The sequence below is a fragment of the Enterococcus sp. DIV0086 genome, assembly GCF_050498705.1.
GTDB lineage: Bacteria > Bacillota > Bacilli > Lactobacillales > Enterococcaceae > Enterococcus > Enterococcus faecalis.
Genome location: NZ_JBNIDN010000001.1, coordinates 1,730,144 through 1,787,814 on the forward strand (window position 1 = coordinate 1,730,144; position 57,671 = coordinate 1,787,814).

57 protein-coding genes (1 of these 57 cut by a window edge) are annotated in these 57,671 nt (G+C 39.9%); 6 read left to right on the forward strand and 51 right to left on the reverse strand.

Annotated elements, in window-relative coordinates; genetic code table 11:
* The 8 genes from recG to IGI63_RS08420 form a co-directional block, all read right to left on the reverse strand.
* On the reverse strand, positions 1–901 hold the beginning of the coding sequence (recG, locus tag IGI63_RS08385; RefSeq protein ID WP_002359051.1) for an ATP-dependent DNA helicase RecG. The gene continues 1,136 nt to the left of window position 1, outside the view; only the first 901 of its 2,037 coding nucleotides appear in the window; the start codon lies at positions 899–901; its stop codon lies off the left edge, out of view.
* Positions 902–1,152: 251 nt separating this feature from the next.
* Positions 1,153–2,829 carry a DAK2 domain-containing protein gene (locus IGI63_RS08390; protein WP_002354936.1) on the reverse strand — a complete coding sequence of 559 codons (1,677 nt, stop codon included), beginning with the start codon at positions 2,827–2,829 and terminating at the stop codon, positions 1,153–1,155.
* 82 nt (positions 2,830–2,911) lie between these two features.
* Complete coding sequence (locus tag IGI63_RS08395; RefSeq protein WP_002354933.1) at positions 2,912–3,274, reverse strand: Asp23/Gls24 family envelope stress response protein; 363 nt, start codon at positions 3,272–3,274, stop codon at positions 2,912–2,914.
* A gap of 211 nt (positions 3,275–3,485) precedes the next feature.
* Positions 3,486–3,692 (reverse strand): LytR/AlgR family response regulator transcription factor, encoded by a 207-nt coding sequence (locus tag IGI63_RS08400; RefSeq protein ID WP_309543735.1) that lies wholly within the window; start codon positions 3,690–3,692, stop codon positions 3,486–3,488.
* A 22-nt stretch (positions 3,693–3,714) separates the two neighbouring features.
* Positions 3,715–4,206: a response regulator gene (locus IGI63_RS08405; protein WP_010829476.1), complete on the reverse strand. Its 492-nt coding sequence runs from the start codon at positions 4,204–4,206 to the stop codon at positions 3,715–3,717.
* Between the two features lies 1 nt (position 4,207).
* Positions 4,208–5,536 (reverse strand): sensor histidine kinase, encoded by a 1,329-nt coding sequence (locus tag IGI63_RS08410; protein WP_429975649.1) that lies wholly within the window; start codon positions 5,534–5,536, stop codon positions 4,208–4,210.
* A 228-nt stretch (positions 5,537–5,764) separates the two neighbouring features.
* Positions 5,765–7,006: an ABC transporter permease gene (locus IGI63_RS08415; protein WP_429975650.1), complete on the reverse strand. Its 1,242-nt coding sequence runs from the start codon at positions 7,004–7,006 to the stop codon at positions 5,765–5,767.
* A complete protein-coding gene (locus tag IGI63_RS08420) occupies positions 6,999–7,889 on the reverse strand; it encodes an ABC transporter ATP-binding protein (RefSeq protein ID WP_429975651.1) in 891 nt (296 codons plus the stop codon). The genes IGI63_RS08415 and IGI63_RS08420 overlap by 8 nt, the downstream gene beginning before the upstream one ends.
* Positions 7,890–8,173: 284 nt before the next feature.
* On the opposite strand from IGI63_RS08420, the gene rpmB reads away from it, so the two are divergent.
* A complete protein-coding gene (gene rpmB, locus IGI63_RS08425; RefSeq protein WP_002354928.1) occupies positions 8,174–8,362 on the forward strand; it encodes a 50S ribosomal protein L28 in 189 nt (62 codons plus the stop codon).
* A gap of 101 nt (positions 8,363–8,463) precedes the next feature.
* Here rpmB and IGI63_RS08430 read toward each other — a convergent pair whose 3' ends face one another.
* From IGI63_RS08430 to gmk, 12 genes are all read right to left on the reverse strand, one after another.
* Positions 8,464–9,108, reverse strand: a complete 645-nt coding sequence (locus IGI63_RS08430; RefSeq protein ID WP_002415652.1) for a thiamine diphosphokinase — start codon at positions 9,106–9,108, stop codon at positions 8,464–8,466.
* Positions 9,105–9,758, reverse strand: coding sequence for a ribulose-phosphate 3-epimerase (gene rpe, locus IGI63_RS08435; protein WP_002354925.1), 654 nt, complete (start codon positions 9,756–9,758; stop codon positions 9,105–9,107). Before rpe ends, IGI63_RS08430 begins: the two co-directional genes overlap by 4 nt.
* A 23-nt stretch (positions 9,759–9,781) precedes the next feature.
* Positions 9,782–10,675, reverse strand: a complete 894-nt coding sequence (gene rsgA / locus IGI63_RS08440) for a ribosome small subunit-dependent GTPase A (protein ID WP_429975652.1) — start codon at positions 10,673–10,675, stop codon at positions 9,782–9,784.
* Positions 10,676–10,923: 248 nt separating this feature from the next.
* Positions 10,924–13,080 carry a serine/threonine protein kinase IreK gene (gene ireK / locus IGI63_RS08445; RefSeq protein WP_002365367.1) on the reverse strand — a complete coding sequence of 719 codons (2,157 nt, stop codon included), beginning with the start codon at positions 13,078–13,080 and terminating at the stop codon, positions 10,924–10,926.
* The gene (locus tag IGI63_RS08450) at positions 13,077–13,826 is read right to left on the reverse strand and encodes a Stp1/IreP family PP2C-type Ser/Thr phosphatase (protein WP_002354922.1); all 750 of its coding nucleotides are present in this window, start codon (positions 13,824–13,826) and stop codon (positions 13,077–13,079) included. Before IGI63_RS08450 ends, ireK begins: the two co-directional genes overlap by 4 nt.
* A 1-nt stretch (position 13,827) precedes the next feature.
* Complete coding sequence (gene rsmB / locus IGI63_RS08455) at positions 13,828–15,207, reverse strand: 16S rRNA (cytosine(967)-C(5))-methyltransferase RsmB (RefSeq protein ID WP_002354921.1); 1,380 nt, start codon at positions 15,205–15,207, stop codon at positions 13,828–13,830.
* A 5-nt stretch (positions 15,208–15,212) separates the two neighbouring features.
* Positions 15,213–16,154 (reverse strand): methionyl-tRNA formyltransferase, encoded by a 942-nt coding sequence (gene fmt / locus IGI63_RS08460; protein ID WP_002385205.1) that lies wholly within the window; start codon positions 16,152–16,154, stop codon positions 15,213–15,215.
* Complete coding sequence (def, locus tag IGI63_RS08465) at positions 16,147–16,641, reverse strand: peptide deformylase (RefSeq protein ID WP_002371656.1); 495 nt, start codon at positions 16,639–16,641, stop codon at positions 16,147–16,149. The genes fmt and def overlap by 8 nt, the downstream gene beginning before the upstream one ends.
* Positions 16,642–16,667: 26 nt before the next feature.
* Complete coding sequence (priA, locus tag IGI63_RS08470; RefSeq protein ID WP_429975653.1) at positions 16,668–19,100, reverse strand: primosomal protein N'; 2,433 nt, start codon at positions 19,098–19,100, stop codon at positions 16,668–16,670.
* A 345-nt stretch (positions 19,101–19,445) separates the two neighbouring features.
* A complete protein-coding gene (locus IGI63_RS08475; RefSeq protein WP_002383235.1) occupies positions 19,446–19,592 on the reverse strand; it encodes a putative holin-like toxin in 147 nt (48 codons plus the stop codon).
* 148 nt (positions 19,593–19,740) lie between these two features.
* Positions 19,741–20,043 carry a DNA-directed RNA polymerase subunit omega gene (rpoZ, locus tag IGI63_RS08480; protein ID WP_002354916.1) on the reverse strand — a complete coding sequence of 101 codons (303 nt, stop codon included), beginning with the start codon at positions 20,041–20,043 and terminating at the stop codon, positions 19,741–19,743.
* A gap of 4 nt (positions 20,044–20,047) precedes the next feature.
* Positions 20,048–20,662 (reverse strand): guanylate kinase, encoded by a 615-nt coding sequence (gene gmk, locus IGI63_RS08485; RefSeq protein ID WP_002354915.1) that lies wholly within the window; start codon positions 20,660–20,662, stop codon positions 20,048–20,050.
* Between the two features lie 223 nt (positions 20,663–20,885).
* Here gmk and IGI63_RS08490 point away from each other — a divergent pair, with 223 nt between their 5' ends.
* Positions 20,886–22,367, forward strand: coding sequence for a DUF1958 domain-containing protein (locus IGI63_RS08490; protein WP_429975654.1), 1,482 nt, complete (start codon positions 20,886–20,888; stop codon positions 22,365–22,367).
* 44 nt (positions 22,368–22,411) lie between these two features.
* Here the strand turns inward: IGI63_RS08490 and IGI63_RS08495 are convergent, their stop codons facing one another.
* From IGI63_RS08495 to gnd, 13 genes are all read right to left on the reverse strand, one after another.
* Positions 22,412–22,717, reverse strand: a complete 306-nt coding sequence (locus tag IGI63_RS08495; RefSeq protein ID WP_002383233.1) for a hypothetical protein — start codon at positions 22,715–22,717, stop codon at positions 22,412–22,414.
* Positions 22,718–22,772: 55 nt separating this feature from the next.
* Positions 22,773–23,657, reverse strand: a complete 885-nt coding sequence (locus IGI63_RS08500; RefSeq protein ID WP_002359037.1) for a YicC/YloC family endoribonuclease — start codon at positions 23,655–23,657, stop codon at positions 22,773–22,775.
* 16 nt (positions 23,658–23,673) lie between these two features.
* The gene (locus tag IGI63_RS08505; RefSeq protein WP_002381076.1) at positions 23,674–23,892 is read right to left on the reverse strand and encodes a YdbC family protein; all 219 of its coding nucleotides are present in this window, start codon (positions 23,890–23,892) and stop codon (positions 23,674–23,676) included.
* Positions 23,893–24,067: 175 nt separating this feature from the next.
* Positions 24,068–24,538, reverse strand: coding sequence for an ASCH domain-containing protein (locus IGI63_RS08510; RefSeq protein WP_002354908.1), 471 nt, complete (start codon positions 24,536–24,538; stop codon positions 24,068–24,070).
* A gap of 165 nt (positions 24,539–24,703) precedes the next feature.
* Positions 24,704–25,357 (reverse strand): bifunctional 4-hydroxy-2-oxoglutarate aldolase/2-dehydro-3-deoxy-phosphogluconate aldolase, encoded by a 654-nt coding sequence (locus tag IGI63_RS08515; RefSeq protein WP_002354907.1) that lies wholly within the window; start codon positions 25,355–25,357, stop codon positions 24,704–24,706.
* A gap of 4 nt (positions 25,358–25,361) precedes the next feature.
* On the reverse strand, positions 25,362–26,435 hold the full coding sequence (gene uxuA / locus IGI63_RS08520) for a mannonate dehydratase (protein ID WP_002388613.1): 1,074 nt from the start codon (positions 26,433–26,435) through the stop codon (positions 25,362–25,364).
* Between the two features lie 23 nt (positions 26,436–26,458).
* Positions 26,459–26,911 (reverse strand): PTS sugar transporter subunit IIA, encoded by a 453-nt coding sequence (locus tag IGI63_RS08525; RefSeq protein ID WP_002354905.1) that lies wholly within the window; start codon positions 26,909–26,911, stop codon positions 26,459–26,461.
* Positions 26,912–26,988: 77 nt separating this feature from the next.
* Complete coding sequence (locus tag IGI63_RS08530; RefSeq protein WP_002354904.1) at positions 26,989–27,495, reverse strand: PTS system mannose/fructose/N-acetylgalactosamine-transporter subunit IIB; 507 nt, start codon at positions 27,493–27,495, stop codon at positions 26,989–26,991.
* Positions 27,496–27,516: 21 nt separating this feature from the next.
* Positions 27,517–28,389: a PTS system mannose/fructose/sorbose family transporter subunit IID gene (locus IGI63_RS08535; protein ID WP_002354903.1), complete on the reverse strand. Its 873-nt coding sequence runs from the start codon at positions 28,387–28,389 to the stop codon at positions 27,517–27,519.
* Between the two features lie 20 nt (positions 28,390–28,409).
* The gene (locus tag IGI63_RS08540) at positions 28,410–29,246 is read right to left on the reverse strand and encodes a PTS mannose/fructose/sorbose/N-acetylgalactosamine transporter subunit IIC (RefSeq protein WP_429975655.1); all 837 of its coding nucleotides are present in this window, start codon (positions 29,244–29,246) and stop codon (positions 28,410–28,412) included.
* A gap of 12 nt (positions 29,247–29,258) precedes the next feature.
* Positions 29,259–30,365, reverse strand: coding sequence for an iron-containing alcohol dehydrogenase family protein (locus tag IGI63_RS08545; RefSeq protein WP_108120317.1), 1,107 nt, complete (start codon positions 30,363–30,365; stop codon positions 29,259–29,261).
* Positions 30,366–30,379: 14 nt separating this feature from the next.
* Complete coding sequence (locus tag IGI63_RS08550) at positions 30,380–31,381, reverse strand: D-isomer specific 2-hydroxyacid dehydrogenase family protein (RefSeq protein WP_429975656.1); 1,002 nt, start codon at positions 31,379–31,381, stop codon at positions 30,380–30,382.
* 12 nt (positions 31,382–31,393) lie between these two features.
* The gene (gnd, locus tag IGI63_RS08555) at positions 31,394–32,329 is read right to left on the reverse strand and encodes a phosphogluconate dehydrogenase (NAD(+)-dependent, decarboxylating) (protein ID WP_025192718.1); all 936 of its coding nucleotides are present in this window, start codon (positions 32,327–32,329) and stop codon (positions 31,394–31,396) included.
* Positions 32,330–32,704: 375 nt separating this feature from the next.
* Here gnd and IGI63_RS08560 point away from each other — a divergent pair, with 375 nt between their 5' ends.
* Positions 32,705–33,592 carry a MurR/RpiR family transcriptional regulator gene (locus tag IGI63_RS08560; protein WP_429975657.1) on the forward strand — a complete coding sequence of 296 codons (888 nt, stop codon included), beginning with the start codon at positions 32,705–32,707 and terminating at the stop codon, positions 33,590–33,592.
* Positions 33,593–33,849: 257 nt separating this feature from the next.
* Here IGI63_RS08560 and IGI63_RS08565 read toward each other — a convergent pair whose 3' ends face one another.
* From IGI63_RS08565 to yfmF, 6 genes are all read right to left on the reverse strand, one after another.
* On the reverse strand, positions 33,850–35,634 hold the full coding sequence (locus IGI63_RS08565) for an ABC transporter ATP-binding protein (RefSeq protein ID WP_429975658.1): 1,785 nt from the start codon (positions 35,632–35,634) through the stop codon (positions 33,850–33,852).
* Positions 35,634–36,233, reverse strand: coding sequence for a MarR family winged helix-turn-helix transcriptional regulator (locus IGI63_RS08570; protein WP_002359022.1), 600 nt, complete (start codon positions 36,231–36,233; stop codon positions 35,634–35,636). The genes IGI63_RS08565 and IGI63_RS08570 overlap by 1 nt, the downstream gene beginning before the upstream one ends.
* 248 nt (positions 36,234–36,481) lie before the next feature.
* Positions 36,482–37,060 (reverse strand): CDP-diacylglycerol--glycerol-3-phosphate 3-phosphatidyltransferase, encoded by a 579-nt coding sequence (gene pgsA, locus IGI63_RS08575; protein ID WP_002365382.1) that lies wholly within the window; start codon positions 37,058–37,060, stop codon positions 36,482–36,484.
* Between the two features lie 124 nt (positions 37,061–37,184).
* The gene (locus IGI63_RS08580; protein ID WP_289853121.1) at positions 37,185–38,051 is read right to left on the reverse strand and encodes a RodZ domain-containing protein; all 867 of its coding nucleotides are present in this window, start codon (positions 38,049–38,051) and stop codon (positions 37,185–37,187) included.
* 167 nt (positions 38,052–38,218) lie between these two features.
* Positions 38,219–39,523: an EF-P 5-aminopentanol modification-associated protein YfmH gene (yfmH, locus tag IGI63_RS08585; protein WP_429975659.1), complete on the reverse strand. Its 1,305-nt coding sequence runs from the start codon at positions 39,521–39,523 to the stop codon at positions 38,219–38,221.
* Positions 39,516–40,784, reverse strand: coding sequence for an EF-P 5-aminopentanol modification-associated protein YfmF (yfmF, locus tag IGI63_RS08590; protein WP_002354884.1), 1,269 nt, complete (start codon positions 40,782–40,784; stop codon positions 39,516–39,518). Before yfmF ends, yfmH begins: the two co-directional genes overlap by 8 nt.
* A 207-nt stretch (positions 40,785–40,991) precedes the next feature.
* Here yfmF and mscL point away from each other — a divergent pair, with 207 nt between their 5' ends.
* Positions 40,992–41,441 (forward strand): large conductance mechanosensitive channel protein MscL, encoded by a 450-nt coding sequence (gene mscL, locus IGI63_RS08595; RefSeq protein ID WP_002354883.1) that lies wholly within the window; start codon positions 40,992–40,994, stop codon positions 41,439–41,441.
* 40 nt (positions 41,442–41,481) lie between these two features.
* Here the strand turns inward: mscL and IGI63_RS08600 are convergent, their stop codons facing one another.
* The 4 genes from IGI63_RS08600 to treR all read right to left on the reverse strand — a co-directional run bounded on the left by IGI63_RS08600 (position 41,482) and on the right by treR (position 44,909).
* Entirely contained in the window at positions 41,482–42,198 is a 717-nt protein-coding gene (locus IGI63_RS08600; RefSeq protein ID WP_429975660.1) for a WxL domain-containing protein, read from the reverse strand.
* 94 nt (positions 42,199–42,292) lie between these two features.
* Complete coding sequence (locus tag IGI63_RS08605) at positions 42,293–43,006, reverse strand: WxL domain-containing protein (RefSeq protein WP_429975661.1); 714 nt, start codon at positions 43,004–43,006, stop codon at positions 42,293–42,295.
* A 95-nt stretch (positions 43,007–43,101) separates the two neighbouring features.
* Positions 43,102–43,800: a WxL domain-containing protein gene (locus IGI63_RS08610; protein WP_429975662.1), complete on the reverse strand. Its 699-nt coding sequence runs from the start codon at positions 43,798–43,800 to the stop codon at positions 43,102–43,104.
* Positions 43,801–44,195: 395 nt separating this feature from the next.
* Positions 44,196–44,909 carry a trehalose operon repressor gene (treR, locus tag IGI63_RS08615; protein WP_002354877.1) on the reverse strand — a complete coding sequence of 238 codons (714 nt, stop codon included), beginning with the start codon at positions 44,907–44,909 and terminating at the stop codon, positions 44,196–44,198.
* 261 nt (positions 44,910–45,170) lie between these two features.
* Between treR and IGI63_RS08620 the strand changes: the two genes are divergently transcribed.
* Together IGI63_RS08620 and pgmB are read left to right on the forward strand one after the other, a co-directional pair.
* Complete coding sequence (locus IGI63_RS08620) at positions 45,171–47,915, forward strand: glycoside hydrolase family 65 protein (RefSeq protein WP_429975663.1); 2,745 nt, start codon at positions 45,171–45,173, stop codon at positions 47,913–47,915.
* A 14-nt stretch (positions 47,916–47,929) separates the two neighbouring features.
* Entirely contained in the window at positions 47,930–48,580 is a 651-nt protein-coding gene (gene pgmB / locus IGI63_RS08625) for a beta-phosphoglucomutase (protein ID WP_156248735.1), read from the forward strand.
* A 368-nt stretch (positions 48,581–48,948) separates the two neighbouring features.
* On the opposite strand, the gene pepG1 is transcribed toward pgmB, so the two are convergent.
* The 8 genes from pepG1 to IGI63_RS08665 all read right to left on the reverse strand — a co-directional run bounded on the left by pepG1 (position 48,949) and on the right by IGI63_RS08665 (position 57,617).
* Entirely contained in the window at positions 48,949–49,092 is a 144-nt protein-coding gene (gene pepG1 / locus IGI63_RS08630; protein WP_429975664.1) for a type I toxin-antitoxin system toxin PepG1, read from the reverse strand.
* A 231-nt stretch (positions 49,093–49,323) separates the two neighbouring features.
* Positions 49,324–50,295, reverse strand: coding sequence for a ribose-phosphate diphosphokinase (locus tag IGI63_RS08635; RefSeq protein ID WP_429975665.1), 972 nt, complete (start codon positions 50,293–50,295; stop codon positions 49,324–49,326).
* Positions 50,296–50,469: 174 nt separating this feature from the next.
* The gene (msrB, locus tag IGI63_RS08640; RefSeq protein ID WP_002354871.1) at positions 50,470–50,907 is read right to left on the reverse strand and encodes a peptide-methionine (R)-S-oxide reductase MsrB; all 438 of its coding nucleotides are present in this window, start codon (positions 50,905–50,907) and stop codon (positions 50,470–50,472) included.
* 132 nt (positions 50,908–51,039) lie between these two features.
* Positions 51,040–51,594, reverse strand: coding sequence for a Maf family protein (locus IGI63_RS08645; RefSeq protein WP_141426245.1), 555 nt, complete (start codon positions 51,592–51,594; stop codon positions 51,040–51,042).
* Positions 51,595–51,618: 24 nt separating this feature from the next.
* Positions 51,619–53,751, reverse strand: a complete 2,133-nt coding sequence (gene mutL, locus IGI63_RS08650) for a DNA mismatch repair endonuclease MutL (protein WP_429975666.1) — start codon at positions 53,749–53,751, stop codon at positions 51,619–51,621.
* Positions 53,752–53,782: 31 nt separating this feature from the next.
* Entirely contained in the window at positions 53,783–56,359 is a 2,577-nt protein-coding gene (gene mutS, locus IGI63_RS08655; RefSeq protein ID WP_174097672.1) for a DNA mismatch repair protein MutS, read from the reverse strand.
* Positions 56,360–56,746, reverse strand: coding sequence for a RicAFT regulatory complex protein RicA family protein (locus tag IGI63_RS08660; protein WP_220421716.1), 387 nt, complete (start codon positions 56,744–56,746; stop codon positions 56,360–56,362).
* Positions 56,747–56,819: 73 nt separating this feature from the next.
* Positions 56,820–57,617, reverse strand: coding sequence for a TIGR00282 family metallophosphoesterase (locus IGI63_RS08665; RefSeq protein ID WP_002354864.1), 798 nt, complete (start codon positions 57,615–57,617; stop codon positions 56,820–56,822).
* Positions 57,618–57,671 lie beyond the last annotated feature (54 nt).

Below are 57,671 nucleotides of genomic sequence, written 5' to 3' on the forward strand. Positions count from 1 at the left end.
CGGTCATGGTGGCGTATAGCGCAATCGCAGCCACTACCGTTTTCCCACTCCCCACGTCACCTTGAAGCAATCGTTGCATATGCTTCGGACTTCGCAAGTCTCGACAAATTTCATTGGTCACTTTTTTTTGGGCGCCTGTCAATTCAAAAGGCAGTCCTTGGGTGAACGTTTTTAAGCGATCCACGTCATATTGAATAGCTAAACCATTTTTTTCCGCTTTTTCTTGTTTCTTCAGTCCTTGCATTTTAAGTTGGAAAAGGAAAAACTCTTCAAAGACTACTCGCCGTTTGGCTTGATGGCTTTCTTCTGGATTACTGGGAAAATGCATCGCCCACATTGCTTCTTTTCTAGGCATCAAGCGGTACTTTTCTAATAAATCATTCGGTAAAATCTCTTCAACCAGTGAACCATACTCTTCAAAAGCAGTGCGGATTAACTGAACCAACGTGCTTTGGCGGACTTTTTTATTCACATGATAAATGGGGGCGAAATCTTCATTGTCTCCTTTAGAAGCTAAGATTTTCATGCCATTTAATGATTTTCTCTTGGCGTCCCATTTGCCATAAACAGCAATTTCTTCGGAAAGAACTACTTTGTCTTTTAAAAAAGGTTGATTGAAGAAGGAAACATTAATGACCGCATGTTCTTGCATCATTCGAAACGTTAACCGGCTCTTCTTATAACCGTACCGACTAACGACTGCTTCCGAAACCACTAGCCCTTTTAGCGTAACTTTTTCCTGATCCTGAATCTCGCTTAAATCCTTTTCTTGGATATCATCGTAGCGGAAGGGATAATACGTCAATAAGTCTTCAATTGTAGCAATCCCCAGTTCTTGTAAATTTTCAGCACGTTTTGGGCCAACACCGGGCAATACGCTGACTAAATCTGTGATGTCCATAAAATCCCCTCCTCATTAATATACGCAAAAAAATGGATCATTCATTAAATCGAGGTCGGGACAGAAGTGTTTAACTCCGAGAAATAAGAAGGAATTTCCGAAAATTGTTTTATAATTTTTGGAGAATTTCGGCTTATTTCCGAAGGAGTTGCTTCTGTTCCCGCCGTTTATCAATTTTTAAGCCTGGAACAAAAATCCAAAGTGATTTTTGTTCCAGGCTTTATTCGTTTTTATTTTTTCATCACGAAAACCTATTCTGCTGAGAATAAGTATGGATACACAGGTTGTCCACCTTCATGAAGTTCTGTTTCTAGTTCATCGTTTTCAGAAACTAAAATAGCGATTAGCTTTTCAGCTTCTTCAACTGAACCATCTTCGCCGACAATAATTGTCACGATTTCAGTGTCTTCATCAATCATGCGGTTCAACGTGTCTAATGATGCATTAAAACGATCTGCTTCAGAAACGACGATTTTACCATCAATCATTCCTAAGAAGTCATCTTTTTTAATTTCAACGTCATCAATGGTTGTGTCACGAACAGCTGTGGTTACTTGACCACTCACAACGCTGTCTAACATTTCCGTCATACTTGCTTTGTTTTCTTCTAATGATTGTTGATCATTGAAAGCTAACATTGCTGTCATTCCTTGAGAAATGGTTTTAGATGGAACAACCGCTACTGGTACATCGGCAACTTCTGCTGCTTGATCAGCCGCCATAAAGATGTTTTTGTTGTTTGGTAAAATAATGACTTGCTCTGCATTCACTTCTTTGACTGCTTTTAAAATATCTTCCGTACTTGGGTTCATTGTTTGGCCACCACTAATAATGTAGCTTGCACCTAAACTTCGGAATAATTCTTGAACGCCTTCACCGGCTGCAATAGCAATCACAGCAAACGGTACGCGAACTTTTTCAGTCAACGCTTCTTGCTGAGCATCGCGTTCAACTAACGTTTCATGTTGTAAACGCATATTGTCTACTTTTATTTTTACTAACGAACCAAATTTTTGGCCGTAGTTCATTACTTCACCTGGATGCTCAGTGTGCACGTGAACTTTGATAATTTCGTCATCGTTAACGACTAATAGAGAATCGCCTAGTTCATTTAAGTAGTTTCTGAATGTTTCATAATCAAAAGCGCTGTCCACGGTTGGGCCTTCGCCGATACGAACCATAATTTCTGTACAATAGCCAAATTTAATGTCTTCTGTCGCAACGTGACCACTAACACCACGATGATGTTCAGCATTAACCATTTCGTCCATTTCGGCAGGACTTGGTTCATACGTTTCAGTTGGTAAAAATTCACCACTAAGCGCTTCTAAAAATCCTTCATAGATAAATAGTAGTCCTTGACCCCCACTATCTACAACGCCGACTTCTTTTAGGACAGGTAATAAATCAGGTGTTTTCGCTAAGGCACGTTTAGCGCCTGCTACAACAGCTGTCATAACTTCGATACAGTCATCTGTTTCTTTCGCTTTACGTTCACCAGAACGCGCCGCTTCACGAGAAACAGTTAAGATTGTTCCTTCAACGGGTTTCATCACTGCTTTATACGCTGTTTCTACACCATGTGTAAATGCAGCGGCCAAGTCTTTGGCATTTAATGTTGTAACCTCAGGAATTTGTTTTGAGAAGCCACGGAATAATTGAGATAAAATAACCCCAGAGTTTCCACGAGCACCCATTAATAACCCTTTGGATAACGCACCTGCTAATTCTCCTACTTTTTCAGAGCGAGAATCGGCCACAGCCTTTGCACCACTGGTCATTGATAAGTTCATATTTGTTCCTGTATCACCATCGGGTACAGGGAAAACGTTTAATGAGTTGACATATTCTGCATTTGTGTGCAGACGAGTCGCACCTGCCTGGACCATTTCCTGGAACTGACCTGCGCTGATTTCTGTTACATTCACCTAAAAAATCCTCCTTCAGATTTACCGCTAACGGCAACACACGACTTCCTTGTGCAATTGCATCGTTGACAGTACACTACCTCTAATCCGGTAATACACGAACTCCTTGAACAAAAACGTTAACTGAATTCGCAGTGACACCTAATAATGTTTCAAGATTATATTTTACTTTTTCTTGGACGTTACGAGAAACTTCAGAAATTTTTGTACCATAACTAACAATCGTGTAGACATCCACTGCGATTCCGTTGTCTTCTTGACGAACAACGACACCACGTGAGTAATTCTCACGACGTAAAATATCGTTTAAGTTATCTTTAATTTGATTTTTGCTTGCCATTCCGACAATTCCGTAAATATCTGTCGCAGCTCCGCCAACTACTGTAGCGATCACATCATTGGTAATCTCAATGGTACCTGCGGGTGTTTGAATTTTTACAGCCATTGATGAAAGCCTCCTTATAAGAGCACATTCGCCCTATTTTCTTCCATAACATTTTATCATATCCAGCCTTTAATTAAAAGGAAGTTCGTCAGATATTATAGACCCTTCCTCATAATTACCAACATTTGTACAATTTACAACGTTTGTCGTGCATTGTCAATGCAGAAAAAGACAAGATTCGACTTGGTTCATTGAATCTTGTCTGCTGATTTTAGAGGTTTTTCATGGCTCTCACTGAGACTAAACATCTTTCTCCATTACTCATTTCGACAATCCGTTCGCTTTTTATAACTTTACTTATATGCTTGCGGTTGATTAAATATGATTTGTGACAACGATAAAAGTCATTAGACTGTTCTTCAATCTCCTTTAAGGAACCATAAAATTCAATTTCTCCATTTTCAAGATGTAAAACAATTTTATGCGATACGGAAGAAGATTCAAAAAAAAATGATTGTTGTCATATCTACAGACCGAATGGTATCGCCGTCCTTAAATTTAAATAATTTTTTTGTATCTCCACGTTCACTAGTTATACGTTCATGAGCCAATTGAATATTTTCACAGATTTTCTGCTGTAGATGTTCTTTGTTGTCTTTAATGATATAGTCCAGCGCTTCCACTTTATACGTAAACGTCAGATAGGACAGTTCCCCATGTGTTGTGACAAAAACGATTTTACCTAAATTATCGTAGTCTCTGATTTTAGCTGCTAAGGTTAATCCTGACATTTCATGTTGTAAATCAACATCTAGAAAATATAACCCAATTATTCTAGACTGACTTTTGACAAATTCAAGTACTTCTAACGGATTTCCTGTTGAAAAAACCAGTTCCATATCAAGACTTTCCATCATTATGTAATTTTTAACATAGGTTTCCAACATTTGTCGTTGTCGCCAATCATCTTCGCAAATAATAATAGAAATCACCTTATTCGCACCTCCTATTGTTTTCAATCGTCAATTTTTGAGTAAACCATCCATCACTGATGGAGGTAGCTAGTTGAACATTATTTAGGGATTGAAGCAATTCTTGAACATTACTCAATCCCATTCCTCTATCAGTGCCTTTTAATGAAAAACCGCGTTGCTTAAGTAGATGGAATTTTGGTAAATTTTTCCTACATGAATTTTGGATAATAATATGTACAGCAGAGGCATCTTTATATACAGCGATTACAAGCTTACCCTCACCTAAAAATTCGATTTCTTCTATAGAGTTATCTAAAAAAATACCTAGTATTCTAACCAAAGAAATTGAATCAATGGCTAATTCTTCAATTGGTTCAGTCACTTCTAACTGTACATCCATTCCTTTTTCTTGCGTTGAAATCAACTTAGACACAAGGAGACTTTTAACTTCTCTTACTCGAATGTTTCCAATCGCTTCTAACTTGAACCCATTTTGGTCAATGCATTTTGATACTTTCTTTATTTTACTGAAATAATAGTCATTAAGACTCTCGTAATCTCCACTTACAATAAAATCTTCTAATGAATTTAGGATATTTTTATAATCATGCCGAAACTTCCGAATCTCCTTGAATTGTTTCTCCATTGCCTCCATATATCTCTGATTTTCTAAATATTCTGTTTCCTTCTGTTGAATATCATATTTATTTTTGAGCGAACTAAGATACACAATAAAAGAAATTAATGAAACGACTAAATAGAGCGTGAGAAAGATTGAATTTACTACAATTATTTCCTTGTTATTCCCCAAATATTTTCCTAAAACCAGGCTGGTATAGTAGATAATCATTGTGCCGATTCCTATCAAATTAAAAAGCAGAAGACATTCATTGATAATAGAAAACTTTTTTTCTAGTTTTTTTATCCCCTTTATCATTAATATCGTCAGAATTACTGATAGTGCTAGCCGAAATGTACTATGTAAAAACATGGTTAAATTACTTGAAAAAATTAGTTCTGTGCCAAATATTTTTTCCTTTATAAAGGATACAAACTGACCACTTATAGCTGAAATAATGACGATATAAGAATTTATACCTAAAACTTTAATAAGGCTTTTAGAGATAAAAAAATAACCTAAAATTATTATACTCAAATAAATCCAAGCAAATCCATACATTCCTATAGCAGAAATTATTTTGCCATTCAAAATTGCGATAACCATCAATCCGAAAATACTATGTAAAGTAATTTTTTTATTAAGCTTTACTACTTTTGACTTTAGATAATTAAAGAACACTTGAACCACTGCCGTGATATTACTTAGAATAAAAACAAACCTCACCAAATTAAAACCTCCTTATATTTCAGTTAATAAAAAAAGTATATACTCTAATAAAAGACAATTCAAGCTTTCTTTACAAGTGAAACTGAGAAAAAGTAGTTTTCAGTGCCCGACTATTACGCTATAAACAAAAATTGTACACTCGCTATACTGAGTGTACAATTTCAATTACTTTTTTATTTATCAAAATAAATGTTTTATACATGAGAGTTGCGACAAGATTTTTTATACTCATCTAACATAATATTTCCCAGATTTAAACGCTTTTTTGAAAACATTTATAAGTTTATCTCCACTATAAATAAATACGCCCCCTTGATAAACACTTTTGCCTAGAAACGCTAAAATCATAGTAAAGACCAGATTAATTCCCATCGCTACTGCAAAAGCATTTAACGATGCATCCCCCAGCATATAACGTGCGTACATGACTATCGGTGATAGATACGGTATATAAGATGAAATGATAGTCGCTTGGTTACTTCCTAATCCAGTTGCAAGAATCATTACCATAAACATCGCAATAAATAAAGGAATAATCAAAATATACATCAACTGTTGAACTTCCTGAACAGAGGAAACAACAGAACCTAAAACAGCAGCCGTAACAGAATATAGCAAATAACCTAAAACGAAACATATGACAGCTAAGATGATTGCTTGACTATTTTTGCCTTCACTCAAAAAGTCAAATACTCCTGTACTATCTCCAAAAATTCCATAAGATGCATACGCAGCCCCAAAAATTGCTGCTGCTTGCGTTACCCCAACTAGCCCAATGCCAACAATTTTACCAATTAAGTGCTGAACTGGTGTAATTGTTGTGAGTAAAATTTCCATAACTCTTGAACTCTTTTCCACTGCAATGTCTTGGGCAACCATTGTAGAATAGAGCATAACTGCAATGTAGAGAATAAAACCAACAATATAAACTAGTATTAATGTTTGAACCGAATTATCTTGATTTCCAGCTAAAGATTCTAAGGATAAACGTGTGCTTTCATTCAAAAACTGTTGTTGCGTCGCATCAATATTTAATTGATTTAATTTAATCGATTGATTTACAGTGGTTACAAGACTTTGTAATTGTTCAGACACATTATATTGGAGAGCTCCTTCGTAATAAATTTTTCCTTCGTATAGACCAGCGCTACTCTTTTCAATTTTCAAAATGGTTTTACTCGCTCTATCTTTCAGCTCTTTCTCAGCATCTGATAACTTTTGACCGCCGTCAACAAAGTTCAGATTGGTACCTTTACCAACTTCTTTCAGCATAGTAACAGTTTCTTGATTATTTGAAACAACAAGGATGGTTTCTTTACTTGGTTCCTCTTTTTTTAGAATCCCTTCATAATTCATTCCCAAAAATGTCCCTACCATCAAAACCAACAGTATAATAACAAACACTTTTGACACGACTTTTTGTTTGTATGTTTCTAAAGCAATCGTCACTATATTTTTCACTTTACTCACCCACTCTTTCTAGAAAAATATCATTTAACGAAATTGGCTCAATTCTGAATTGCTGAATATTTTCTGATTGAAAAATAAATTTTTGAATTTTCTTCGCAGTACATTCATCTTTTACATAAAAAGAAATAACATCATTTTCTTCTTTATACGATTCTATTTCAAAATCTTGCTTTAATATTTCTCTGTCAAAATCAGCCTGAACAATCACTTTTCTTTTATCCGTTTCATCTTTGATTTCTTTTAAATTTCCTTCTACAAGAACCTCACCCTTTTTCATCATACAAATGTTTTCACAGATTTCTTCTACGTTTGCCATTTGATGAGAGCTGAAAATTATCGTAGCACTATTTTCCTTCAAAAAAAGAATTGCTTCTTTTAGTTGATTCGCATTAATCGGGTCTAGCCCAGAGAATGGTTCATCCAAAATGACAAGCTTGGGTCCATGAATGATCGATGCAATAAATTGAATCTTTTGTTGATTCCCTTTTGACAATTCACTAATTTTTCGATCTACGTTCTTTTGTATCTTAAAAAAATCCATCCAAAAGAGGATACTTTTTTCAATTTCTTTCTTTTTCATTTTACGGAGCTTCCCAAAGAAAGTTAATTGTTGTCTCTCCGTTCTTTTCGGATATAGGCCACGCTCTTCTGGAAGATAACCGACCTCTTTAGCATCAAAGCGATCAACTTTACGTCCCTGCCATGTTATTTCCCCTTCATCAGGAGAGTAGATGCCTAAAATATGGCGGAAAATAGTAGTTTTACCTGCACCGTTTGCGCCTAAGAAGCCGTAAATTTCGCCTTCTGGAATAGTCAAATTGATTCCTTTAATAATTTCCTGCTCATTCATTTTCTTTTTCAACTTTTTAATTTCTAAGCTCATATTTTCCTCCTTTTTCATTTATCTAAGTACTTTAATTATATTAATCAAACACGGAACACTACATTTTTTTCTTGAACTCTTAAATTTTCATCTTTATCGTCTTACGTTTGTGCATGGATTTCTTAAGTATTTAAAATCAGACAATTAAAAACTATCACCTGACAAGCTACTTTTGTTGTTAGTCACTAAAAATCTTCTTGCAAATCAGTGCCTAATATGATAAATTAAGTTAGTATGAGCTGAATATTATCGCTCCAAGATCAAGGCAAAGGAGGAAACTTAAAATGGCAAAAGTATGTTACTTCACTGGTCGTAAGACTTCAAGTGGTAATAACCGTTCACATGCGATGAACTCAACAAAACGCACTGTGAAACCTAACTTACAAAAAGTTCGCGTATTAATCGATGGTAAACCTAAAAAAGTTTGGGTGTCAACTCGTGCTTTGAAATCTGGTAAAATCGAACGTGTTTAATAAACTTAAATAAGCAAAGCTGGACGTTCGTTGTTCGGCTTTTTTTATTGCAAAAAAAAGAAGTTGGACCTTCATCACTTTGATGAAGGTCCAACTTCTTTTTACTTGTCTTTACTTTGAATAACTGCAATCATCCCTGCATCGAAGGAAAAAGCAGCGGCTTCTTCGATAAATTCATTACTTGCATACGATGTTGGGTAAGGAACATCTTGATTGGTTAATAAATATTTACTACGTCGTAGCGTCAAGTTTTCTACAGGCGTCAAACAGCAGTAGGCCAGATATTCTTTATCTGGCTCTTTCGGTACGATATACGAACCAGGGGCGTAATACTGGATGCTATTTTGACGATCGCATAGACGGATTTGACGAAGTACGCCTTGAAATCGTGGTTCAAAGGGTAACCAAAGATTGGCTAACAGGTGGTCAATTCTGCCCCCTGTCGCACCGATAATCGTCATCTCTGCTTGTGGAAATCGTTGTAAAGCTTCTTGAAGCGCTAATTGTGTGTCTGTATCATCTTTTTCAGCAGGTGCTTGAATGAGTGTTTCGGCAGTTTCTTGGACAAAATGGTATTCTTCTCGTGATAATGAATCAAAATCGCCCACCGCTAATTGTAACGGTAAATCGGCCTCTAATAAATGGAGACAGCCGCGATCAATACCTACGAAATAATCATACGTAGCTGGTTCAATGGTTGGCCAATCACTTGGCTCGCCGCCAGCTACCAGTAAGACACGACTCATTTGTCTAGCACTGCTCTCAGTGCATCGATTCGTTCTTGAGGATTTTCAGCATTATAAATGTAGGAGCCTGCAACGAACACTTCCGCACCAGCTTCTTTGCAGCGTGCGGCAGTTTCAGGAACAATCCCGCCATCGACTTCAATTTCATAGGTGTATCCTTTTGTTTCTTTCCATTCTTTTAATTGAGCAATTTTTTCTAGTGAGTTTTCAATAAATGATTGTCCGCCAAAGCCTGGATTGACAGTCATTACCAAGACTTGATCTGCCAAATCTAATACATTTTCGATCATCGAAAGTGGTGTCCCGGGATTGATGGTTACGCCAGCTTTCACACCCGCATTTTTAATCATTTGTAAGGCACGATGAATATGGGGTGTTGCTTCTTGATGGACAGTAATAATATCCGCACCGGCTTCCGCAAAGGCATTGATATAGTTTTCAGGTTGTACAATCATCAAATGAACATCCAATGGTAGTTTTGTCACTGGACGAATCGCTGAAACGATATTCGGTCCTAAGGTAATGTTGGGCACAAATTGACCGTCCATAACATCAACATGAATATAATCTGCTCCTAATTCTTCTACTAAACGGATATCTCTTTCTAAATTGGCAAAATCGGCACTTAAAATGGATGGTGCTAGTTTCATTTGGCTCGCTCCCTTTATATTTGCTATGATTTTTTCTTATAAACAGGTCGTCGATTCTCGATTTCCATTAAAAACTGTAAATAATTTTCGTAACGACTCGTCGCAATGGTTCCCGCTTCCACTTGACGTTTCACTTCACAACCAGGTTCTTTGTGGTGCATACATTCACGAAACTTACAGTGAGAGGCCGCGGCAACAAATTCAGGAAATTGCTTTGGTAATTCCACTGCTTCCATCTCCAAGAAATCGATGGCACTAAATCCTGGTGTATCAGCAACCAAACCGTCGTATAACGGAATCAATTCCACGTGACGGGTCGTATGTTTGCCCCGTCCTAAAGATTGGGAAATTTCCGCAGTTGCTAGTTGTAATTCTGGTGAAATTTGATTCAACAATGTTGATTTTCCAGCGCCTGATTGTCCCATAAAAACAGTCAACCGTTCTGGGAAAAAGCGTTCTAATTCTTTGGTGGCTTCTATGTCTTCCGAAGCGATCACCGCATAACCTAACGCTTCATAAATCTGTTTAATTTCAGTGACTTCTTGACGTTGCGGCTCATCTAATAGATCAACTTTCGTTAAATAAATAACTGGTTCTATATCCTTATACTCTAAGCTGACTAAGAAACGATCCAACAAATTAAACGAAAAATTTGGCGAAACCATACTCATGACAACCACACCTAGATCCACATTTGCAACAGGCGGGCGCACTAATTCATTTCGTCTTGGTAAAATTTCCAACACATAACCATCTGTTAAATTATCGCTTTCAAAAAGCACTTCATCTCCCACGAGTGGCGTAATTTTTCGATTACGAAAATTCCCTCGCGCTCTTGTTTGATATGTTTCTCCATCTGCGTATACATAATAAAAACCGCTTAACGCTTTTCTGATTTGACCTTTCAGATAAACCACTCCTAACTACTTTCGAATATACAGGATAGTGGCAGAGAAATCAAGGGAGCCTCTCGATTCTATTAATTAAAAAGAGCCTAGGACATAAGTCGAAATGACTTACCTTCCTAGACTTAAACCTTAAGATAAACGGCGGGACAGGAGCAGCTTCTTCTTATTGCTGAGAAACACTATTTGAAAAGCAAATAGATGTTAAACAGTACCTACTTGGTTCTTGAAGCTAAATCCTCCTGTCCCAACCTCTTGTCTTAATTACTCGTACTACTTTCACTAGTGGTGCTTTTTGAATCATTTGCTTTTGAATAATAAACCGTAACAGAGTCGCCTTTTTTGACTTTGCTGCCAGCGGATGGGCTAGTTCGTTCAACGACTTGGCCATCGCCAGAGCCAGATAATCCTTGTTCATTGATTTTAAGGCCAGCGTTATTGATGCTGTCTTCTGCAGCTTTTGGCGAATAACCTGAAATATCAGGAACAGTTACTGAGTCACTGCCTTTGCTGACATGTAAAGTAATCGTGTCATTTTTAGGATCAACAGCGGTACCAGAAGCTGGTTCTTGACTAATCACGGTATCTTTTTCAACTTTGTCGCTTTCTTCGTCCACTCGTTTAATTTGAGATTCTGGGATACCTAAAGCAATTAAGCGACTTACCGCATTATCGTAAGAAATTCCGCTATAATCAGAAAGTGTCACTTTGTCGCTACCTTTACTTACATATAACGTCACTTGGCCATTTTTAGGTGTCACGGTGCCACCTGGTGCGGGGTCTTGCGTAATGACTAAACCTGGTTCTACCGTATCGCTTGCTTGGTCGACACGCGTAATTTGAGATTCAGAAATGCCTAATTGTGCCAATGCATTTACTGCATTTGTGTAAGAATAACCGGCGTAACTAGGCAAAGTAACCGCTTCTGGTCCTTCACTGACCGTTAAAGTGACTTTGTCTTTTTTCGGATCAACTTTTTTACCTGCAGCTGGTTTTTGTTTAATAATGTTATCTGTAGACACAGAATCACTGTATTCTTTTTTCGTTGTAATTTGGTCTTCTGAAAACCCTAGTTTTTTCAAGGCTTCGACAGCAGATTCATACGATTCGTTTGTATAATCGGCCATCTCAATTTTTTCTGTTCCAGAGCTGATATATAAAGTAACAGATCGGCCTTTTTTCACAGATGATTTTGCTTCGGGGTCTGTTTTGACCACCTTGCCTTCTTCAATCTTATCGTCGGGAATTTTTTTGGTTTCACTATCGACTTTCAGCCCGGCACTTTGTAGCGCTTGTGAAGCGTCCGCTTTCGTTTCATTTGTAACATCAGGAACTTCAACGTCTTTACCGCCCGACATTGCAAAGGCTAAGCCACCTATTGCTAAAGCAATTAATGCCGCAATTGCTAAGCCAATCCACAATTTTTTGCGGTTTTTCTTCGGTGGTTGTTCAGCTAAAATGTCATCTGCGATATCTTCTGGGACTTCGACAGGCGTTGTCTCTTCCGGTTCAGCGATGTCTTCGGGAATCGGAGTTAATACTTTCGTTTCTCCTAATAAAGCCGTTGGTTCCCACGCAGGTTCGTTTAAACGACTGGCTGACAAGGACGTGTATAAGTCTTCTGCCATCTCATTCGCTGTTTTGTAGCGATCGCTTGGGTCTTTTGCGGTTGCGTGACGAACCACATTTTCCAATGATTGAGGAATCCCTGGATCAAACATTTTGACAGAGGGAATTTCTTCTTGAAAATGTTTTAAGGCAATCGTTACGGCTGATTCACCATCAAAAGGTACATTCCCTGTTAGCATTTCATAGAGAATAATTCCCACAGCGTAAATATCTGATTGGTTGGTCGCCATGCTTCCGCGCGCTTGTTCTGGCGATAAGTAATGCACCGAACCTAACATTGTGTTCGTTTGCGTAATTGACGTTTCTGACAAGGCAATCGCAATCCCAAAGTCAGTAATTTTGACTGTGCCGTGTTCGTCAATCAGAATGTTTTGCGGTTTTAAATCCCGGTGAATAATTCTATGTTCATGTGCCATTGCGACAGCAGATAAAATTTGTTGCGTAATATCCACAACTGTGGAATAAGGAATTGGGAAATGCGTTTGGATGTAACGTTTCAAGTCCATTCCTTTCACATATTCCATGACTAAATACTGTAGTCCATCTTCTTCGCCTACATCGTACACACTGACGATATTCGGGTGAACCAGCTCAGTTGCGGCTAGTGCTTCACGCTGAAAACGTCGGATGGCGGCTTGATCGTTTTGGAAGTCAAAGCGCAAGACTTTTACTGCAACGTCTCGGTCTAAAATTAAATCGTGTGCTAAATAGACGTTGGCCATGCCGCCGCTTCCGATGCTGCCAATAATGTGATATCGACCATTCAGCTTCTTGCCGATTTCTATCATTGGTTTTCCTCCTTCTGTTCGTCAAAGTGTATCACTAACACGGTAATGTTATCTAAACCACCCGCTTCATTTGCTTGGGCAACGAGTTGGCTTAATTTGGATTCTAAGGGATCTGACGTCTCTAAAATTTCTAAAATTTTTGTCTCAGGAACCATATTGGTTAAACCGTCCGAACATAACAGTAAATAGTCATTAGGCAGCCATTCATGATTGGTTACATCGACTTCGACAGTGCCAGGCATTCCCAAAGAACGTGTTAGGACATTTTTTCGTGGATGATTTGCAGCCATCTCACGAGTAATCTCCCCTGATTTTACTAGTTCATTCACTAAAGAATGATCTTCTGTTAATTGTAACATGTGTTGGTCACGAACTAAATAAGCACGACTGTCCCCCACATTTGCTAAGACAAATGAATCCGGTAAAAGGATGGCACCAACCACGGTTGTCCCCATTCCTAAATACTCTGGTTTCGATTGTCCGCGTTCATAAATTTTTTCATTTTCCTTTTGAATTGCTTGAATTAACCACTGTGCAGATTTTTCAGCTGAGTCGACAGACGCATTGGACCAACTCTCACCTAAATTATTGACTGCCATTTGGCTAGCGACATCACCTGCTTGGTGACCACCCATGCCATCTGCTAAAACAGCAAAGGTTATGTGTTGTTGGTTCTCAAAAACGTTGGCATAATCTTGGTTCGTATTTCTTTTGCGACCGACATCTGATTGAACGTTGATTTCCAAATTATTTCACCTCATTTGAACTAACTTTCCGCATACAGCAAATAAAGAAGCCATCTGTCATGTATTGATGGGGATACAGAACCAGTTCTTGCTCTTTTACTACTGCTTGGACATTTTCATTTGCAACAATTTCAATTTTTTCAAATTCAGGGTGTTTGGCTAAAAAGGCTGCCACCACTTCCTGATTTTCTTCTGGCGTAATAGTACAAGTGCTATAGACCATTATACCCCATTGTTTTAGTGTTGGGGCAACACTTTCTAAGATTTCTAACTGAATTTTAGGTAAATTTTGAAAATCATTGGCCGTTTTATGGTATTTAATGTCTGGTTTACGGCGCATCAGCCCTAAGCCTGAACATGGCGCATCAACTAAAATCCGATCAAAGGTTTCTGCGGGAAATTCTTCGGCCACTTGTCGCGCATCAAGCTTTTCTGCTTGGACGACATCTGCCACATGGAGGCGTTGCGCATTTTCATTAATTAGCTTAATTTTGTGCGCATGAATATCTAAAGAAGTCACACGACCACCTGCTTCAGCCTCTAAAAAAGTTGCGATATGAGTCGTTTTGCCACCAGGAGCCGCACAAGCATCCAAGACACGATGATGCGGTTCAATTTGCATCGCTGGAGCCACGAGCATAGAGCTTTCATCTTGAATGGTTAAACAACCGTTAATAAACAGTTCACTACCAGCTAAGTAGCCTTTTTCAGCGACAACACCATAAGGGGAAAGTTGACTTTCCTTCGCGGCAATCCCTGTTTCTTGTAATTCTTCCAGCGCTTCTTCTCGTGAAATAAACCGTGTGTTTACTCGGCCACTCGCATGGCTTTTTTCAAATAATGACAAACCTAACTGCCGTGTTTCTTCTTCGCCTAATTGGGCAAGTAATTTTTCTGTTAACCAACGTGGCATGCTAATTTCCGTGGCTAAACGATCAACTGGATCGCTAATTGCGGCCAAACTAGGTGCTCCATTTCGTTGGAACGCCCGCAGCACGCCATTCACGAATTTACCAATCCCAGGATTGCCACGACGTTTGCCAATTTCAACCGCTTCATTAATGACTGCATGATCGGGCACTTTATCTAAATAAAGTAATTGATATAACGATAAAATCAATAAATTTTTCACCCAATTATCGACTTTTTGCGGTTTCTTAACAAATGGTGTTAAGTAGTATTCCAACAATAATTTGCGACTAATTGTGCCGTAGACAAGTTCTGTAAACAAGCGGCCATCTTTCTCGCTTAGTTCTGATTTTGTCATCATTTCATTAAGTAAAAGATTGGAGTACGCCCCACCTTTATCCACACGTTCGATGGTTTCTAAAGCAACGTATCGAACAGAACGTTTTAATTTCTTGGGGATTTTTTCAGCCATTTTTGTTAGTCCACCTTATCTTTTTCTGCGACATTTTGACCGACGCCATTTAAAAATTCTTGAATCGTTAATTGACCTTTACCTGCTGGTTGCAGGCGATCAATTTGAAGAACTGTCCCTTCGCCACAAGCAATCCATAGCGCTTTTTTACTACGTTGGATAATCGTTCCTGGGGCGCTGGTTGTTGTTTCAGTCAGTGGTGTCACTGCCCAAATTTTCCAGTTGGTCCCTTGATAGGTTGTGAACGCTGTTGGCCAAGGACGCATACCACGCACTTGGTTATCAATTGCCTCAGCAGTTTTTTGCCAGTCAATTCGTTCTTGTTCCCGGGCAATATTTGGTGAAAAAGTAGCCTCTTCTTCCACTTGTGGAATAGGCGTGATTTCGCCAGCAATTAGCTTAGGTAACGTCTCTAATAAAAGTTCTTTTCCTAGAATGCTTAATTTTTCAAACATGGTGCCTACATCGTCTTGTTTCGTAATCGGAATTGCACGTTGCGCTAAAATCGCGCCAGCATCCATTTTTTTCACCATTTCCATAATCGTGACGCCTGTTTCTTTTTCTCCTTCAATAATCGAGTAATGTACAGGTGCGCCGCCACGATATTTTGGTAAAAGTGAGGCATGGACATTAATCGCACCTAGTTTGGGCGCTTTTAAAATTTTCTCTGGTAAAAATTGTCCAAAGGCTGCTGTCACAATTAAATCTGGTGCTAAGTCAATCACTTTTTCCATTTCAGGAGAACCTGAAATTTTCTCTGGTTGTAAGACTAATAAGTTATGTTTTAAAGCTGCTTCTTTGACAGGCGTTGGGGTAATCACTTTTTTTCGGCCAACTGGTCGATCTGGTTGCGTGACAACCGCTTGAACGTCATAGCCTGCCTCGATTAAACTTTCTAAAATCGGAACAGAAAAGGCTGGTGTGCCCATAAATACAATTTTAGTCATCAAAATGTTCCTCCATATACGCTTCTAAATCTTCTGGTGCAATTTTCTCAATCATTTTATCGATAAATAACTCGCCGTTCAAATGATCAATTTCGTGTTGAAAAGCTCGAGCTAAATAGCCGTAAGCCGTAACTTCCATTTCTTCACCTTCACGGTCAAAATAACGGACAGTCACTTCATCTGCTCGTTCAACGGTTCCATATGTTTCTGGAATACTTAAACAGCCTTCCACATCAATACTGGTTCCCTTTTTTTCAATAATCACTGGATTAATTAGTTCAAAACGACCAGATTCTTCATCGATTTCAATCACTGCCATTTGCAAATTTTTGCCAATTTGCGGGGCTGCTAAGCCAATCCCATCATGGGCAAGCATTGTTTCATACATATCCTCTAGTAACTGCACAATTTCATCGGTAATAATCGTCACAGGTTGAGCCTTCATTTTTAAGTGTTCGTTCGGGTGAATCACAACTGGATAGCGCATAAGTGCTCCTTTCAAAGCTGTATTTTTTAAATAAAATTCATGGGTTCTGCATCAATGGAAAGCTTTAAACCACGAGCCGTTGCTCGTTGTGTATCGGTTAAAATTTCTTTCAATAATGGTTGAAGCATTGGTTCTTGTTTATACTTGATAATCACTTGATAAAAGTATCGATTATTGACACGCATAATTGCGTTGGGCGTTGGTCCCAACAAAATAGCTTGCGGCGATAAGCCTTGTTTTAATTTCGTCGCGATTTGAAACATTTGTTTCGCTGCTTCATTTTCTTCAGGATGGCTAGCCGTAATTTGGACCGTAAAATAGTACGGCGGATAATCCCCACGATGACGGATATACATTTCTTTTGTATAAAAATCTTCATAATCTTGGGCTTTTGCCAATTGTATCGCATAATGCTCGGGGTTAAAAGATTGAATGATGACTTCCCCCGGTTTTTCAGCGCGACCAGCGCGACCGCTGACCTGTGTCAATAACTGGAAGGTCCGTTCACTGGAACGAAAATCGGGTAAATTCAAGGCGGTATCAGCATTTAAGACACCGACTAACGTCACATTTGGAAAGTCCAGTCCTTTGGCAATCATTTGTGTGCCTAATAAGATATTCGCTTGTCCTTCACCAAATGTTCGCAAAATTTTTTCATGCGCACCTTTGCGACGGGTCGTATCAACATCCATTCGGAGAATACGACTTTCTGGTAACAACGTTTGTAATTCTTCTTCTACTTTTTGTGTGCCTGTTCCGTAGTAGCGAATTTTATCTTGGCCACAGTTAGGACAGCGATAAGGAATCCGTTCTTCATGCCCACAATAATGACATTTCATTGTTTTACTATCCATATGCAAAGTCAAGGAAATATCACAATTCGGACACGGCAACACATAGCCACAATCGCGACACATCACAAATGACGAATAGCCACGGCGATTAAGTAGGAGAACACTTTGTTCGTTTTTCTCTAAGCGTTCTTGGAGTTTTTCTTGCAACGACATGGAAAAAGAAGAGACATTGCCATTTTCTACTTCTTGCCGCATATCCACTACATCAATCGTAGGCAAGGTTGCCGCTTGATTGGCACGCTGTGTTAATCGTAACCGCTGATAAACATTTTTTTGTGCGCGAGCGCGTGATTCCAAGGACGGCGTGGCACTACCTAAAACAACAGGGCAATGATGGTACTCCGAACGCCAAATCGCTAAATCTCTCGCGTGGTAGCGGGGGGGTTCTTCTTGTTTATAACTTGCCTCGTGTTCTTCATCAATAATGATCACACCAATGTTTTCGATTGGCGCAAAAATGGCAGAACGCGCGCCAACCACCACTTCCGCTTCTCCTCGTTCAATCTTCCGCCACTCATCGTATTTTTCACCTTGCGATAAGCCACTGTGCATTACAGCAACATGTTCGCCAAAGCGACTTTTAAAGCGTTGCACCATTTGCGGAGTTAAAGAAATTTCAGGGACAAGCATAATGGCTGTTTTGCCTTGGTTAAGAACTTCTGCAATGACCTGTAGATAAACTTCTGTTTTCCCACTTCCTGTAATACCTTCCAATAAATAGGTTTGACTTTGCTGTTCTTGGACAGATTGTAAGATTGTTTCCACAGCCACCTGTTGTTCTGCATTCAAAGATAACGCAGTCGTTTTTTCAAACGTCTGATTAGCAAACGGATCACGATACGCTTCTTTTTCAATGAACGTTAACCAGCCGTTTTTGGCCGCTTCATTTAAAAGTGCGGTACTGAAACCTAATTCTTTCATTTCCTTCACAGCGGTGACTTTTTCAGTACCCAAGCGTTGTAAATAGTAAAGAAGTTGCTCTTTCTTCTTAGCTCCCTTGCGTAAACCCAAACGAATTTCCTCTAGTTGTTCAAATTCCTTAGCGGCTTGAATGAAGCGGACCATTTTGACTTTATTTCTCGTCGTAACTTCGTAGCGAATATCGACTTTTTGCTGTTTACGCAACGCCATTAGTTGAGGCAAAAGCCCACGTTCTTGCGCTTGGTCCCACGAAATTTCCTCTAAACCATAAAATAACTGATCTTGTAATTCTTCAGAAAGCTCATCCGTTAAATAAATATATTTTTGGTAATCGGCACGCATTACGCTAGGCAACATGGTTTGCAAACAAGTGATTTTAAAAGCAAACGTTTTTTCCTTCATATAATCAGCTAAAGCCAACATTTCTGTATTTAAGACAGGTTTTAAATCCAACACCGCCACTAGTTCTTTCAACTGAACATTGGTTTCGTCAAGAACCGTTGCAGCCATTGGTTCAATGGCTAAAACAAACCCTTGAACATGCCGATTACCGTTACCAAAAGGCACTTCTACACGCATGCCGACAGCCAATTGCTCATTTAAATTTTCAGGAACTAAATAAGTGAATGGTTGATCGGTTTGCATCGTTGGTACATCCACAATAACTTTGGCTACTTTTTGCATGGTGCATCCTCCTTTTTATGTAAATTCTCTTTGCCTATTGTACTAAAGATTGACTGATTTGTCTTGTGTGTCTCGTTGTTGTTAAGCTTAGTTAATTTCTCCTTAAAATATAAAAAGCTAGCTTTCCTAAACAAATGATCTAAGAAAGTAGCTTTTAGTAATCCTCTTAAAATACTTTGAAACTTACACTGCTAACTAGTGTTAGCACTCTACATTTTTTTATGGTATAATCATTTTGAAAGAGAGATGTTGGTCCATCTCTCTAACTGTAGAATCATGACAGTAACTTAGTTTTTACTTAATTAAAAAGAAATAACCAGTTAACCGTTCAAAGTTTATGACTGGTTATTTCTTTTTGTCTTTTTTTAGCAAAGTGACAACCAAACTAATCAACGCAATGGTATATAAACCAAAGTCGAAAATTAGTCCGATTACATCTAATGCGGACAAATACGGCTTTCCCCTTTCATAGATTTCAGTACTTATGCTCATAAGCACCACCACCTTCCAGAAGTAGCCACCGTCATAACTTATCTACAAAAACAGTATACCACAAAAGTCATCCCACAACATTTGCAATCACAAAAAAACAAGCCTTTACTTGAAGAAAGCTTCAATCATAGACTTGTTTTTCATTCAATTAATTTTTTTCGTCACGTAAACGGTTTTCTAATTCTTTTTGTTCTTGTTCACGTTGGCGTTTGCGTTCTTCACGTTCAATGCGTAGACGTTCGCGTTTTTCTTCAGGATTTGGATCACTGATCACTGTTCCTGCTTCGATTTCTTCTAACGCACGACCTACACTTTTTACAGAATCAAAGGATTCAACGGTTGGTTGAACGCCTTCATCTAATTCATGCGCACGTTTGCTTGCTAAAATAACCAAAGAATATTTTGAAGGGACTTCTTTTAACAATGAGTCAATTGACGGTTTTAACATCATAAGGCTACATCTCCTCTAACATTTTAATATATTTTCCAATTACACGGTCAACACGGAAGTGCTCACTCGCGATAATGTCTTTAATTCGTTGCACGGCTAAAGGAACTTCATCATTCACTACCGCATAATCATACAGCGCCATCATTTCGATTTCTTCTCTGGCCACAGCCATTCGTTCTTCAATCACAGACATTTCGTCTGTTCCGCGGCCAATAATTCTTGATTTTAATTCCGCTAAATCGGGGGGTGTCAAAAAGATAAATACGCCATCAGGCACTTTGTCTTTGACTTGTTTAGCCCCTTGGACTTCGATTTCTAAAAAGACGTCTTTGCCTTCATCTAGCGTCTGGTTAACATACGTTAATGGTGTCCCATAATAGTTACCAACATATTCCGCATATTCCAACATTTCTCCAGCTTCAATCATCGCTTCAAATTCTTCTCTTGAACGGAAATAGTAATCTACTCCATCCACTTCGCCTTCTCGCTGTTTCCGAGTGGTCATTGAGATTGAATATTGAAAATCATTTTCTTCACTGTCGAAAATAGCCTTTCTTACAGTCCCTTTCCCCACTCCTGAAGGACCTGACAATACGATTAATAACCCGCGCTCTGACATAACGACTTCCTTTCAAAACATAATTTCACAGTATTAGTTCTATTTTGCACTTTTTTTCTGCAATTTTCAAGACTTTCTTGGAGATTCACTGAAAAAATAACATTTCTTCTTTAATTTGGCTTTCATAACTTGTTCTTTTTTTAAACAAATTACCTAGAATTCCTATACAGGCAGCCATTTTTTAAGTAAAATGAAGTGATGACTCCTTTAGGATGAAAAAAACGTGAATAAGAAAGGACTGAGAAACATCGCACGAATTAAACCATTTACATTGTTTCTGCTAGGCTTAGTTGTCAGTTGTGGGGCCTTTTTTGCCCAACCTACTGTGACTCACGCAGAAGAAGATATTACCGCAATTGCTAAAAAAATGGGGACAACCCTGAAAGCGGATGGCATTCCCAAAGCAGCCATCGTTGTTGATGCTGATTCTGGAGAAATTCTCTGGTCGCAGCAACCAGATTTAGCGTGGAATCCTGCCAGTATTGCCAAAGTGATGACCATGTACTTGGCCTTTGAAGCAATGGAGCAAGGAAAATTTACAATGGATACGACTGTGACTGCTACGCAAAAAGATGTCGATATTTCTAAAATATATGCCATTAGTAATAACAAAATTACGTTAGGTGTTGCTTATCCAGTCCGTGAACTGTTAAAAATGATTGCTGTCCCCTCTTCTAATGTGGCGACTCTCATGTTGGCAAACTTAATTTCAGGGAACCAGCCTACTGACTTTGTTCATTTAATGAATCAAAAAGCGGCTGAATTAGGGATGACAAATACTACCTATTACAACTGCAGTGGAGCGCAAGCAAGTGCCTTTAACGGCCTGTATCAAATGCAAGGAATTGACCCAAATGGCGATAACGTCTCTACAGCTAGAGATTTAGCTTCACTAACCTATCATTTTCTGAAAAATTATCCAGAAATTTTAGAAATCACCAATAAACCAGTGGTGAAAACAATGGTCGGCACGCCTTACGAGGAAACGTTTGAAGCGTACAATTATTCTTTACCAGGCGCTAAGTATGGTTATCAAGGCGTGGATGGTTTAAAAACAGGCTCTAGTCCAACAGGCGGCTTTAACTATATTGCGACTGTCAAACAAGGAGATTTCCGTTTAATTGAAGTCATTTTAGGCGTTGGTAATTGGCAAAACCAAGATGGTGAATACGAACGGCATGTGGCTGGTAATGCTTTGCTGGACTATGCCTATACGACATACGAACGCAAAAAACTTTTAGACAAAGGACCACAAACCATTGATCACAAAAAAGTCACTTTGGCTAACGATTTATACGGTGTCGTTCCCAAAGGCAGTCAGCCTACTTTTAAATTAGTAGCAGGGCAGGTGCAAGTCGACACGCCTTTGACATTGTTAAATAGTACTGTTCAAGCGCCTAAAGTGGCTTACCAAGAAGTTAAGCCAAAACAAACAACAGCTGAAGCTGCGGAAGAATCAAACGAACATTCTGGGGATACCACCGTTGCAGAACCGAATCATTTTATTCCCAAATCGATTGCCACAAGTGTTTTAGTCCTTTTCGGGCTGATTTTCTCAGTAATTACCCGTCAGCTTCAAAAACGTTTAGAACGTCAGAAAAAACACGGCAAAGAAAGCAGTAAAATTGCAGCCATGCGGACAATCTTTTTAAGTGCCGCAGTTCTTTCTTTCCTATGCGCCGTTGGCTTGTTTCTTTTATTCTAATTAAAAAAAAATACCACCAAGCGTGAAATGCTTGGTGGCATTTTTTATAAGCCCATATTAGAAAGCGTATTGACCACGTTCATCAATTCATCGCGACGACGAACTTGTTTGTCGACAGGGCCGTCAACTTCTTTCACGTCAATGCGAACAACAAAGTGACGATTCAAAGTAACAAACGTGTCTTCGTTAATTTGGATATTTAATTCTGTTTCAGAATAGCTTGCACAAGCATCTTGCCAGACGTCAAATGGTTCTCTGTCTGAAGCGACTTCTGTTTTTACCACAGAACGACCACTTAATTCTTGAAAGGTTACATCATAAAATTTAGTCATTGCTTTCACCTCTGTCATTTATTCGTTACTTCTATATTATAGCGTTTTCTGGAAAAACACGAAACCATTTTCTCTATTCGACATTTTGAATTTGTTCACGAATCTTTTCTAAGGTTGTTTTCATTTGAACGACACTATTTTTTATTTCAATTGGACTTGATTTCGAACCAATCGTATTGACTTCACGGTTCATTTCTTGAATTAAAAAATCTAGTTCTCGGCCCACTGGTTCTGTTTCGTCAAGCAACTGATGCAACTTATCAATATGGATATCCAAACGATCCAATTCTTCATGAATATCGCCTTTTTCCAATAAAATGGCCATTTCTGTTAATAAGCGTGTTTCATCCACTTGGCTACCTAACCATTCGTTTAATTTCGCTTCAAAACGTTGACGGTATTCTTGTTCAAAAACACCCACAAACGCTTGCAGCTCTTGAATTGATTGGGTCAACACTGCTACATAGTCAAGCAGGACTTGTTTAATTTGCGTTCCTTCTTGCACACGGCTTTGGTCAAGACTAGCGATGGCTGCTTCAAATGCTTGAACAAGAAATGGTTCAAATGTCTGATCAACGATTTCTGCTTCCACTATTTCGACAAAATCATTTTGCTTTAATAAATGGTTGACCGTGTCCCCTGCATCAAACGTTGCTTCCGGATAGTTTTCCTTTAAATGTTGATCTACCGAAGTTAATAATTGATCAATTAAGTCCCACTGCACGCGTACTTCTTTTTGATTGTTGCCGATTTTTTGGAGATTTACATAGACTTCCACACGTCCACGTTTTAACGTGCGTTTGATTACTTGCCGAATCACCAGTTCATAGGCATTCAGTTCCTTTGGCATACGCAATTGAATATCTAAAAACCGTTGGTTGACACTTTTGACTTCAACATCCAATTGATAATTTTCATTTTGAATGGTCTTTTTTCCAAATCCAGTCATACTTTTCATTGACAGGGTGCTCCTTTTACATGGATTTAATTGTTTTGCTTAATTCAGCAAATTCTTCGTTAGTTAAGGTGATGCCTTTACCCATTTTTTCGTGATCAGGGGCCCACTCACGCAAATCAAATTTTGGTGGACGACCATTCCAACTAATTAAATTCAATTCTTTACGCCAGCCACGAGCATTCTCAGATAACACAGCGACTTCTTCTAAAATTTCATATGAAAATTCTTCTTTCATAACATTCACTCCTTGTTAGTATTCCTTAGGTTATTGTACCATCTTTTCCTCGACACTTAAAATACACATCTCTTTTCTATCACCCTGTCTATATAAACATACGCAACTTTTTCAAAAAATCAGTAAAAAAAGCGACAACTGCTCGTTTCAATCGTGTCAGTCACCGCTTCTCTGTCTATTCTTTTTCTGTATAAAGATCCACCACTTCAAAACTTTGGCAAACTAACAACATGTCGGGATAAAATTGTAGCTGATAGGGGGCCAGTTCTTCTTTAAAGAACCGCGCATGCTCTTCATACCAATAATCCAGCGTCAAATCTCCTTCACCTTCCGCTTGTGCAAAAGATTCTGAGACCTTATTCATGGGCATAATTTCAACTTTGGTTGTTCGAATAATAGCCAGCGGTTGAGACTGACCATCTAAAATTATGTCGTATTGACCAGCTTTAGGGAGTTGTTCTTCTTCCATCTTATAAATATCTAAAGAAGAACATGTCGCTGTCTTACGACCAGAAACAACCAATTGACCCAAACGATTACCCATCTCAGAAGAGCCATCACCAAACATCCACACATCGGGCATCAACATATCTAATTCATGTTTATCTAAAAAGTTTTGCCAGAACACTTCTACATTTTTTAACATCCTTTGCTCTCCTTTTTATTTTTACTTCACGCAACCTTCTTTAACTAATTATACATAACTGATTGCTTTTCTCCTATACTATTTTTACAAAATGAAAACTAAAATAATGTCAGTAACATTTGGACAGAAAAAAGAGGACTAAGTAACAAAACTTAGCCCATCTTTTTATTTTGCTTGTCGTTCTTTGATTTTCGTGAGTAAAGATTGAACATGCTGGCGTGCCGAAGCTTCATCTTCTTGAAGCATCTTTTCCGATAAAATAAAGGAGCCGCCCACTGCTAATACTTCTTTGGCTTCCACATACTCTATAAAGTTTGTTTCATCAATCCCACCAGTTGGTAAAAATTGAACATCATAAAACGGGCCACTTAAACTTTTGATGGCTTTTAACCCGCCGTAAATATCGGCTGGGAAAAATTTAACCACTCGTAAGCCATACGCCAGCGCTCGCTGAATCTCCCCAGGCGTAGCTGTTCCTGGAAAAATAGGAACCTCGTTTGCCAGACAAAAATCAATGACTTCTGGAACAATCGCTGGGGAAACAATGAACTGTGCACCGTTCGCTACTGCCTCTTGGGCTTCTTTCAAGGTTCTAACAGTTCCTGCGCCCACAATTAAATTCCCTGAAGCAGCAAGTTGTTTGATGGCAGGCAAGGCCAACTGACTCCGAAAAGTGACTTCAATAAACGGTAATTCGTTTTCTACTAAGACTGATTCTACTTGTGGCAAATAGCGTAAATCTGTTGCAGTATATAGTGGTAAAAGTTTACATGTCGCTAATTGTTGATACAGTTGATTTTTTTCAACTTTTGTTTCCATTCTGTCACTTCCTATTTTGTTTGGCTTTGGTTGCTTCGTACAGTCCTTGAATATAGGTCAACCCCATTGCTCGATCATATAAACCATAACCAGGCATCGCTTTTTCATCCCAAATTGCCCGCCCATGATCAGGACGAATAACACCTTCATACCCTACATCTACCAGTGCTTGCATTAATTCCGCCATATCTAACGAACCAGCGACACTCGGATGCGCCGTTTCTTCAAAACGATGCTCACCTAAATACTTCACATTGCGGAAATGAACAAAATTAATTCTGTGACCTATTTCACGAATCATAGTAGGCAAATCATTCGTCGGGTCCGCACCGAGGGAACCTGTACAAAATGTAATCCCATTTGCTGGTGAGTCCACCAAGGAAAGGATCCGTTTTAAATCCGCTAAATTTTTAGTGATTCTTGGCAAACCAAAAATTTCCCAAGGTGGATCATCGGGGTGAATCCCCATTTTGATATTTTCTTCTTCACAGACAGGAATCACACGTTCTAAAAAGTACCGCAAATTTTCGACCAAATCTTCTTCCGTTACGCCGGCATACATGGCTTTCAATTCTTGAAATTGTTGCAAACGCTCCTCTTCCCAACCTGGTAACCGGAATCCTTTTGACTGACTGTGAATTAATTGATACATGTCTTCTGGCTGCATGTTCTCTACCACAGCTTGATCAAATAACAACGATAAGCTACCATCTTCATTCTCATACGCCAAGTCCGTTTTAGCCCAACCAAAAATAGGTTTGAAACTGTAGCACACTAAGGAAATTCCGCATTTCCCCAAGTTACGCAACGTCTGGCGATAATTATCAATATAGTGGTCTCGTTGATCCGTCCCCGCTTTAATGGCATCATGAATAGCGACACTTTCAATTCCTAAAAGTGCTAATCCTTCTTGTTCCACCGATTGTTTAAGTGCCTGAATTTCGGCTACTGTCCAAACATCACCTGGTAGTTTATTTAACAAGGTACCGACAACGCCAGTAATTCCTGGAATCTGTCGAATATGTTTTAACGGAATGGCATCGCCTGCCGCTCCGTACCATCTAAATCCCCATTTCATTGCTTTCACCCTTTACTACATTCTTAAAAATCATCGTCCTCATCCTCTTCATCCTCAAATGAAGTCATAGAAATATCCCATGCTTGCACACTTTCTTTGCCTTGCGCAACAATCGCTTGCGCCGCTTCAGCAATCGGTGTGCCCAATAATTGATGGTTTATCGCTTCTAAGACCATTGGTAGGTTGGTACCACTCACCACAAAGATTTTCTTTTGTAGAGCTGGTTCGAGTTCGTTAATCACCAAAACTGCCTGATTGTAAGGACTCGCACTTAATAAGTCAACCATGACCAACACGCCATCCCCTTGTTGGACGTTCTCAATCGCTGTTTTAATTTGTCCGCCTAGTGCTTGGACATCGTCGCCACTATTTAGATTAACGGTTTCGATATTTTCGGTTGCGCCCATAATCACGGTAGCTGCGTCTTTCGCACCGTCACTTAGTGCACCGTGTGTAGCAATCACAATCCCTAACATAAAAGTTCCTCCTTCAATTCAGTGGCTTGAGTCATTACTTCAAACAGTCATGCAATGACTCAAGCGACTGGCCTTTTTTATAAATTAAATTTACCTAAAACCTCTTTTAAACTAGTTTTTGGTGCAGAAGGCGTTGCTTGGAAATAAATATCTTCTACGCCATACACCTCATGTAGTTCTTTTAATTTTTCGGCATCTTCTTTGTTTAAATAAACTGATTTGGTTACTAATAAATCTTTTTCTGGATTCTTCTGTGCAATACCGCCGATATTTAACTCCTTCATAGGGACTCCGTGTTTTACTAAGTCATAAATTACAGAGACGGTTTTAGCGATTAAAATACAGTTGTACTCTTTGAATTGGTATTCATCCCAATAAAATTTAGCTTTTTCCGGCGTAATGACAATGGTTTTTTGTCCTGTCCGACTGCCTGCACTTTTGTATAAATCACGCATAAATTTATCCTTTGCCACCACTTCATCGACAACGAAAATGGAATTAACGCCACTTTTTTGGGACAAGGTCACCATCACTTGTCCATGAATTAATCGTTCATCTACTCTTGCTAAATTTACTACGCCCATCTGATTCACGTCCTTTTCTTTTTATAAAATACCGACTGTTGCTAAGACAATTAGGATACCTGTTAACCACAATAATGCTTGCGTAACTTTCAAGCCTTTTTTCGTATAGAACCAATACACGCCCATTACGACAGCTAGCGGCAAGAGTCCTGGGACAATCTGATCAAGGATATCTTGAACCACAAACTCACGGCCAGAAAGTTTAAATTGAAGGGTTGAAGAAACTTTGACATAATTACCAGCTAAAATCCCCATCATGAACAACCCTAAAACAGATAACATTTCAATGGCTTTTTGAATCCCCGCACTTTGCATTAAGCCTGTGGCATTCCGCCCCATTTTAAAGGATTGTCTCGCAAAGAACACACCTAACAGTACTTGATAAAGGGCAAACGCCACAAATGGGAAAATCGCACCTAATGCGCTACCTTGTTGCGCCCACGGCACCGCAATCGCAATAAAAATATATTGAACCGTGCCTGAGTCAATCGCATCACCAATCCCAGCTAACGCGCCCATCAAGCCAGCTTTGGTGTTATACATTAAATCATCTTGCATCATGATTTCGCGGCCTTCATGTTCTTCTTTGGCCCGCTCTTGTTCCATGGAAGCCATCAACCCAGTAATGACCCCGCCGCCCCAGCTTAATTGCGTATTGAAAAACAGCAGTTGACGCATATAAGCGGCTTTTAATTGTTCATCGTCTTTATATAATTTCTTTAAAAGTGGCATCATTGCGTACAATAACGAAGGCGCCAAGTAACGTTCAAAGGAATGGGGAATTTCATTGGCAAAATGCCAACGGAGATAGGCTTTTGTAACATCTTTATTGGTAATTTCTTCTGGTGCTAAATTCGTTGTTTTCGGCACGACTTTTTCTGTTGTTTCCGTCATTTCAGTTCCTCCTTTTTCTTTTAAAACCCGTCATCGTAATCGTCATCATCATCAAAATCAGTGGTGGCACTGGCGGAACCAGCACTTTCTGCTACAGGTTTGCCTTTTTGGACTTGCACAAAAATTAACGCAATAATTACGCCAAAGATGGCATACGTTACCATGGTAATTTCCAATGACTTAAAGACGATACTCATGAAGTATGCAAGGAAAAAGAAAACCAAGAAATCTTTTCGACCAATGACATAGACCGTTGTCGCAATCCCAATTGCGGCTAAACCACCACCGACTACTTCTAACACGTGAATCACAACGGTTCCTTCTAATGCTTTAATAATATCGGCAATGACTGGTGCCCCTAAATAAAGAGCAAAAAAGACTAATGGAACGAATAAAATAAATGAGGCAATCGTTGGATACCAGATAATTGAGCGGGCAATTTTTTTAGAATTTAGTTCAGCCACCGCACGATCGGTATACTTCCCTAAAAACGTGTTAATAAAGAAACGGAATTGATATAAATAACTTCCTAAAAGACCGGCAGGAACCGCTACGGCGATAGCCGCTTCCGGCTTCAAATTCCCTAGCAACGCAACTGGCACAGCAATCGCTGCCGCAATTGATGGTTCTGCTGGCATAGAGCCACCTGGTGAAAAAACACCCATGTAAATCATTTGTAATGCTGCGGTGACAATCATCGCTTTCGGGACATCGCCCATCACTAAACCTGCTACTAACCCTGTCATTAAGGGCGAGAAACGCAACGTTAACGTTGCTCCTCCTCCAAGCCATCTGGACATAATTGCTGCCACCCAAAGCGCCATTATCAAACTTTGTAAAACACTTAACGTTTCCATAGTTCCTCCTTCTTATCCTTGGTTTTGGATATACTTTTCTAGCTCTTCAATCCCTTGACGTAAACGTTCTTCCGAAATCTCAATAGGAATTAAATGAACCTTTTCTTTTGAATCAATAAATCGAACCATTGCATCGAGTACTGCTTCTTCTTCTGGGTAAAGGCCCATTTGTCGTAACGACATGGGCAAGTTTAGCTCTTGATAAAAGGGGATTAATGCGTCTATGATGGCCCACCTTTTTTCCAATGCTAATTGATAGAAGATGCCGTAAGCTACTTTTTCGCCATGTAAATAGTCATGACTTTTTGGTAAAAATTTACTCATAGCATCATGCATGGCATGTGCTGCTGCATTGCGGGCGTATTTGTCGCCGAAGCCGCCGACTAATCCGGAAACGGCGAAAACAATTTCTGAAAGATGGACAAATTCAGGCGTGAGTTTGCCCTCGTCCATCGCTGCTAAGGCTGCTTTTGAGTCCCGCATAATCGCTTCTTGCGAAAGCTTGGCGGTCGCTCCCGCTAATTGTAAAAAGGGTTCCCCTTGCAAATGGGCTTGGCGTAAAATGGTCTCTGATTCATACCATTTCGCTAACGTATCAGCTAAACCAGCGACAAAATAATCACGGGGCGCATCCAGAAGCAACTTAGGATCAGTGATTAAAAACGCAGCTTGGCGAAAGAAATGTTCCGTTTTGCCTTCGGCCGCGCCATTTTCTTGATACATCACAGCTAACGGTGTCCACGGCGCACAGTTACTAGCCAAAGTAGGGACCAAGCCAAAATTCAGATTGTTTAAATGGGCGCTGTAGCCCACTAAATCGGCTAACTTACCGCCGCCGACTCCCAGAAGAAAGTCAATCTGGTGTTCCTTTATTTGCTGTGAAATTTGTTCGGCGCCAAAATAACTACATTCTCCTGTGTAAGTGTGATAGAAGAATTGATACTCTGAATCTGCCAAGAAGGACAAAAATGGCTGAGCTTTTTCAAAGGATACGGTGCCATGCACCACCAAAATTCGTTGGGCGTGATATTCCTTGAAAAGTGACGGCACCGAAGCTAAGGCGCCTTCGTGGTATCGATAAAATTGCGGTCCAACTTTCACTTTTAAATCAGTTAACATGCTCCTCCTCCTTCTTAACTAACGTAACGACTGACTTCTTGCACTGCCCGTTGAGGTAAAATACCTTGCACCACGTCTTCCACATCTTGCACGCATTTTTCTCCCATCGCTTGCAGGCATTCCATGGTATAAGCGGAGGTGTGCGGCGTCATTACTACATTTTCAAACGCAAGATAAGGATGATTTTTCCGACCTGGTTCCTCTTCTAAAACATCTGTCCCAAGCCCAGCAATTTTGCCCGATTGTAAACCGGCAATCATGGCTTCTTCATCAATCAAGGCGCCTCGTGCGCTATTGGAAAGATAGACGCCGTCTTTCATCTTGGCAATTTCCGCCGAGCCAATCATGTGATAACTTTCTTCAGTTAAATTGGCACATAAACAAATGATGTCTGCTGAAGCTAGCAACGTATCTAAGTCTACTTTTTTGGCTCCATAACTTTGCAGATAAGTGGCGGATTTATAGGGATCATACGCTAACACGTCACAGCGAAATCCGTTTCGTAACGTCTCCACGACACAACTTCCTGTGTTCCCAACACCAATGACACCCACAATTTTGTTAAATAACGTCCGACCGACAAAATTCGCTCGTTTTTCCCATTGATCTGCTTTAACGCTGGCATCTGCAGCCACGGTTTGCCGTAAAACAGCTAGTAAATTTGTGACATTGTTTTCCGCCACGGCATCTCGTTCTACTAAAGCTGGGATGATGGAAACAATTGTGTCGTGCTGTTTTGCAGCGTCTAAATCGATGTTGTTATACCCAATGCCGTGGCGAGAAATCAGCAACAATTCATCTTTATGTTCAAAAAATTCTTTCGTGAAAAATGGCGTCACGCTAGCAATAATAATCGTATATCCTTGTAAACATTCCGCTAACTCTTTGCCACCAATTTCACTGTCGACTGTAAAATGCTTCACGGTGCCTATCTTTTCTAAGCGCGTCAAGTGTTCAGGAAAAATTTGACCAAAACTACTGGAATTCACTATGGCAATTTTTTGTTTTTTTAACATGACTAAACTCCTTTACTGACTTTTTACGACTTCATGCCCGCCAAATCCTTGTCGCAAAGAAGCGACCACTTTGTTTGAAAAATGATTTGCTAGCATACTTTCATTTCGAGTAAATAAGGACAACGCCGTAGTTGGGACGGGCATCTCCAAACGCAATGCTTCTTCAATCATCCATTTGGCTTCGCCATTTGCTGCCACTTTCCCTTCTAGATTGGCTAACGTAGGATTTTCCGCAAAAACCTCTTTCGCTAAGCCCATCAAGCGAGCTTCAATAATCGAGCCGTGATTCCACACATCGGCTACTTTCTCCAACGCAAAATCATATTCGGCAGCTTCTAATAAATTGAATCCTTCGCCCATGGCTTGCATCATGACGTACTCAATCCCGTTATGCACCATTTTCAAATAGTGACCAGCTCCTGATTTCCCAGCATAAAGATACCCTTGTTCACAAGCTAAATCTTCAAAAAATGGGGTTAACACCTTGACGGCTTCAGGCGCACCGCCAACCATTAAACACGCTCCTTCCCGCGCTCCTTTGATGCCACCAGAAGTACCACAATCAATAAAATAAATTCCTTTTTCCTTAGCAAGCTGAGCATTCGCGACACTATCATGAAAATTTGAATTGCCACTATCCACAATGATATCCTCTGGTGCTAATTGCTCTACCAATTCTGCCACTAATTGATTGGTAATCTGACCAGCGGGGGTACTTAAAAAAATCACCCTCCTTTTGTTAAGCGCTTTCAATAATTCTGACAACGAATCTACAACGGAAAGACCCTGTTCTCTAGCAGTCGCTCTTGCTTCCTTTGTTACATCAAAGCCAATAATGGGCCAGCCTTGTTCGTGAACATTTAATGCCATGTTCAAACCCATTTTCCCAAGTCCAATAAAGCCAATGTCCATTTTTCTTTCACCTGCCTCTTTTGATACTTCAATCATAAAGGATAAAAAAAATAATGTAAACGATTACACTAATTAAAAAATATTTTTTATTTTTTAGCAAAAATCTTGCCTGCTCAAAAGGTAAAACGTTTTTATTTTTAAGGAGCTTTCATACAAAAAACACAAGTAAATCTCTTGGTATCACGTTCTTTTTACTGGCTACTTTCTTTAGTTGAGAGAAGTCTTTTCAAGACCCCTTCATTTTTCAGAAAAAAGATTATTTATTTTTTTTTTGCTTTTTTAAAGAATTTCTTTTTTGTGGAGAAAAAGAGAAATTGTATTTGTCCTCTTTTTCCACTATAATCAGTCTATACCAACAATGAAAAGGCATTCATTTTATTTTTAAAAAAATAAGATTGGAGGAACGTGTTAATGAAAAACCACTATTTGGATCAACGGATTCGGATCAAAAAACCGAATTTGAGCCTCACAGAAAAGAAAATTTCCGATTACTTTGTTCATTCTGAATCATTATTGACACAAATGACGTTAGAAAGTCTGGGCAACGAAATTGGTGTCTCCCAATCTTCCGTGTATCAATTTGTAAAAAAGATTGGCTATTCTGGGTTCCAAGAATTTAAAATTGATATCGCCAGGAATTCTAATTATCAGCCGACTTTTCAAAACGTCAATAGCGTGAATGGCGCCGATGATATTTCACCAGATGATGATAGTATTACCATTGCTAAAAAAGTCTTACAAGCCAATATTTATTCCCTCAGTAACGCCACACAGTTCTTAACAAAGGAGCTGTTAGATAACGTGTTGGCTTTGATGTACTCTGCCAAAACGCTTCATTTTTTTGGGCAAGGCGGCTCCTCGATTGTGGCTTTTGATAGTTTCCATAAATTCATTCGGACTAACTATCGGTGCAACTACATTTTTGATTACCACATGCAGTTAAGTTTTGTCACAAAATTAACCAGTGAAGATTGTGTGTTTATTTTTTCCCATTCAGGCAAAACCAAAGAATCAATCAACCTAGCACGACAAGTTAAAAAAACCAACGCAAAAATGATTACGTTAACTGGTAACAGCGGTTCAGAGTTGGCAGGCTTGTCCGACGAAGCAATTATTGTCGTCACCGAAGAAGGCTTGTTTCGTGCGGAATCCTTGGCTTCACGGATTAGTTACTTAACGGTAATGGATATTTTATATACAAATACGATGTATCACAATTTTGATCAAAATGCCGATTCCTTGAAAAAAATCCGCGACAACATTAGCACGACTAAGACCGATCCGCATTATTTGTCGTAAGATCTGAATGGTGCTTATTTTTGTAATATCGGTCCTCGCAAATTGGCTTTATACCGTGACTCTACATTTTATGAAGCAAGTGAACTACCATGGAGGTATTTAAAAAGCGACCAATTTTTTGGTCGCTTTTTATCTTGTGGGTAAAAATAAGTTAGAAAAAAGAACTTGGGGGTTATGTCCAAGTTCTTTCTAAATCTTAAGACAATTAGTTAAATGCATGTGTTGTCTTAGCTTCATTTTAAGTTTGCTTATTTCGTTCATTCCGTTACTTTAAATTGTTCGGATACATATTTAGCGTAAGTTTTATGTTTACTTACTAGCTCATCATGTTTTCCTGAACCAGTTACTTTCCCTTTTTCAACAAAGTAAATGCTATCCGCATCAACAATTGTCGACAATCTATGGGCAATAACCAATGTCGTTCGGCCCTTCATTAAATTAGACAATGCCTCTTGAACCTTCATCTCAGATTCTGAATCTAGGCTAGCAGTAGCTTCATCTAACATTAAAATCTTGGGATTCCGCAAGAATGCACGAGCAATTGCAATACGCTGTCTTTGTCCTCCAGAAATTTTAACGCCACGTTCACCGACTTCCGTATTCAATTTATCTGGCATTTCTTCTACAAATTTTCGCGCATATGCTAGTTCCAAGACATCCCATAGTTGTTCATCTGAGAAGTTTTCTGCTAAGCCATACGTTAGATTATCTCTGATTGTCCCTGCCATAATCGCAGAATCCTGTGATACAAAGCCGATTTGACGACGATAATCTGATAATTTGATATCTTTTATGTCAATATCTCCAAATTTAATTTGTCCTTCTGTAGGTTCATAAAACCTTTCAATTAAACTAAAAATCGTCGATTTCCCGCCACCTGATGGGCCAGCAAAAGCAATTACTTGGTTTGGCTGAGCAGTAAAAGAAATGTCTGTTAAGATAGGTTCCTCTGGTGCATCTTCATAAGAAAGTTTTACATTTTTAACTGATAAAGTCTTTTCCGATAAATCAATATCTTGTCCACTTTCAAAGTCTTCAGGTTCTCTAGATAACAATTCTTGCACTCGTCGCGTTGATCCTGCTGCTTTAGCTACTTCAGAAAATAACGTCGCAATGATTGGCATGGCGCCAATAAGATTAAATAGATACATTAAGAAACTCATCAATGTTCCGATTGTCATCACACCAATGGCAATTCGATGCATCCCATATGCTAATAGCCCAAATACCATGCTCATAAAGACCATCATCATAATTGGTTGCATAGATGCATCAAATATTGCTTCTTTTTTCCCTACATTAAATAACCGATCCACTTCATTTGCAGCACGAACCTGCGCCTGAGATTCAGCATTAGAAGTTTTGACTAAACGAATTTCACTCAACGTTTCAGTAGCAAGTCCATTAAATTGACTCATAGCATCTTGGCGAATGTGACTAACTTTTGAACCAAATGCCATTACTGGAATCATACAAAGGATTACAACAGGAACAGCAATTACCATAGCAAGCGACATATGCCAATCCATTTTAATCATCATATATACCGTACCAATAACTGTAATCACACTGGCAACTGTTTGAGGAAAAGTAACGGCTAACAATTGCTTAACTTGATTAGTATCATTTACGACCCGGCTGGATATTTCACCCGCTTTAACAGAGTCAAAATAAGAAACTTTTAGAATAGTTAATTTATTCCATAAGCGTTTACGCATATTTTGGATGACATTTTCACCAAAAATACCTAAAATTGTCCCTCCTAATGCAGAAACGAGTGCTGAAAATATAAATAATCCAACAACTTTACCTAATAAACTATAATCTACTCCCTTTTGAAAATTATTGACTAAACTTGAAGCAAGTTTTGGAACGTACACTTGGATACTAGAAGAAATCACAAGAAATATCATCCCAATGCCAAGCAGTAAATAGTTAGGCTCTGTCATCTTGATTAAGCCTAAAAATTCTTTAAACGAAAATTTTGTTTTATCTGCTCGGATAGAATCATGACTATTTTTGTCGCCTCCACCTACTGCCATTATCTTCTCCGACCTCTCTTCCATCCTTCAAAGCCACCGTATTCACCATTGAATTCACCAAATCTACCAAAGCCATCATGTCCCATCATCTGTTCTCTAGCTCTACCATATCTAGCTGATATTTTTCTGAAATGTTCCCAATTTTTATCGTCGCCAAAAATTGTTTCAATTTTATCTAAAAATTCTTCACTAGAAATATTCTTTTCTATACGTTCTAAATAATTATTTAAAGACTCTAGTTCCTCCTCTGAAAAGCCCTTAAACATTTCTTCATTAAATCCATTGGAAATATTTCCTTGAGTACTTAAACTTTCTCGTCCCTTATCGGTCAATACAACGAATGTGACCCGAGCATCTGATTCATTTTTGACTCGTTTAACTGCTTTAACAGACTCTAATTTTTTTATGATTTGTGTCACACTAGAAGGTTTTATATCTAAATATTCAGCGATTCTTCCAGCTGTTACATTTTCTTCAGAAGCAAGCAATTTTAACGTTTCAAAAGTGTTATCTGGTTTCTCCTCTATGCTAGAAGCAAAGATTAAGTAAGGTTGTTGAGCAATTTTTAATAGTTTATTTAAAATATCTGTTTTTTTCATAATTTCCTCCAAAAAATTTGTTTAGTTTATATATAAGCTAACGAACTAAATAGTAATCTATTTAGTTTACTTTGTCAACAACAAACTAATTATTTGTATGTAGATATAACCAAAATGAAAAATAGCATACAGAAACTGCCGATTTGTTTTATCGATTCATCTGTTCCTCTACTTAAAAATCTATTTGCCGATTCAATCATGAATACTAAAAAAACGCTTGGCACAAGCCAAGCGTTTTGATTCTCTCTTTACATCGAACCTTTAAAAACATCTTTATTCTTAGCAAAATAATCAACACCAGAGTAAATGGTGAAAATCAAGCAGGCATATAGCATGATTTGATCTAGTGGTAGATGGAGTGCTGAAAATGGAATGTTGTTAATGAATAGTAAAATAATTGCAACCATTTGGGTAGCTGTTTTTACTTTTCCCGGCCAAGCTGCTGCCATTACTTCGCCATGTTCGACTAATAACAACCGTAAACCAGTTACTGCTAATTCACGACAAACAATAATTGCTACAATCCAAGCAGGTACTTTGCCTTGACCAACTAAGACGATAAAAGCGGTCATCACTAGCATTTTGTCCGCTAATGGGTCCGCAAATTTTCCGAAGTTCGTCACCAAGCCTTGCGCACGGGCAATTTTGCCATCCAACCAGTCTGTAAAACTAGCAACTGCAAAAATAATCGCGCCCACTAATTGGGTAACGGCTAACGTTGTGTCGCCAAAACTAATCGTTCCCCAGTCCATCGGCACCGACACAATAATAATAAAAATCGGAATCATAAATATTCTTAAAACTGTTAATTTATTTGGTAAATTCACTTCAATTGCCCCTTCCTTCTCCTGTTCTATTTTACGTTATCTTGCTGGCAGTGTCACGAAAAAAAGAAAAGAATCTGGAATAATTGCCGTTTGACAGTTTATCCAGATTCTTCTTACACCATTTCTAACGATACGTAATCCCTAATGTAACATCCTTACGAATTAAAACTGGCGTTTTTTCCAGTGTTAAATCGTCGCCATCGACTTGGATGGCGACGTTATTTGAGGCGCCTAGAATCAGTGTCGCATTGGCGGCATTCGCAGGTAAAGCTGTTGTTTGGGTCTCTCCTGCTTGCAGGGTGTGTTGGTACGTATAGTTGCCATCGACCATCACGCCAATCCAGCAAGAGCCTTCAGTCCCTTTAAAGGTAATGTTGATTGGACTATTCGCATCTTTAACCGTTGCAGTCACTTGATTGTTAGCATCGCTCACCACAGCCACAGCTGTTTTCTTCTCTGGTTCGCTTGAAGAAGACGGCGGTGTACTACTTTGTGTGCTACTTTCTGGGGCTTGACTTGATTCTTTGGGTTTTTCCACACTGGCACTAGTTGCCGGTGTTTGAATAATCGGTTCAGCTTTTTGATCTTGCCACATAATGTACAGCACCACGACCGCAATGGCTAAACCAATTAACGAAAAGGCAATGGCTGGTAAGTTCCGCAGTAACCAACTGGATTGCTTTTCTTCGTCATGCAATTGCTTACGTGATCCTTCAAGCTCTTCATACACTGGCTTGGGTTCTTCGACAATTGCTGGTTCTTTGCCATCATAGATATCTACCAATTGATTGCCATCTAAGCCGACCGCACTTGCATATTGGCGGATAAACGCCCGTACATAAAAGGTGCCTGGTAAGGACTCAAAATCGTTTTGTTCAATAATTTCTAAATATCTTTTTTGAATTTTTGTCATTTGTTGCAGTTCATCAATTGAGATGTTCTTCTGCAATCTTGCTTCTTTTAGTGTTTCTCCAATATTTACGCTGGCCACTCGTCCATCTTCTCCAGTCTATTTTGTTAATTTATCGATTGTCTCGTCAGTCTTTTTCAATTGCCAAGGAAAACATTCCCGTCCTTTAAGAATACCACAAAAGAAGCCAACTGAGGATAACAAAATTGAAAGATTTCAAAGATTTTTCTTTTTCTTAAACAGTTGGTTTATTGCTCGGTTTCTCCTTTAGGATACATGTAGAAACGGCTCAATCCTTCTTCACGAATCAAGGTCTCTGCTACTTGGCGGACGTCGGCTAATTGAATACTTTCAATGACTTCAATCTTATCAAACAGCGTGGTTTCCCCAAACAATGATTGTGAAAATTGGTTGGCGATATACTCTAAAGAGTTTAAGGATTGGAAATATTTACCAATCATTTTTTTCTTCAATAAGGACAAATTTTCTTCCGTTAATTCTGGACTTGTTGTGGCAGATAATAAAATAGCTTCAATTCGTTCTGCTAAGACTTCTGGTTGCTCACTATCGCCGCCAATATCCGCAAAATGGAAACTGCGATCTAAATTAAAGTCATAACTAAAACTATCATCTAACAAGCCTTCATCATAAAGAGCCAAATAGTTTTGAGAGGTATTACCAAACAATAATTGTAACAACAAATTCACGGTGACTTGATATTTCATTAAGTCACGACCCGTTGTTGGCACTTCATCTAAGCCTTTCAAGCCAACAAGCACTTTTGCCCGTGTGACTGCCATTTCAATGGCGCTCTCTTTGACAATGTCAGCAGCTGTTTCTTCAGGAAAATGCCGACGAATAGGTTGGGCGGCAGAAAACTCTTTCGCCGCTTGGTTTTCACGAATGAAGGCCATTAACGCTTCGGGGTCCATTTTCCCTACCACGAATAAGGTCATATTACTTGGATGATAAAACGTACTGTAGCATGTATACAAATCTTCTGCGGTAATCTCCGCAATACTTGCCACTGTACCGGCAATATCAATGTGCAATGGATGTTTCGGATAAAGGTTGCCTAAAATCCCAAAGAACAAGCGCCAGTTAGGATCATCTAAATACATTTGAATTTCTTGTCCGATGATGCCTTTTTCTTTTTCGACCGTTTCCTTCGTGAAATACGGCGATTGCACAAAATCAAGCAACGTTTCTAGATTTTGTGTCACTTGATCCGTCGTTGAAAACAAATAACTCGTTTTCGTAAAACTGGTAAAGGCATTCGCTGAAGCCCCTTGTTGCCCAAATTTTTGGAAGACATCGCCATCTTCTTTTTCAAACATTTTATGTTCTAAAAAGTGGGCGATTCCGTCAGGCACTTCAATCATTTCCTCTTGACCAATTGGCACGAACGTATTGTCGATGGAACCATAATCGGTCGTAAACAAGCCATACGTTTTTTGGAAATCATTTTTCGGCAATAGGTAAACCTTTAACCCATTCGCCAGTGTTTCTGTATACAATGTTTCTTTAATTTGTGCATAGTCTTTTTTAATCATTTTCTGTTTCTCCTTCCAAAAAGAAGATTGCTTGAAGTTCCAAGCGTTTGGCCACTTCTTGGATTTCTGAAATGGTCACGGCATTGATCCGCGCAATCCATTCCTCCGCCGTCAGCATCGTCTGCGGCATTAATTCGTTCAAGTATTCTTTTTCCAGCCACGCGCCTGCATTATCTAACGCTAAGATATACTGATTTTTTAACATTGCTTTCGTTTGTTCAATTTCTAATTCGCTAATCTTACCTAAGCGAATATTTTCCAATTCTGTCGAAATCAAACGCAAGACCTGATTCCGATTTTTGCCATCGATCCCTGTTTGAACCGTCATGAAGCCACGGAAAGTGTCGATACTACTAGAAGCATAATACGCTAAATGCTCTTTTTCACGGACATTCATAAATAATTTAGAATGCGGGAAACCGCCAAAAATCCCATTAAACACTTGCAACGCAAAATAATAGCTATCGCCATAATAAATATCCGTGTTGTAAGCCAAGTTTAATTTCGATTGGGCTAACACCTCACGCTCGGTCCGCTCTTCAATCACGTTGCGAATTGGTTGATTGTAGAAAATCGCGGCTTTGCCTTCTTCACGAGGCGTAAACGGTAATTGCTTGAATAACGGCACTAGCTCCGCCTCATTGACATCACCTAAAACAAAAATATCCACTTGATCTTCCGCCAGCATTTTTTGATAATATGCCGCTAATGACGCCGCAGTTTCCTCAGCTAACGCCGCAACGGTCCCGAAACTAGGGATTTTTTGATCCTCCGATTGATTAAAATAGACACTTTGAAGCGCCAAAGAGGCATAAGTTTGCTTATCCTCCACAATACTTTCCAAGTACGCTTTCAAGTTCTCTTTCTCCCGTTGGAAGGTTTCCGCCTCAAATTGACCTGCTTGAATATTGGGGGCAAAAATAATTTCCTTCAAAAAGTCCACCGCTTCGGCGAGAACCTGACTATCCTGTAAATAATGATCATTGACAATGTTCATAGAAATATTAAACCAATGTTGATTGCCTTTTTTGGAAACGCCAATCCCAAAGCTGGCGCCGTAAAGCTCCGCCAAACGCTCACTTAACTTGACTTGATTCGGGTAATTCAAGCTGTTGGTTTCCATCAAACTGGACAACAGCGTTCTTTTTGTAATGGTTTCATGATTTAATCGTGTATTAAAGCGGACTAAAAGACGCACCGTTTTATATTTTTCTGTAGGAATGACGTGTAAATTCACGCCTTTAACTAATTGAACAGACATTGCCGCATCGCTCCTTCATTTGCTTCATCTTACCTAAAGAATGCTGTGAAATATATGTATCGCGTAAATTCTAAAGCATTTTTTAATGTTTTTCCAATAGCTCCATTATAACACAGCTTCAGGTGCTTTCTGAATGATAAGAGTTTTTCAGTTCAAATTTTCAAGAAGATTCGGTATACTGTTTTTAAAGTGAGGAGGGAAAAAAGAATGATTAAAGAATTTAAAGAGTTTATCATGCGCGGGAGTGTCTTAGACCTAGCCGTTGGTGTTGTCATTGGTAGTGCGTTTACAGCGATTGTGACACAAGTGGTGGAAGGCTTGATTACCCCGTTAATTAGTCTGATTTTTGTCTTGACGACTGGGAAAAAGAGCGCCGACGATGCATTGGGTGCCCTTGTTTATAAAGTCGAAGGTGTTGAATTCAATATTGGTAGCGTGATTAGTGCACTTATTACATTTTTAATTACGGCCTTCGTCCTCTTCTTGATTGTCAAAGCGGCCAACAAAATGAAAAACCGTGGCAAAAAAGAAGAAGCGGCAGAAGAAGAAGTAGTACCAACGAGCGAAGATTACTTAAAAGAAATTCGCGACTTGCTAGCGGCGCAAACACCGCCTGCTGAAACTGTCAAAACAGACAGCACCTTCACAGAGAAATAAGCAAAAAGTCATCCTGAGGGGATGACTTTTTTGTTTGGCCTTAGATTGATGGTCCTGCGACGAGGTTCCAGGTGATGTCGCCTGTGTAGTTCCCTGCTTTGATGTTGTAGGCTGGTGTCGTGATGTTTAAAGAAGTGGTAAACATTGAAAACCTCCACAAGCCTTGACCTTTTCCTGCTGAAGCGTTAGCAAGCAGTGTTGCTTCACCTCCTAAATTCAGTGTCCAACCTCTTACAATAGGAATGGTTGGACTTACTTCAGGACCCGAGCTTTCCGCACCTACAGAAGTATAACTGTTAGTAGTTTCATCGAATCTCAAGTCATAAAGACTTATCAGACTAGTACCGATATTTCCTTCTAGCCTCTCATCGCCAAGCTTCATACCGTCCGATTGAACAGTAACATGCCAGCCCTCTTTCGTCCCCCGTAAATCACCTATACCAATAGCTTCTACATGTCCGTTAGAACCTACATCGTTCTTATTAGGAATAGGTTTGGTCAAATCATCTGAAATAGAAAGCTTACCAAAATTATATTCCCTTGGAATAAATAGTAAATCGAAATTACTATTTGTAGCTCCTGGGTCTGGCCTTACTGTATTTGGATCTCCACCAACATCTGGTAGTAACGTACCTCCCTCAAGCTCCACCTGCACAGGCGTATTCCCTGTCGTCACCGCCTGTGCTGAAAGTGGTGTCAAACTTGCGCCAATTACGGCACTACCAACCAATAAACTTGCCATTATTTTCTTTTTCATCTATGTACGCTCCTTTGCTTTCAATTCGTCTATAAAGTACAGAACAGCAAAGTAACGATTGCTGTTCTGTACTTGATTCTTTCATTTCTTTTATTTAGATTGATGGTCCTGCGACGAGGTTCCAAGTGATGTTACCTGTGTAGGCGCCTGCTTTGATGTCATAGGCAGAAGTAGTGATGTTTAAAGAGGTTGTAAACATTGCAAATTCCCATAAGCCTTGCCCTTTTCCTGTTGTGGCATTCCCCACAAGAACAGCCTCTCCACCTAAAGGCAGCGACCAATTTGTAGGATTAACAATAGCAGGACTTGTAGCTGGGTCTAATAGATTAGTAGATTCTCCTACATACTTATTAGTTTCCATATTATATTTTAATGGATACAAAATAATAGTATTACTTGTAATACTGCCTTCTATGCTGTCTGTCCCTAACTTAAGTCCAGTCGATTGAGCCGTTAAGTGCCAGCCTTCTTTCGTTCCTCGCATATCACCTACACCAACGCCTTCTACGTGCCCATTAAACCCATCATCTTTTTTATTAGGAATTGGTTGTGTTAAATCATCGGAAATTGACAATTTTCCAAAATCAAATTCCCTTGGAATAAAAAGTAAATCGAAATTACTATTCGTAGCTCCTGGGTCAGGCCTTACTGTATTTGAATCTCCATCAACATCTGGTAACGAACCTCCCTCAAATTCCGCCTGAATAGGCGTATTCCCTGTCGTCACAGCCTGTGCTGAATGTGGTGCCAAACTTGCGCCAACTACGGCACTACCAACCAATAAACTTGCCATTATTTTCTTTTTCATCTATGTACGCTCCTTCGCTTTCAATTCGTCTATCAAGTACAGAACAGCAAAAGTAACGATTGCTGTTCTGTACTTGATTCTTTCATTTCTTGTATTTAGATTGATGGTCCTGCTACTAGGTTCCAGGTGATGTTGCCTGTGTAGGCGTCTGCTTTGATTTGTTGATACGGTGTAGTAACATTTAACGTCATATTATCAATACGTCCTGACCAAGTTCCCTGACCCTGACCAACAGTAGCATTAATTAACGTAGTAGCACCACCACCAATTGTCATGTTTGTCCCAATAAAGCTAGGTGCTGTTGGATCATCAGTAATGTTCATTCCATTTTGACTAGCCATTCCCCCATATAAACCCGAGCTAACATTGAATACAGCATAATACGGTGTCATTCCAAATTTAAACTGTCCATCTAATCGGTCTGTCCCGTTCTTCATTTCTGTTATTTCCCCTGTTACATGCCAACCTTCTTTGGTTCCACGTAAGTCTCCGACCATAACACTTCTGCCCCGTTCGCTAGAAAGCAACTGAATATCAGATAAATCTTCGCCAATCTTCACAGGAGAAAAATTCAAACTTTTCGGAATTGCCAATAAATCAAAATCCGTATTAGACGTATTTGGATCGGGGTCTACGTTAACTGAACCACCATCATGGTCTGGCAACACACCCCCACCAAACTCCACCTGCACCGGCGTATTCCCTGTCGTCACAGCCTGTGCCGAAAGTGGTGCCAAACTAGCGCCAATTACGGCACTACCAACCAATAAACTTGCCATTATTTTCTTTTTCATATGTACATCTCCTTTAACATCCTGAATTCCCAGTGCGCCCTAGTTGTTTCTTCGGCGCTGCTGAAGCTATGGCTTTATTATACAAGATTCCCCCTTGTCTGTGATTTTAAATATTGAACAGTTCTTGCAAAAAAACAACATTTCCTTTAAAAGCAACGTTTCCCCTTAGTTTAAAGGCTTTTTTTCAACACTTATTGATATTTTTGGCTGTTATTTAATGTTTTTTTCGAGAAAATACTTTAATAAACAACGAGAAAACGTCACAAAGTAGAGGTCAAACTCTAACTTTGTGACGTTTTCTCCTAAAATCTTATACATTTATTCGCAGATGCAGAGAAAAAACCGTAATTTTTTATTTAATGACAGCCGTTTTTATATTTGTTCGTCACTAAGACTTACAATTTACGGCGACGGGCGAATTCCACAAACTTAAATTTGTTTAAGCGGTGACGGGATTCCGTATAACCAAAACAGCGGGTATCTTCCAAGTTCATGATACTACGGACCACGACAACATGATTGCCTTCGACTTCACCAATCAGCTGCTTGTCCATCTCTGTGAGCGGTTCCACGGTAATTTCTTTCTGGGCATAACTAATCGCCAAGCCAAGGTCGTTTTCCAGATAATCGAAAATCGAATCTTCGGCACGGTGCTTCGGCAGTTCTGGGACAATCTCTTTAATCAAGTAATCAATATCTAAAATATCGACTTCCCCTTCAATCTCCCGTTGCCGAACTAAGCGCCACACAGGGGCCCCTTCCGTCCAACCAGTCAACTGAGCCAAGTTGCGCTCCACAGGAATTTCTTCTAAGGAAACCACATGCGTATGACTTTCAATATGTTGCGTTTGTTGTAACTCCTTGTAACTGGTCACCCCTGAAATAGGAAAATTAAACTTTTTAAAGTTGAGCACAATCGAGCCTTTGCCTTGTTTTTTCTGAATGTAGCCAGCGTTAATTAGTAAATTCAAGGCTTTCCGAATTGTTTCACGGGAAACATTGTAAGTTTCCACTAATTGATTTTCACTAGGTAATAAATCGCCTGGCTGATAGTCGCCTTGGACAATTTGTTGTTCTAATTCTAAAAATATGTCATGAAACTTGTTCATGCCGATCCTCCTCTACCAACAATTTCTTTTCTAAAAGCATAGCATATTCCCTCCGAAAAACCTAGAGCTGGTCAGAAAAATCCCCCGCACTTTCTGCCTTACTTACGCCACAAACTCCCCCAGCTAAACCACTGCTTGACCGCCTTTTTTTCAGACCCAGCGCAGTCGGTTGCTGCCCCCTTCTGGAAAAGTTTTCCCAAGAATCTAGGGAAAATCCTTGTAATTCTGATTCGTTCATACTATACTGTAGTCAAACGAAACATGTCTATACAAGTTCACAAGGAGGCGCCAAACATGACCATTTTAGAATTAACATTCGCAACGAACCAACTAACGACGACTTTTTTTAACCATAAATTGGAACCGCTTCACCAAAAAACGTTCCCTTTTGAAGCTTTGACTATCGAAGAAACGGTTCCTGAACTGTGCCAATTGATTGTGGCAGAGGCTGCGCCGATTCTGGGGGGGATTGTTGCTGATTTCCCAGAGGACTTCTTTTCGCCAGAGGAAACGTTGGCGCTGGTTCCGCAAGCGGTGATTCAAGCATTCGCGGAACAGTTGAACACGCCACTTTTAACGGCAGCCGAACAAGCGGCGGCACCGAATCTGCTGGCAGCATTTGAAGAAAAACGGCAGTATCTGGCTTGGCATTTGGACTATTATGGCTACGTGCCTGGGAAAAATGAATATGCGGTGGAGTCCCTGTTAACTGTCGGCAATGGCTTTTTAGGCTTGCGCGGCACGACACCTGAGATGACGATTTCTGATGATCATTATCCAGCGACCTACATTGCGGGGCTTTATAATACAGCGGCTTCGGAAGTTGCGGGTCAAGTAGTGGAAAATGAAGATTTCGTCAATGCTCCTGACAACCAACACATCGCTTTAAAAATTGGCGATGCCACTGACTGGTTAACGATTTCTCCAGACACGCTACAACAATTACATCGTCAATTGAACTTGAAAACGGGATTGTTTGTCGCAGAAATGATTTTGAAAGATGCGGACAATCAGCAAATTAAATTAACGACGAAAAAAATCGCCAATATGGCACAGCCGAATGACTATCATCTGCAATATACGTTTGAGCCGTTAAACTTTTCAGCCCCAATTACTTTGAAAACCGTCACTGATGGCAGTGTCTACAACTATAACGTGGCGCGGTATCGCAACTTAACAGCCAAACATTTTCAGGTGACAGCATTAAGCGCGCAGGAAAACAAAACCGTGATTGAGGTTTGTACCAATCAATCCAACTTGAGCGTCCGAGAAACGGCCTTGATAACTGGTGATTTTTTTGAAAAAGAAGCGATTATGATTCAAGAAGAAGCGGAAAAAATCGCCCAAGTGGTGACCGTGATGGCGCACCAAGGAACGCGCTATACGCTAGAAAAACAAGTCTTTGTGCAAGCCAGCCACGCCGAACAAAGTTGGCAAGTACCGTTTACGCCGAAGGACTCTTTTGCGGCCGCCGCTCAGGAAAGCGCCCGCGCTTGGCAAACTCTTTGGCAACAAGCCAACATTACCGTGACAGGCGATTTGATGTCTCAAAAACTTTTACGGATTCACAGTTATCACTTGCTGGCTTCGGCTTCGCCTTTTAGTAACCAAGCGCAAGCATTGGACGTCTCGATTACCGCCCGAGGCTTGCATGGTGAAGCGTATCGTGGACATATTTTCTGGGATGAAATTTTTATTTTACCTTTTTATATTCAACATTATCCTGACACAGCGAAACAATTGTTGCTGTATCGCTACCACCGATTAGAGAAGGCGAAGGAAAATGCGGCGGCCAGCCAGTATCGTGGCGCAATGTATCCGTGGCAATCAGGACGTGATGGGCGTGAAACCACGCAAAAGCTTCACTTAAATCCGTTGAATGGACATTGGGGCGAGGATCATAGTATTCTGCAACGGCATGTGTCCCTAGCGATTGCTTACAATGCTTGGTTGTATTGGCATAGTACACAGGATCATGAATTTATGAAACAATATGGCGGCGAAATGTTGTTAGAAATCGCTCAATTTTGGAACAGCGCTGCGACGTTAGATGATGCAACAGGACGGTTCTTTATTGATAAAGTGATGGGACCTGATGAGTTTCACGAGGGCTATCCAGACCAAGCGGAAAGCGGCTTGAAAAACAACGCCTATACGAATTTGATGGTGGTTTGGCTATTCGAAGAATTAACCAACATTTTGGCACTTTTCTCTGAGGAAGAACAGGCACAACTTTTTGCCAAAACTCAGACCACTTCTGCTGATCTAGCCCGCATGCAGCAAATTCAAAATTCACTGGAAATTGAAGTTAATTCTGACGGTATTATTGCGCAATATGAAGGGTATTTCGGCTTAAAAGAGATTGACTGGGCGGCGATGAAAGAGAAATACGGCAATATTTACCGCATGGATCGAATTTTAAAAGCCGAAGGAGAATCCCCCGATGATTACAAAGTGGCGAAACAAGCCGACACGTTAATGTTGTTCTACAACTTAGACAAAACTCGGGTGGATCAAATTTTAGAAGATTTAGGGTATCAATTGCCTGCGGATTATTTGGAAAAAAATCTTTTGTATTATCTAAAACGGACGTCTCATGGTTCGACTTTGTCACGAATTGTTCATGCCCAATTGGCAGAAATGGCGCAATTCCATGAGCTATCTTGGCAACTTTATCAAGAAGCGTTGTATTCCGATTATCGTGACATTCAAGGTGGCACGACCGCTGAAGGAATTCATACAGGGGTCATGGCTGCGACGATTCACGTTACTTTAGCGACGTATGCAGGCGTTGACACGCGCCAGAAAGAGTTATCAATTTGTCCAAACTTACCTGAACATTGGCAAGCGCTGGCGTTCCAGTTTATTCATCAAGGCGTGACGTATCAATTTTCATTAACACAAACCAGTGTCACGATTACAGCAGATAAAGACACACAATTATTGGTTCAGGGCGCGTTGATTCCGTTAACCGCCGAACGACCAAAAGAAGTACATTATCAATAAAGGAGCGAACCACAATGACGATTGGATTTATTTTTGATTTGGATGGTGTCATTACTGACACCGCCAAATTTCATTATCAAGCTTGGAAAGCGTTGGCCGATTCGCTAGGTATTCCCATTGACGAAACCTTCAACGAAACATTAAAAGGCATTAGTCGGATGGATTCCTTGGACCGCATTTTAGCCCATGGCCACCGTGAAAATGCGTTTACTCCAGCAGAAAAAGAAGCCTTAGCTCAGCAAAAAAATGATCACTACGTTCAATTATTAGAACATTTAACGACAGAAGATGTTTTACCTGGTGTCGTGCCATTGCTACAGCAAGCCCAAGCACGTCACATTCCCTGTGCCGTGGCTTCGGCTTCAAAAAACGCGCCCCTGATTTTGGAAAAATTAGGCGTGCGCGCGTACTTCGCCACAATTGTCGATCCCGACTCATTAAGCAAAGGCAAACCTGATCCTGAAATCTTTTTAGCCGCCGCTGACAGTATTGGCGTGCTACCGCAAAACGCCATTGGCTTTGAAGATGCACAATCAGGCATTGACGGCTTGAAAGCCGCGGGCATCTATGCCGTCGGCTTGTCGGCCAGCCAACCCTTACTCGGAGCCGACATGCAAGTCTCTGAAATGACTGAACTAAGCGTTGATGCACTGCTCAATCGCTAAAGAATGACAAGAACCTTTAGTAGCAGGCACCTCTTTTCATCTACATTGTATCTATGCTAGAATGTAGATGAAAAGAGAGAGATGCGTCAACATACCTCTCTAGTGTAGAGCCGTTTGAGACGGTGACCGATTTAGTTATAAAAAATAACCGTACCAGTCAAAGTAGACGGTTATTTTTTATTGTCATTTTTAACAGCTTTTATAATTTCACGGATTAACGCTAAATTTATTCGTGCTTTTCGGGAAAATGTGCTATAATGAAAACGAAAAGAGAGATATGCGTCAACATACCTCTCTGATGTAGAGCCGTTTAAGACGGTGACTTTTTGAATTATTTAAAAATAACCGTACTCGGTCAAAGTTGACGGTTATTTTTTATTGTCATTTTTAAGCAATTTCACAATCAGCGCAATCAAAGAAATGGTAAACATACCAAACCCTAGGATCGTCTGAATTGTTTCATATGCTGACAAAAGGTCTCTCCTTTCTGTAAATTTTGGAAGTACGCTCATACGCACCACCTCACCGAAAGAGGAAAGTCTCTGCTCCTACGCTTCTCACTTTGTTGCGATGCTCGTCGCAAAGCGCATGTTCCTTTGCGCTTGCCTCCGCATTAACTTCTCTACACTTATCGTATATTATGAATGCCTAATAAATATTCAGGTTACAATATTTTTTTAGAGAAAATGATTTAGAGAAAAAACCGCCCACATCAGAAAAATGATGTGGGCGGTTTTTTGTAATTATTTATTTTTTGTTTCAAATAACGGACTAACTGGTTTGTTTTCGTGGATACGTTTAATCGCATCTCCGATTAATTCACCAACGCTGACTTCGTCAATTTTTGCAATTTTACGATCATCAGATAGGTAAATAGAGTCTGTTACAACTAAGCGTTCAATTGCTGAATCTTCAATACGTTGTAAGGCTGGTCCTGATAAAACGGGATGTGTACAAGAAGCGTAAACGTCTTTTGCTCCGGCTTCTTTCAATGCGTTTGCAGCAAGAGAAATTGTCCCCGCTGTGTCAATCATGTCATCAATTAAGACACATGTTTTGCCTTCCACATGACCAATGATATTCATTACTTCTGCTACGTTCGCTTTTGGACGACGTTTGTCAATGATCGCAATTGGTGCTTTTAAGAATTCTGCCAATTTACGCGCACGCGTTACACCACCATGGTCAGGGGAAACAACAACGACGCCATCGCCTTGAATGCCGTGTTCGATGAAGTAATCGGCAATTAATGGTGCACCCATCAAATGATCCACTGGAATATCAAAGAATCCTTGAATTTGGACCGCATGTAAGTCCAATGTCAACATTCTTGTTGCACCAGCTTTTTCAATCATGTTTGCAACAAGTTTAGCAGTGATTGGTTCCCGGGCACGTGCTTTACGGTCTTGACGTGCATACCCATAATAAGGCATAACCACGTTAATTGTTTTAGCACTCGCACGTTTTAACGCATCAATCATGATTAATAGTTCCATTAAGTTATCGTTAACAGGGCTACTTGTTGATTGAATGACGTAAACATGTGCACCACGAATACTTTCTTCAATATTCACTTGAATTTCGCCATCACTAAATTGTGTTACAGAGCACTTTCCTAGCTCCACACCCACAGCATCCGCAATTTTTTCTGCTAAGGGACGATTAGAGTTCAAAGAAAAGATTTTCAATCTTGGATCAAAATAATGTTTCGACATTAGAACCTCCACTTTCTATTTCAGCCAATTCGTTAAAACTGAACAATACTTTCCTTCTAAAATAATAGTAGTCCTAGCCAAATAAATCAAGAGATTTTCTGTATTTCATACAAGATATTCATCAAAAGTCGCTTTCTTCTAACTATTTTATCGTATTTGTCTAAAAAATGAGGATTATTTGAATAAAGAAAGGTACTCGCCATAGCCTTCTTTTTCTAAATCTGCCACTGGCACAAATCTCAAAGCTGCCGCATTAATGCAATAACGTAAGCCGCCTTCTTGGAGTGGGCCATCAGTGAAAACATGCCCTAAATGTGAATCCGCTTCTTGACTGCGAACTTCTACTCGGTGCATGCCGTGACTAAAATCAGCTTTTTCTTTGACGCCACGTTTTTCAATTGGTTTGGTAAAGGATGGCCAGCCGCAACCAGCATCGTATTTGTCCAGGGAGCTAAACAACGGCTCGCCACTAACAATGTCTACATAGATTCCGTCTTGGTAAAAGTCATCATATTCTCCTGAAAAAGGGCGTTCTGTTGCGTTTTCTTGTGTGACGGCATATTGAAGATCCGTCAAGGTTTGTTTTAATTCTTCTTCTGTTGGTTTTGTCATTCTGTCCACTCCTTTTCTTCTGTTCAATTTATTGGGTTCAATGATACCACGTTTGCCAAACAGGCACCTAATAGTTTGCATAGTAAAAGACAGTCCTTTCTCTTTTTGACGAATGAAAAGGACTGTCTTTTATTAGTTGAATTCTTTTAGTAGTCGGGCTACTTTGGCAATTGGTAAACCCATAATGGCGTAATAATCGCCAGCGATTGCTTCAATTAGTAATGCTCCTTGTCCTTGGATACCATAAGCGCCTGCTTTGTCGGCATATTCTGCGGTATCTAAGTAAGCATGGATTTCCGTGTCTGTCAGTGGATAAAACGTAACGGTTGAATGAACTGTCGCGGAGCGCTCTTTTTCCCCTTGTTTCAACGTCACACTTGTATACACGTCATGTGTTTTGCCACTTAGGAGGCGCAACATGCGATAACCGTCTTCCCGAGAAGTGGGTTTGCCGAGGATCTCTCCCACCAATGCCACAATTGTATCGCAGCCAATGACTAGTGCTTCGGGGGATTGCTCTGCTATAGCCGCTGCTTTTTGGGCAGCCATTTGCGCCACATATTCTGCTGGCAAGCCGTCTTTACCAACAGTTTCATCGATGTCGGCTGGTGCAATCGTAAAAGTTGGAACCACACGCTTTAATAACTCCTGACGGCGAGGAGATTGGGATGCTAAAATAATTTGCATAAATTGATGACGCCTCGTTTCTTTTTAATGGGGGTCTTGAATGCGTTTAAACATTCGTTCCATATCTGAATTCGTAAAATGAATCAGCACCGGACGTCCATGCGGACAATTAAACGGATTTTCGCACAAGGCTAAATCTTTTAATAGCACGCGTGCTTGTTGCTCGTTGAGGTAATGATTGGCTTTGATGGATCGCTTACAGCTCATCATAATGGCGGTTGCTTCACGGAATTTTTTCACGCTGACCGAGCCAGTTGTTAGCAACATGTCAATCATCTCGCGAACAATGCTTTCCTCTTCGCCTGCAGGATACCAAGTTGGGTGCGCCCGCACAATGAAACTATTTTGTCCAAAGTCTTCCAAATGGATGCCGACTTCCGCAAGGGTTTCTTTCTGCTCTTTAATTTTCAAGGCATCGCTATTTGGATAATCAATAACGATTGGTACCAATAGTTCTTGTAAATCATCACTGACTTCGCCAATTTTTTCACGGAAGTACTCGTATTTAATTCGTTCTTGGGCAGCGTGTTGGTCGATAATAAACAGGCCATCTTTGCTTTGTGCGAATAAATAAGTTCCGTGCATTTGACCGAAGTACTCTAGCTCAGGAAAACGTTCTGTTGGTCGTTCTTCTTCCAACTTGTTCAGGGCTTGTTTCAGTTCTCTTTGACTCGCAGCGCTATTGGCATCGAATTCTGGGTGAAGTTTCATTTCTTCTTGGAAAACCTCGTCAGCAGCCTCTGATGAACGCAGAGAAGGTTCTGAATCAGATACTTCAGTTATTTTCGTTTCTTCGTCTATTATCTGTTGCTCATTACTAGCTGTTTCCCAATGATTTGCGGAATCAACAGCTGCCGAAGAGGTTTCGTAAGCTGACGTTTCTTCTGCTACACTCGTTGATTCTGGCACTGGCGGCGCAAATGGATCGTCCATTGGGTCCACTGCTCTTTCTGTCTGGTTGACAGCTTCAGGGGCGCTTGAGGCTGGTGTTTCGTCTGTCGCATGTTCCGCATAGAAGCGGCCTGTTGCGGGATTATAGCTTAAGCTGCCCGGTCGTTGTTTTACCGCAGGTTGTTCAGTCGATAAAGGAATTTCCATTTGTTCGGCTTTAGGTTCTGGCGGTAGTTTCTTTTTAAAACGCAAGTTGTCTGCCGCATTGGGAATCAACTGTTCTTGGCTCAACACTTCTTGAATCGCCTGTTCAATTAATGCCATTAAATCTTTTTCTTTACTTAAACGAACTTCTTGCTTAGTAGGATGGACATTGACATCGACTAACAGCGGATCCATTTCAATTTCTAACACAGCAATTGGAAAACGCCCCACCATTAGTTTCGAACCATAGCCGGCTACAATTGCTTTATTTAACGCGAAATTTTTAATATAACGACCATTGATAATCGTTGATAAATAGTTGCGGCTGGCCCGTGTGACTTCTGGCAATGAGACATACCCTGTCAAAGTAAAATCAAGGTCTTTTCCTTCAATTTTCAACATTTTCTTTGCGGTGCTAATGCCATAAATCCCCGCAATCGTTTGTTTTAAATCACCATTGCCTGTTGTACTCATCATTTTGTGGCCGTCATGAACTAAGCGAAAAGCGACTTTAGGGTGACTTAACGCCAGACGATTGACAATGTCACCGATATTGGCCAATTCCGTTTGGATCGTTTTGACGTATTTCAAACGAGCGGGCGTATTATAAAATAAATTAGAAACGGTCATTTTTGTGCCTTTACGGAGTGCTGCTGGTCGGTTTTCTTCGACCTTGCCCCCTTTTAGAATCACATAGCTGCCTTCTTCTTCCTCAGCTGTGGCAGTTTCGATAATCATTTCAGAAACTGAGGCAATACTTGGTAAGGCTTCGCCTCGGAACCCCAAGCTGCGAATTCGGAACAAATCATCTCTTGTATGAATTTTGCTTGTGGCATGGCGCTTGAAGGCATTCAGTACATCTTCTTTGGCAATTCCTTCACCATTATCAATAATTTGAATGGTTTTCAAGCCAGCTTCTTCAATAAAAATATCAATTTGAGTGCTTCCTGCATCCAGTGCATTTTCCACCAATTCTTTGACGACAGAAGCGGGACGTTCAACAACTTCACCAGCAGCAATCTGGTTGGCTAGTTGTTCGGATAGTTCTTGAATTTTCCCCATTTCACGACCTCCTAACCGGTTCGGTTCCTAATTAGATACGTTTTTGCAATTGATGAAGCATGTTTAACGCATCTAGTGGTGTCATTTCTAATAGATTCATTTTCTTCAATGTGTCAATGACACTTAATTCTTCTGTTGAAACTTCTTTAAATAATGAAAGTTGCTCGGTTTCTTCATGGACTTCTGAAACTTCTTCATGATGAACTGAACTTGGAATCGTTGTTTCTTCCGCTTCTAAAGCGGATAAAATGGTGGCTGCTCGTTCTAAAAGCGGGCTTGGTAAACCAGCGATTTTAGCAACGTGTATCCCATAGCTCTTATCAGCAGGTCCTTCCATCATTTTATGAAGAAAGACCACTTCGCCATCTTTTTCGACAGCGCCCACGTGAATATTCTTCAAGCCTTTTAAGGTTTCATCTAGAACAGTTAGTTCATGATAATGTGTAGAGAATAGCGTTTTGGCTTGTACTTCACGATGGATATATTCAATGATGGCTTGCGCTAGCGCCATTCCATCATAGGTTGCCGTGCCGCGTCCTAATTCATCAAATAAAATTAGGCTGTTAGGCGTGGCGTGCCGCAGTGCTTGGTTGGCTTCCATCATTTCTACCATAAAGGTACTTTGCCCTGCAATTAGATCATCAGAGGCCCCAATCCGTGTAAAAATTTGATCGAAAATTGGCATTTCAGCACTTTCCGCTGGTACAAAACAGCCAATTTGCGCCATGACCACCGTCAAAGCCAATTGACGCATGTAGGTACTTTTCCCTGACATGTTTGGTCCAGTAATCAAGAGAATATCTGTTTCTGGGTTCATGCGGATACTGTTTGGAATGTATTCTTGATGCCCTAAAACTTTTTCCACGACTGGGTGTCGTCCTTCGACAATCGCCAAATTTTTCGTGTTACTTCTTAACGTTGGTCGAACGTATTGATACCGTTCACTAATTGTTGCAAAAGATTGTAAAACATCAACCGCACTAATGGTTTTAGCCAGTGTTTGCAACCGATCAATGTTCGTTTTCACTTGTTCTCTCACGGCCAAGAACAATTGATATTCTAGTTCAACTGATTTTTCTTCAGCTTCTAAGATTAAACGTTCTAGTTCTTTTAGTTCGGGCGTAATAAAGCGCTCCGCATTAGCTAATGTTTGCTTACGCTCGTATTTTCCTTCTTCTAAATTCGCTAAATTTGACTTAGTGATTTCAATGAAATAACCAAAGACCCGATTGTAGCCAATCTTCAAGTTTTTAATCCCTGTTTCTTGTCGTTCTTTCGCTTCTAACTCCGCTAACCATTGCTTACCATTGCGCATGGCATCACGGTATTCATCTAATTGGTCGTTATAGCCGTCCTTAATAACGTTTCCTTCAGTAATTTGTAAAGGGGCTTCTTCATTAATCGCCGTCGCAATCAATGCCACTAAATCTTCAACGGGGTTTAAGTCGACTAACAAATCATCCCATTCCCCTTGATTGATCCCGACAATTAACTGTCGAATCGTTGGTACTTGTTCTAAAGAGGTCCGTAATTGAATTAAATCACGCCCATTCACACTGCCGAATGCCACGCGTCCTGCTAACCGCTCTAAATCATAAACGTTCGTCAATGCTGCTTGCAAATCCAAGCGTTCAAAATAGGCATTTAATAAGGATTGCACCATTTCTTGACGCATCTTAATTTGACGTTCCTGAATCAGCGGACGATCCAACCATTGTTTTAATAAACGGCCGCCCATAGCTGTTTTCGTTTCATCTAATAGCCACAATAGAGTCCCTTTTTTCTGTCCTGTTCGAATCGACTGACTCAATTCTAAATTGAATTTAGAATAATGATCCATTTTCAAGAAATGATCTGGCTGATATTCCACAGCTTTCTGAATATGGGACAAGCTCCGCTTTTGGGTAACGGATAAATAAGATAATAATTTGCCTGTAATTTCAATTTCTAATGGATTAATCAGTTCATTGGTTAAAAAACTAAACTCGGCATTTTCTTCCACCGTTTCTTGTGTCGAAAAGATAATATTTAAACGTAAACTTAAGTTCTCTTTTAACGATTCAGGAATCCCTGAACCTAGGACCATTTCTTTTGTTTGCAACGCAGAAGCTTCGTTTAAAACGCCCTCTTCATCAGCCAAGACTGCTGTTTTTAATTCGCCTGTACTCAAATCTACATAGGCAAAACCGAACTGATTACCATCTGTTAGCACAGCGGTTAAGTAATTATTGTCTTTGGCTTCCAAGCCTTTACTATTCATCACCGTTCCTGGCGTTACCAACTGGACCACTTCTCGTTTGACCATGCCCTTGGTAGTCTTTGGATCTTCCACTTGCTCACAAATCGCTACTTTATAGCCTTGCTCAATCAACGTATCAATGTAGCCTTGCGCGGCATGATAAGGAACGCCACACATAGGAATCGGATCATCCGCATTGCGGTTACGACTGGTTAACGTCAATTCTAAGATTTGCGCTGCATTGATAGCATCTTCATAAAATAATTCATAAAAATCACCTAAGCGATAAAATAAAAACGCATCCTTGTATTGGGCCTTAATGGATAAATATTGTTCCATCATGGGTGTATTTTTTGTCTTTTGTGGCATTTAATTTCCTTCCTTCTCTAGCTCTTCGTTCACGTGGTATTGAATGAGCGCCGTGACATGTTGGACTAAGTCATTGGCTTCGATCAGTTGTTCGCGGTAGGCTACAACGAGTGGGTGCTCATCAAATTCTTTTGTTTTCGCATCAGCTCGTTGAATGGCTTCTTTTTCAGCAGTTGGTTTGCCATAGTGAGCAAATTGAACCGCATCTTTTTGCGCAGCTTTAATTTCTTCCACTAATTCTGTCAGCTTTTTGTTTTTCTTTACCTTTTCTTCAATCGCTTGGTAGCGCTGAATGACTTCATCTTGTCCAATTAAATGTAACAATTTTTCTAATTCTTTATTACTTTGTGCATCTAAATTCAACGGCTCCATTTTTTTCACCTTCATCTTTCACCGGCACTTTTTCTATAAGAGCAGAAAAAGTTAACCTCTTAATGATCCGAGATTAACTTTTCTTCTATTATTCTTGAAACGGGCGATCTTCGCTAATCTGAATCGGCTCAATCATCTTCGCTTGGCCCGTTTGGTCATCAATCTCTAAAATACAGGCAGATAAAATTGTCCGCCCTGTTTCGACTACCTCAAAGCGCTTCGGCAATGCTGTCATAAACTTCTCAATAATCGGTTCACGCTTCATTCCTAGAATCCCATCATAAGGTCCGGTCATACCGACATCACTTAAGAAGGCTGTCCCTTTCGGTAAAATCCGAGCGTCATTTGTTTGAACATGCGTATGTGTTCCAACAACGGCTGAAACTTGGCCATCTAAAAACCAGCTCATGGCTTGTTTTTCGCTTGTCGTTTCGCCATGAAAATCCACAAAAATGAGCGGTGTCCGTTTGCGAGCGATAGCCACTAGCTCGGCGGCTTTCTTGAAAGGATCTTCCAATGGCACCATAAATGTGCGGGCCTGTAAATTAATCACCGCTAGTTCCAATTGATTGACTTTCACAAAAACCATTCCTTGACCAGGCACATCTTCTGGAAAGTTCGCTGGACGAACCATTTTCTTCGCATCATCAATGAATTCAAAGATATCCTTGTTGTCCCACGTATGGTTACCCATCGTAACAACATCGACACCATCTTGCAAAAATTTCTTATAAATCTTGCCAGTAATTCCCCGACCAGATGCCGCATTTTCACCATTGGCAATGGTCACTTGTGGACGATATTTTTTCTTTAATTTAGGGACATACGTTGCTAAGGCTTCTCTTCCTAAAGAACCGACAACATCTCCTATAAATAATATACGCAAAAAGGTTCCTCTTCTCTTTTTAACATCTCTTGTTTATTATAGTTGTTTTCGCTT

What these genes read in the sequence shown, in the direction of transcription:
- IGI63_RS08395 (WP_002354933.1), bottom strand. Translation starts at nt 3,274, where the DNA reads ATGGCTGTAAAAATTCAAACACCCGCAGGTACCATTGAGATTACCAAT.
- IGI63_RS08420 (WP_429975651.1), bottom strand. Translation starts at nt 7,889, where the DNA reads ATGAGCTTAGAAATTAAAAAGTTGAAAAAGAAAATGAATGAGCAGGAA.
- rpmB (WP_002354928.1), top strand. Translation starts at nt 8,174, where the DNA reads ATGGCAAAAGTATGTTACTTCACTGGTCGTAAGACTTCAAGTGGTAAT.
- IGI63_RS08430 (WP_002415652.1), bottom strand. Translation starts at nt 9,108, where the DNA reads ATGAGTCGTGTCTTACTGGTAGCTGGCGGCGAGCCAAGTGATTGGCCA.
- rpe (WP_002354925.1), bottom strand. Translation starts at nt 9,758, where the DNA reads ATGAAACTAGCACCATCCATTTTAAGTGCCGATTTTGCCAATTTAGAA.
- ireK (WP_002365367.1), bottom strand. Translation starts at nt 13,080, where the DNA reads ATGATAGAAATCGGCAAGAAGCTGAATGGTCGATATCACATTATTGGC.
- rsmB (WP_002354921.1), bottom strand. Translation starts at nt 15,207, where the DNA reads ATGGCTGAAAAAATCCCCAAGAAATTAAAACGTTCTGTTCGATACGTT.
- fmt (WP_002385205.1), bottom strand. Translation starts at nt 16,154, where the DNA reads ATGACTAAAATTGTATTTATGGGCACACCAGCCTTTTCTGTTCCGATT.
- def (WP_002371656.1), bottom strand. Translation starts at nt 16,641, where the DNA reads ATGCGCTATCCAGTTGTGATTCACCCGAACGAACACTTAAAAATGAAG.
- priA (WP_429975653.1), bottom strand. Translation starts at nt 19,100, where the DNA reads ATGCAAAAAGTAGCCAAAGTTATTGTGGATGTACCAACGATGCAAACC.
- IGI63_RS08475 (WP_002383235.1), bottom strand. Translation starts at nt 19,592, where the DNA reads ATGAGCATAAGTACTGAAATCTATGAAAGGGGAAAGCCGTATTTGTCC.
- rpoZ (WP_002354916.1), bottom strand. Translation starts at nt 20,043, where the DNA reads ATGATGTTAAAACCGTCAATTGACTCATTGTTAAAAGAAGTCCCTTCA.
- gmk (WP_002354915.1), bottom strand. Translation starts at nt 20,662, where the DNA reads ATGTCAGAGCGCGGGTTATTAATCGTATTGTCAGGTCCTTCAGGAGTG.
- IGI63_RS08495 (WP_002383233.1), bottom strand. Translation starts at nt 22,717, where the DNA reads ATGACAGAGGTGAAAGCAATGACTAAATTTTATGATGTAACCTTTCAA.
- IGI63_RS08500 (WP_002359037.1), bottom strand. Translation starts at nt 23,657, where the DNA reads ATGAAAAGTATGACTGGATTTGGAAAAAAGACCATTCAAAATGAAAAT.
- IGI63_RS08505 (WP_002381076.1), bottom strand. Translation starts at nt 23,892, where the DNA reads ATGAAAGAAGAATTTTCATATGAAATTTTAGAAGAAGTCGCTGTGTTA.
- IGI63_RS08510 (WP_002354908.1), bottom strand. Translation starts at nt 24,538, where the DNA reads ATGTTAAAAAATGTAGAAGTGTTCTGGCAAAACTTTTTAGATAAACAT.
- IGI63_RS08515 (WP_002354907.1), bottom strand. Translation starts at nt 25,357, where the DNA reads ATGGAAACAAAAGTTGAAAAAAATCAACTGTATCAACAATTAGCGACA.
- uxuA (WP_002388613.1), bottom strand. Translation starts at nt 26,435, where the DNA reads ATGAAATGGGGATTTAGATGGTACGGAGCGGCAGGCGATGCCATTCCG.
- IGI63_RS08525 (WP_002354905.1), bottom strand. Translation starts at nt 26,911, where the DNA reads ATGTTAGGGATTGTGATTGCTACACACGGTGCACTAAGTGACGGTGCG.
- IGI63_RS08530 (WP_002354904.1), bottom strand. Translation starts at nt 27,495, where the DNA reads ATGGGCGTAGTAAATTTAGCAAGAGTAGATGAACGATTAATTCATGGA.
- IGI63_RS08535 (WP_002354903.1), bottom strand. Translation starts at nt 28,389, where the DNA reads ATGACGGAAACAACAGAAAAAGTCGTGCCGAAAACAACGAATTTAGCA.
- IGI63_RS08540 (WP_429975655.1), bottom strand. Translation starts at nt 29,246, where the DNA reads ATGGAAACGTTAAGTGTTTTACAAAGTTTGATAATGGCGCTTTGGGTG.
- IGI63_RS08545 (WP_108120317.1), bottom strand. Translation starts at nt 30,365, where the DNA reads ATGTTAACTGATTTAAAAGTGAAAGTTGGACCGCAATTTTATCGATAC.
- IGI63_RS08550 (WP_429975656.1), bottom strand. Translation starts at nt 31,381, where the DNA reads ATGTTAAAAAAACAAAAAATTGCCATAGTGAATTCCAGTAGTTTTGGT.
- gnd (WP_025192718.1), bottom strand. Translation starts at nt 32,329, where the DNA reads ATGATTGAAGTATCAAAAGAGGCAGGTGAAAGAAAAATGGACATTGGC.
- IGI63_RS08560 (WP_429975657.1), top strand. Translation starts at nt 32,705, where the DNA reads ATGAAAAACCACTATTTGGATCAACGGATTCGGATCAAAAAACCGAAT.
- IGI63_RS08565 (WP_429975658.1), bottom strand. Translation starts at nt 35,634, where the DNA reads ATGGCAGTAGGTGGAGGCGACAAAAATAGTCATGATTCTATCCGAGCA.
- IGI63_RS08570 (WP_002359022.1), bottom strand. Translation starts at nt 36,233, where the DNA reads ATGAAAAAAACAGATATTTTAAATAAACTATTAAAAATTGCTCAACAA.
- yfmH (WP_429975659.1), bottom strand. Translation starts at nt 39,523, where the DNA reads ATGATTAAAAAAGACTATGCACAAATTAAAGAAACATTGTATACAGAA.
- yfmF (WP_002354884.1), bottom strand. Translation starts at nt 40,784, where the DNA reads ATGTCTGTTCAATTAGTTAAAGGCGTGAATTTACACGTCATTCCTACA.
- mscL (WP_002354883.1), top strand. Translation starts at nt 40,992, where the DNA reads ATGATTAAAGAATTTAAAGAGTTTATCATGCGCGGGAGTGTCTTAGAC.
- IGI63_RS08600 (WP_429975660.1), bottom strand. Translation starts at nt 42,198, where the DNA reads ATGAAAAAGAAAATAATGGCAAGTTTATTGGTTGGTAGTGCCGTAATT.
- IGI63_RS08605 (WP_429975661.1), bottom strand. Translation starts at nt 43,006, where the DNA reads ATGAAAAAGAAAATAATGGCAAGTTTATTGGTTGGTAGTGCCGTAGTT.
- IGI63_RS08610 (WP_429975662.1), bottom strand. Translation starts at nt 43,800, where the DNA reads ATGAAAAAGAAAATAATGGCAAGTTTATTGGTTGGTAGTGCCGTAATT.
- treR (WP_002354877.1), bottom strand. Translation starts at nt 44,909, where the DNA reads ATGAACAAGTTTCATGACATATTTTTAGAATTAGAACAACAAATTGTC.
- IGI63_RS08620 (WP_429975663.1), top strand. Translation starts at nt 45,171, where the DNA reads ATGTCTATACAAGTTCACAAGGAGGCGCCAAACATGACCATTTTAGAA.
- pgmB (WP_156248735.1), top strand. Translation starts at nt 47,930, where the DNA reads ATGACGATTGGATTTATTTTTGATTTGGATGGTGTCATTACTGACACC.
- pepG1 (WP_429975664.1), bottom strand. Translation starts at nt 49,092, where the DNA reads ATGAGCGTACTTCCAAAATTTACAGAAAGGAGAGACCTTTTGTCAGCA.
- IGI63_RS08635 (WP_429975665.1), bottom strand. Translation starts at nt 50,295, where the DNA reads ATGTCGAAACATTATTTTGATCCAAGATTGAAAATCTTTTCTTTGAAC.
- msrB (WP_002354871.1), bottom strand. Translation starts at nt 50,907, where the DNA reads ATGACAAAACCAACAGAAGAAGAATTAAAACAAACCTTGACGGATCTT.
- IGI63_RS08645 (WP_141426245.1), bottom strand. Translation starts at nt 51,594, where the DNA reads ATGCAAATTATTTTAGCATCCCAATCTCCTCGCCGTCAGGAGTTATTA.
- mutL (WP_429975666.1), bottom strand. Translation starts at nt 53,751, where the DNA reads ATGGGGAAAATTCAAGAACTATCCGAACAACTAGCCAACCAGATTGCT.
- mutS (WP_174097672.1), bottom strand. Translation starts at nt 56,359, where the DNA reads ATGCCACAAAAGACAAAAAATACACCCATGATGGAACAATATTTATCC.
- IGI63_RS08660 (WP_220421716.1), bottom strand. Translation starts at nt 56,746, where the DNA reads ATGAAGGTGAAAAAAATGGAGCCGTTGAATTTAGATGCACAAAGTAAT.